Here is a 52,753-nt window from a genome sequence, read left to right on the forward strand (position 1 = left end):
CGGGCGGTCCGGGCGGCGGGGGCGGCGGCGGGCCGGGCGGGACCGTGGTGGTCACGCGGCTCCTCCTTCTCGAGCGGGCTCGTCCGTGGGGGTCGTGACCGGGCCGGGTGCCGGCACGCCGTGCTCGTGGGCGGGCGGCCCGTCACGGGGCTCGGGCTCCGGCTCGTCGGGCCGGTGCTCGAGGTCGCGCGGCAGGAGCAGCCGCAGGTCGTCGGCGGTGGGCGACTCGACGTCGCGCAGCCGCCACGCGTGGCGGCCGATGGCGTCCTCGAGCACGTTCCGCGCGAAGCGGCCGTTGCCGAAGCCCTCGCCGCGGGGCGTCGCCGCGAGGAGCTCGCGGAAGCGGCTGAGGCACTCGGGCGTCGGCGTGAAGTCCGCGGCCTCGGCGAGCCGGACGAAGATCGTGGTGATCTCCTCGTCCGTGTAGTCGGCGAACGCGACGGTCGTCCGGAAGCGGCTCTCGAGGCCGGGGTTGGTGTCGATGAACCGCGCCATCGGCCCGGGGTACCCCGCGACGATGACGACGAGGTCCTCGCGGTGGTCCTCCATCTCCTTGACCAGCGTGTCGACCGCCTCGCGGCCGTACTGGTCGCCCGCGAGCGCGTAGGCCTCGTCGACGAACAGGACGCCGTCGATCGCCTCGGCGACGACCTTCGACGTCTTCACGGCCGTCTCGCCCAGGTACTGGCCGACGAGCTCCGACCGGTCCACCTCGACGAGGTGCCCCTTGGCGAGCAGCCCGAGCGCGGCGTAGATCCCGCACACGAGGCGCGCGACCGTCGTCTTGCCGGTGCCGGGGTTGCCCGTGAAGACGAGGTGCCGCGAGATCGTCGGCGTGCGGAGCCCGTGCGCGGCGCGCAGCTTCTCCATGCGCAGGACGGCGGCCTGCTGGTGCACCTCGCGCTTGACGTCGGCGAGGCCGACGAGCGCGTCGAGCTCGGCGAGCAGCTCGGCGACCGTCCGCCTCGGCTCGGGGGCGGGCTCGTCGGCGGGCGCCGGGGCTTCGCCCTGCGTCCGCACCGCGGGGTAGGCGGCGGACCCTGCCGCCGGGGCCTCGCCCGCGGGGAGCCCGGGCGCGGTGGCCGCCGTGAGCGCGTCGAGCGCGGCGAGGACGTCGGCCGCGCCGAGGTCGCGTCCCCGCGCACCGGTCGGCGGCGCGCCGACCGCGGTCGGCCCCGTCCGCGGCACGCCCGCGAGCGGCCCGGGCAGGGCGGACAGGCTGCGGCCGGGCACCGCCTCGAGCTGCGCGGCGCACGCCCGCGTCGCGTTGTCGGTGACGCGGTCCGTCGCGTCCCCGAGCAGGCACGCGGCGGTCGCGACGTCGAGCAGCGCGTCGGCGTACGCGTCGGCGTGCGCCGACCCGGACGCGACGAGGTGGGCGAGCAGGTCGGTCGGGCCCACGCGCCAGCGGCGCCCGCGCGCGGCCGCGTCGAAGAAGGCCCGGCTTGCGCCCGCGGTGTCCGTGGAGCCGACGGCGGCCGCCCAGTCTGCCGCGGCCCCGGGTGCCGAGTCGGCGAGGGTGGCGGCGAAGGCCGCGCCCTCGGCCCGCACGCGCTCCGCCTCGAGCCCCGCCGGGCGCGCGGCGGCGACCAGCGCGTCCAGCGCCGCGGCGAGCCCGGGCACGTCGGTGCGGGGGCTCATGCGGCCGGCCCCGGCGGCTGGAGCCGGCCGTCGACGTCGAGCGCCCCGCCCGACGACGCGTGGCCGAACTTCTCGGTGAGGAAGCGGCCGTGCGCGATGAGCGCGGCGGCGTCCGAGCGGTTCACGGCGTCGAGCACCTGGTCCATCGTGCGGCCCAGCAGGTCGAGCTGGTCGATGAGGACCATGAGCGACGTGCGGCCCTGGTCGACCGGGCGGGAGTTGGCCCACTCGCGCGGCAGCCGCAGGTACCCGCCGACGGCCTCGGGCAGGTAGTCCGTCGCCGTCGCCATGACGAGGTAGGCCTGCTCGCTGCCGGCGCCCAGGCGGTCGAGGCGCGGCACGGCGTCGCGCACGACCCGCACGACGCGGGCGACGCGCGACGCGACGGGCGCGGGCACCGCCCCCTGCGCGACGAGGGCCTCGACGCGATCGAGCGACGCCAGGAGGTCGGCCGCCGTCGGCACGGGCGGCACCGCGGGCACGCCCGGCCCCGCCGCCCGGTCGTGCTCGGGGCGGCGTCCGCTCAGGCGCGCGAGCAGGTCACCGAAGGCGCCCACCGGCGCTCACCCCTGCCCCGGCCCACGCGGACGGCGTCCCGGCGGCCGCGACGCTCACCGGCCGCCCCCGGTGACCCCGTCGATGTCGAGCGCACCCGCCGCCGCGCGCTCGTCGTGCTGGCGGACGCGGTCGAGGTACGACTGCGACTTCGTCACCTCGGTCTGGAGCGTGCCGATCGTCGTGGCCATCGAGTCGAGCGCCTCGGCCTTGAAGGTGTCGATCGCGTCCATGGTCGCGTAGATGTTCGCGAACGCGGCCTGGAGCTGGGGCAGGCCGATGGTCGCCGACGCCGCCTGCTCCTGGATGGCCGCCGAGTTGTCCTTGAGCATCTGCGACGTGCGCTCGATGAGGTTGGACGTCGTCGTGTTGAGCGCCGTGATCTGGTCGAGCACGAGCTTCTGGTTGGTCAGCGCCTGGGACACGATGACGGCGGTGCGCAGCGCGGAGAGCGTCGTCGTCGACGCGCGGTCCACGCCCTTGATGAGCTCGACGTTGTTGCGGATGAGGATGTCGATCGCGAGGTAGTTCTGGATGGACACCGCGAGCTGCGTGAGCAGGTCCTGGTGCTTCTGCCGCACGTAGAACAGGACGTCGTCGCGCAGGGCGCGCGCCTTGTCCGGGTCCGTCGCCTCGAGGTCGGCGATCGTCGCCGCGAGGCGCGCGTCGAGCCGCTCGGCGACGTAGACGTACTGGTTGAGGCGGCCCATGGCCTCCCACAGCGCCGTCTTCTCCATGTTCAGCGAGACGTTGTCCTTGCGGAGCTCGTCCTGGCCGTCGCGCAACGAGTGCATGATCGCGTTGAGGTGCGACTGCGCGGACTGGTACTTGCGGAAGTAGTCCGTGAGCTTCTCGCCGAAGGGAAAGATGCCCAGGATCTTCTTCGCGGGCGACGCCTCCGACGGGTCGAGGTCCTCGACCGTGCGGCGCAGCTCGAGCAGGGTGCTGCCCACCTTCGAGCCCGACGCGAGCCCGCCCTCGGTGATCGCGCGGACGGGCGTCTGGAGCAGGCGGTTCGACGACTCGGCGGCGGCGCGGATGTCGCGGTCGCCCATCGTGCGCACGTCGGCCGCCTGCGCCGCGAAGGCGGGGGAGCTGGTCGGGGCCGCGACGAGCGAGGTGAGGTAGGAGTCGACCTTGGCGTCGAGGCCCGGCACGGCGGCGGGGTCCACGGCGGGCGCCATCGCGGGCGCGGACGTCGCGGCGACGGGCGCGACCGGCGCCGGCGCGGTGAGGACGAGCGGCTGCTCGACGGGCGTCGGCGGGGCCAGCGGCGCGACGGCGTGGGCCCCCGCGGTCGACGGGTCCTGGGAGGTCATCGCGTCGTCCCTTCCTCGGTCGCGGAGGTGCCGGCCGCCGTGGCCGGCCTGCGCGCGGTCGCAGTCCGGCCAACCTATCCGCTGGCGCGCCCCGGCAGGAGGGAGTTCCCCCACTGGGAGAACGGCCGGCGCGGCCACGGGTTCCCGACGCGCGGCGGCGTCGTCCGAACGGGTGGTCGCGCCGGCCGGAGGGCCGGGCGGCGGGTCAGTCGCGCGTGAGGACCTGGGTGAGGCCGCCGGTCTCGACGCCCTCGACCTGCGGCGTCATCTCGAGGCGCTCGTCGGTGCACGTGTAGGTCGACGTGCCGCCCAGCGGGACGCCCGACGCCTCGGCGCTCTCCAGCCCGGGGACCTCGGTCTCCTGGCCGTCCACGACCGACGTGTTGGTGATGGTCACGCCGCTGAGGTCGACGTCGGAGACGGTGATCTCGGTGTCGGTCGCGGTGTACGCGGCGGTGAGGGTCCCGTCCATCGACGTCCGCGTCGTCATCGGGGAGCCGTTGATCTCGATCGTCACCGAGGACACCTGGTCGACGTACTCGGTCGTCATGGTCGTGCCGTCGAAGGTCACCGTCGACGTGCCGGTGACCTCGATCGTCGGGTTCATCTCCTCGAAGCCCGGCATCGAGCTCATGGACTCGGCGACCGCCGCGAGGTCGCTGTCCCACGTGCCCTCGAGGCAGTCCGGGCCGCCCGACGCCTCCGCGTCCTCCTCGGGCTCAGCGCTCTCCTCGGCCGTGGGCTCGGCGGACGACGTCGCGCCGTCGGTGGGCTCGGCGCCCGCGTCCCCGCCGCCGGTGCAGCCCGTGAGCGCGAGGAGGGCCCCGAGAGCGAGGGGGGTGGCGGCGGTGAGGGAGAGGCGCATGGTGGCTCCAGGGTTCGGCGTCGCGGGCGCGCGGGCCGGGGCGGTCATGCCCCGGTGGCCGCACCGCCATGCTGCCACGTGGCACCCGGCGGCGCCGCGCGGGCCTGGTGCGGGTGGCCCGCCGCCCGAGTGCGAGCGCGGTCGCGCGGCGCCCGACACAATGGCCCCGTGCCCACCCTGCGCGTGCTCACGTACAACGTCCGCCAGCTCAAGGACGACCGGGCCGCGGTCGCGGCGGTCCTGCGGCGGTCCGACGCGGACGTCGTCGCGATCCAGGAGCCGCCGCGCGGCCCGTTCGGCCGCGGCCGGCTGACACGCCTCGCGCACGCCGCGGGCTACGAGGTCGCCGTCGGCGGCGGGGGCGCGCGCACGACGGCGCTCCTCGTGCGCCGGGGGACGGGGGTCACCCACACGCAGGACGTGCGCCTCGCGTGGCGGCCGGGCCGCACGCGCCGCGGCCTCGCGATGGCCGACGTCGCGGGCGTCCGCGTCATCAGCGCGCACCTGAGCCTCGACGAGGCCGAGCGGCGTCGCCACCTCCTCCGGCTCGTGCTGCTCGTGCGCGCGGCCGAGGGCGGCTGCGTCGTCGCGGGCGACCTCAACGAGGAGCCGGGCGGCCCGACGTGGCGCCGGCTCGGCCTGCACCTGCACGACCTCACGGCCGCGAGCGGCCCCACCTTCCCCGCGCGCTCGCCCCGCCGCCGCCTCGACGCGGTGCTCGCGACGAGCGGCCTCACGGGGGCCGGCGTCGAGCGTCTCGACGAGGACCCGGCGCGCCAGGCGAGCGACCACCTGGGCGTGGCCGTGGACGTGCGCTGGTGACGTCGGCACCCCACGTCGACGACGCGCTCGTCCCGCGGCTCGCGGCCGACCTGCGCGGCGCGGGCTTCCGTCCCGCGCGCATCGAGGCGCTGCTCGGCCCGCTCGCGACGGGCGCGCTCGACCGCGAGCAGACGCTGCCCGCCCTCCGCGTGGCGCGCCGTGCGGGCGAGGACCCGCTCGCGGTGCTCGTGCGTCTCTTCCTGTGCGGGGACGAGGTCACCCGTGCCGAGGTCGACGCGGCCCTGCCCGGCGTGCGCGCGGACGGAGCGCTGCGCCTGGGGCTCGTGGACGCGGCCGGGTCGGGCCGCGGCGACGCCGTGCGCGCGGTGGTCGACCTCGCGCCCGTGACCTACGAGTCGCCCGACGGCGCCGCGGGCGAGTGGTTCGTCGCGTCCGACCTCGGCGAGGCGACGACGGGCGCGGCGCTGCGTCCCGACCACGTGCTCGGCGTGGGCGGGGCCTCCACGACGCTCGCGCGCGCGACCATCCGGACCCCGCGCCGGCGCGCTCTCGACCTCGGCACCGGCTGCGGCATCCAGGCGCTGTACGCCGCGACGCACAGCGACGAGGTCGTCGCGACGGACGTCTCCGAGCGCGCGCTCGCGTTCGCGCGGTTCAACGCCGCGCTCGCCGGTGTGGACCTCGACCTGCGGCTCGGCTCGATGCTCGAGCCGGTGGCCGACGGCGGCTTCGACCTCGTCGTGTCCAACCCGCCCTTCGTCATCACACCGCGCACGCGGCCGTCGGCCGCGCAGCCGTCGGCCGGCCTGCCGCTGTACGAGTACCGCGACGGGGGCCGCGCGGGGGACGACCTCGTGCGCGACCTCGTGACCGACGTCGGCTCGGTGCTCGCACCCGGCGGCGTCGCCCAGCTGCTCGGCAACTGGGAGCACCGACGGGGCGAGCCGTGGCAGGACCGCGTCGGTGCCTGGCTCGACCGCGCCGGGCTCGACGCCTGGGTGGTCCAGCGGGAGGTGCTCGACCCGGCGGAGTACGCCGAGACGTGGCTGCGCGACGGCGGGGCGACCGCCGACCGCGACGCCGAGGGCTGGGCCGGGGCCTACGGCGCCTGGCTCGACGACTTCGCCGCGCGCGACGTGGAGGCCGTGGGCTTCGGGATGCTCGTGCTGCGCCGGCCGTCCGGGGACTCCGGCGTGACGCTGCGCCGGCTCGAGGAGCGCACCGCGCCGCTGCGCCGCCCCCTGGGCGAGCACCTCGCGTCGTCGCTCGCCGCACATGACTGGCTCGAGGCCCACGACGACGCCGCGGTCCTCGCCACGCGGCTCGCCGTCGCCCCGGACATCACCGAGGAGCGCCACCTGCGCCCCGGCGCGGACGACCCGATGCTGGTCCTCCTGCGCCAGGGCGGCGGGTTCGGCCGGACCGTGCGCGCCGGCACGGGGCTCGCCGGCCTCGTGGGCGCGTGCGACGGCGAGCTCGCCGTCGGCCGGCTCGTGGGCGCGCTCGCGTCGCTGCTCGACGTGGGCGCCGCCGAGCTCGGCGCGGAGCTGCTGCCCCAGGTGCGCGACCTCGTCCGCGACGGCTTCCTCGTCCCGGTCGAGCCGGCCTGAGGCGCCCCTGCCCGAGCCCCGCGTGGGCAGGAGCGAGCTCGGCGGGGGGCGACGCCGGCCGGGCGGTCAGCCGCGCTGCACCGGGTGGTTGCTGCGGATCACGTCGTCCGGGTCGACGCGGCGCTTGACGTCCTGGAGCCGCGCGACGGTCGCCGCCGGGTAGGTCTCGGTGAGCGGCCCGCCCTCGCGGTGGAAGGTGAGGACGGCGCCCGTCGTCGCCCAGGGCGCGACGGCCGTGCGCAGCTCCTCGACCGCGCCCTGCGCCGCGGCGAGGGCCGGTGCGCTCGGCGCCATGCCCATCGCCCAGAACGCGTACGGCGGGTCGACCCGGAGGCCCGCGCCCTCCTCGCGGTCGCCGCGGGCGAGCGCCCCGCCGAGGTGGCGGATCTGGGCGTACCCGAGCGGCCGCCCCGCGCCCACGCGCTCGAGCGCCGTGTCCACGAAGGCGTCGTCGAGGTGGGTCAGCGACGTGGCGAGGTTGACGGCGGTGATGCCCTCGGGCGCCTCCTCGGGCTCCTCGCTGATGGTCCCGAGGTCGCTCGGCTGCAGGGGCCGGACGGTCTCGCGGAGCACCGGTCCGAGCGCCCGGAAGGGGGCGAGGTGCGCCTCGGCCGCGTCGGCGTCACCGAGGAAGACGGAGTCGACGAACACGAACGACTGCCCGCGCAGCTCCTCGGGCAGCTGGGGCGCCGGCGGGAAGGTCATCGCCGTCACCCAGACGGTCAGGGCGTCCGGCGCGTCCCGCGTCACCTCGACGAAGGTGCGGAAGGCCGCGGCGGTGAGCTCGCCCGGCAGGACGAGCCGGCCGCCGTAGAGCGCGGGGGCCTGCGGCAGCTCGACCTCGACCGCCGTGACGACCGCGAAGTCCCCGCCGCCGCCGCGCAGCGCCCACAGCAGCTCGGGGTCCGACGCGGCGTCGACGCGCCGCACCTCGCCCGTGGCGTCGACGACGTCGGCGGCGCGCACGATCGAGGCGCCCGTGCCGAACGCGCGGCTGAGCCACGAGAGGCCCCCGCCGAGCAGGTAGGGCACGGCCGTGACCGAGGGGTTGGAGCCCGACGGGGCGACGAGGCCCGTCCCGTCGAGGGCCGCGAGCACGCGGCCCCACGGCACGCCTGCGCCGATCCGCGCGGTGCGGGCGGCGACGTCCACCGCGAGCTCGTCGAGCTCGCCGGTGCGCAGCAGGATGCACCCGTCGACGGCGCGCGTGGCGCCGTGGCCGCGCGGCTGGACGGCGACCGGGACGCCCGCCTGCGCGGCGAAGCGCACGGTCGCGACGACGTCGTCGACGCCCGCCGCGCGGACCACCGCGACGGGCTGCTGGTCGGTGCCGTTCCACGGCGTGCGGGCGCGGTCCCAGCCGTCGTCGCCCGGAAGGACGAGGTCCCCGGTGAGCGCGGGGCGCAGTGCGTCGATCGCGATGGTGGTCATGGCGAGCAGGGTGCACCCGACCACCGACATCTGTCACCGGGCTTCTCGTACCGGACCGGGACGAACCCGGCGGCGGTGGGTCTCCCGCCCCGGGTGCACGGTCCGTGTCGGAGCCTGCGGCCCTGGTGGGACGCCGTCGGGCCCGGCGCTCGCCTACCGTGGTGGGGTGCCCGTCCCCCCGACCTCCCCCGCCGCCGCCGTGGCCGCGGGCGGACCCGCCCCGGCGCCCCGTCCGGGCCCACGGCGCGTCCCCGTGCTGCCGGGCGGGGTCGTGGCCGTGCTCGGGGCGGCGGGCGTCTGGGGGGTGTGGCGGGCGTTCGTGCTCTCCGCGACGGGCCGCGCGCTCGACGTGGGCGCGCTCGACGGCGCCGCGTTCGGCCGCAACCAGCTGTGGACCGCGGCCGAGCAGGTGCTGGACGGGATCTCCGTCCCGCTGCTCGCCGCCGTCCTGCTCGCGACGACGCTCCTGGCGGTGCTCCGGCGCCGGGTCGTGCTCGCGGTCCAGGTGGCGCTCCTCATGGGTGGCGCGAACCTCACGACGCAGGTGCTCAAGCGCTGGGTCCTCGACCGGCCCGACGTCGGGATCGGCGACCACCTCCTGGCGTCGCTCCCGAGCGGCCACACGACGGCGGCCGCGTCGGTCGCCGTCGCGCTCCTGCTCGTGGTGCCGCGGCGGGTGCGGCCCGCCGCGGCGGTGGCGGGCACCGTCTACACGCTCGCCACGGGGGTCTCCACGCTCGTCGCGGGCTGGCACCGCCCGAGCGACGTCGTCGCCGCGGTGCTCGTGGTGCTCGCGTGGGCCGGCGTCGCGAGCGTCGCCGGCGCGCTCCTCGACCCCGACGGCCGCGCGTTCGGCGACCCGACGGGCGACCGGCCGCGTCAGACCGCCGTCGCGGTGGCCGTGCTCGCGGCGGGCGCCGCGGCCGCGGGTGTCGCTGCCGCGCTCGCCCTCGCGCAGTCGACGGCGTCGCTGGCCGGGGGGCTCGGGACGACCCGCGAGCTCGTGACCGCGTACGCGGGCGGAGCCCTCGGGATCACGGCCGTGACCTGCGCGACGTTCGCCGCGCTGCTCGTCCTCCGGCGCACGACCGAGGCGGCTGCGCGGCGCCGCTGACGGCCGTGCGGCCCGCACAGATCCTGTGCAGGGTGCGGGAGCAGGGGCCGGCAGGTCGTAGAGTGCGCCCCGACCGACGTACCGTCGTGGGGCGGCGTGGGCCGCACGGGGCGGGGCGCACCAGCGCCGGTCCCGCCGGCTCGGCACCGTGACGTCCCACGGATCCTCCTGAAGTGCACCCGAGAGAGCAGGTCCCCGCATGGCCGCAGGTCGCAAGCTCGTGATCGTGGAGTCGCCCGCCAAGGCGCGCACGATCGCCGGCTACCTGGGCGACGGCTACGTCGTCGAGGCGTCCGTGGGCCACATCCGTGACCTGCCTCAGCCGTCCGAGCTGCCCGCGGACATGAAGAAGGGCCCGTTCGGCAAGTTCGCGGTCGACGTCGACAACGGCTTCGAGCCGTACTACGTGGTCGACGCCGACAAGAAGAAGAAGGTCGCCGAGCTCAAGCGCGCGCTCAAGGACTCCGACGAGCTCTACCTCGCGACCGATGAGGACCGCGAGGGCGAGGCCATCGCCTGGCACCTCCTGCAGGAGCTCAAGCCGAAGGTCCCCGTCCACCGGATGGTCTTCCACGAGATCACGCGCGAGGCGATCCAGCGGGCGCTCGCGAGCCCGCGCCAGCTCGACGAGCGCCTCGTCGACGCGCAGGAGACGCGCCGCATCCTCGACCGGCTCTACGGGTACGAGGTCTCGCCCGTGCTGTGGCGCAAGGTCCGCCAGGGCCTGTCGGCCGGCCGCGTCCAGTCGGTCGCGACGCGGCTCGTCGTCGAGCGCGAGCGCGAGCGCATGGCGTTCCGGACCGCCGAGTACTGGGACGTCACGGGCACCTTCGCGCAGGCGGCGCCCGCCGACGAGGCCGAGCAGGGCAGCTTCGGTGCCCGCCTCGTGCAGCTCGCCGGGCAGCGCGTCGCGTCCGGCAGGGACTTCGACGACCGCGGCACGCTGCGGGGGCGCGACGTCGTGCACCTCGACGAGGCCCGGGCGACGGCGGTCGCGGCCGGCCTGCAGGACGCCCCGTTCCGCGTCGCGAGCCTCGAGACCAAGCCGTACACGCGCCGCCCGGCCGCGCCGTTCACCACGTCGACGCTCCAGCAGGAGGCGAGCCGCAAGCTGCGCATGGGCTCGCGCCAGACGATGCGCACCGCCCAGACGCTGTACGAGAACGGCTACATCACCTACATGCGGACCGACTCGCCCGCGCTGTCGACGCAGGCCGTCGACGCCGCGCGGCGCCAGGCGGCCGAGCTCTACGGGCCCGAGTTCGTGCCCGACAAGGCGCGCGTCTACGCGAGCAAGGCCAAGGGCGCGCAGGAGGCGCACGAGGCGATCCGTCCCGCGGGCGACCACTTCCGCACCCCCGCGCAGGTCGCGCGCGAGCTCTCGGGCGACCAGTTCCGGCTCTACGAGCTCATCTGGAAGCGCACCGTCGCGTCGCAGATGGCGGACGCGCGCGGCTCGACGGCGTCGGTCCGGATCGCCGCGACGACGACGCCCGCCGGGGGCGACCTCGCGGGCAGCGAGGCCGTGTTCGCGGCGTCGGGCACCGTCATCACCTTCCGCGGCTTCCTCGCGGCGTACGAGGAGGGCCGCGACGTCGACCGCTACGCGGACGACGACGACGCGGCGCCCCGGCGCGGCACGGGCCGGGGCCGGGGCGGCGACGCCGCCGAGGCCGACGCCGCCGCCGAGGGCGGCGGGACGTCGGCGAAGGCGGAGACCGACGCGCGCCTGCCGAAGATGGCCGAGGGCGACGCGCTCGTCGCGTCCGAGCTCGCCGCCGACGGGCACCGCACCTCGCCGCCCCCGCGCTTCACCGAGGCGAGCCTCATCAAGGCGCTCGAGGAGCGCGGCATCGGCCGCCCGTCGACCTACGCCGCGACGATCTCGGTGATCCAGGACCGCGGGTACGTCTCGAACCGCGGCCAGGCGCTCGTGCCCTCGTGGCTCGCGTTCGCCGTCACGCGGCTGCTCGAGGAGAACTTCGACCGGCTCGTCGACTACGACTTCACGGCCGCGATGGAGCAGGACCTCGACCTCATCGCCGCGGGCGAGAAGGAGCGCGCGGCCTGGCTGCAGCACTTCTACTTCGGCGACGACGCGGCGGCGGACGACGGCCTGCGCGGCCTCGTCGCGAACCTCGGCGACATCGACGCGCGCGACGTCAACTCGATCGACATCGGCGAGGGCATCACGCTGCGCGTGGGCCGCTACGGGCCCTACCTCGAGGACGGGACCACGGGCGAGGACGGCACCGCACGGCGCGCGTCGGTCCCCGAGGAGCTCGCCCCGGACGAGCTCACCGTCGCCAAGGCCCGCGAGCTGCTCGAGACGCAGCCGGACGGCGACCTCGTGCTCGGCGAGGACCCGGCGACGGGGACCACGATCGTGGCGAAGAACGGCCGGTACGGGCCCTACGTGACCGAGCTGCTGCCCGAGCCCGAGCTCGACCCGGGCCTCTCGGCGGCCGCGAGGAAGAAGGCGCTCGCGGCGGCCCCCAAGCCGCGCACCGCGTCGTTGCTCAAGTCGATGGACCTGCAGTCGGTGACGCTCGAGGACGCCCTGCGCCTGCTCTCGCTGCCGCGCGTGGTCGGCACGGACCCGGAGAGCGGTGACCCGATCACCGCGCAGAACGGCCGGTACGGGCCGTACCTCAAGAAGGGCACCGACTCGCGCACGCTGCCGAGCGAGGAGGCGATGTTCACCGTCACCCTCGAGGAGGCGCTGAAGATCTACGCCGAGCCCAAGCGCGGCCGCGGGGCGACGGCGTCGGCGCCGCTGCGCGAGCTGGGCGACGACCCGGTGAGCGGCAAGCCCGTGGTGGTGAAGGACGGGCGCTTCGGCCCCTACGTGACGGACGGCGAGTCGAACGCGACGCTCCGCAAGGAGGACGCGGTCGACTCGATCACGCTCGAGCGCGCGGCCGAGCTGCTCGCCGAGAAGCGCGCGCGCGGACCGGTGAAGAAACGTCCGACGGCCCGCAAGGCGCCCGCCCGCAAGGCGCCGGCCAAGGCGGCCGCGAAGAAGTCCTGACCCGCCGTCACCGGGCGGTCCGGTCAGGCGACGTCGGGTGCGGGGTAGCGGTCCGCCGGTGCCGCCGTGCGGACCACCAGCACGGCGGGCGGGCGACCGCCGTCCGCGAGGTGATCGAGGACGAGGCGCTCGTGCGGGACGACCTCGGGCAGCGCGTCGAGCGGGAACCACGCCATCGCCGAGGCCTTGTCCGGCTCGGCGACCCGCGGGCTGCCGGACCAGCGCCGGGTCTCGAAGAACACGTCGCACCGCTGCTCCACCGGGGGCCCGCCGGGCTCGAACCGGTGCAGCGTCGTGAGCGGCTCGAGGTCCTCGGGCGCGACGACGACGCCGGACTCCTCGCGGACCTCGCGCACGGCCGCGTCGACCACGGACTCGCCGAGGTCGACGTGCCCCGCGAGCACCGCCCAGTAGCCGTCCATGTACCCCGTGCCGTTCCGGAGCTGGAGCAGCACCTCGTCGCGCCGCCGCAGGACCACGTAGGCCGCGGCGACGAGGTGCGTGCGGTCGGGTGCGTTCATCCGCTCAGGCTAGGTGGGTGGGACGCTCAGACGGGCTCGTCGTCCGTGGTGAAGCCCACGACCTTGTGGCTGCCGTCGCAGTAGGGCTTGATGCCCGACGCGCCGCAGCGGCACAGCGCGACGGTCCGTCGCCGCCGCGGGGCGGGCTCGCCGCTCGCGAGCAGGATCTCGACGTCGCCGCGCACGAGCAGGGGCCCGTTCGGGCACGCCGTGATGCTCGCCCAGGCGTCGGTCGCGGGCGCCTGCGCGACGAGGGCCTCGTCCGGCTCGGGCGCGTCCTCGGGGCGCCGGCGGGAGCCCGAGCGGAAGTCGCTGATGGTCACCACGGCAGTCAACCGCGCGCGACCGGTGCGCGCGCGGCGAGCGGGAGCCGGCGAGCCGCGCACGACGGCGAGCCCTGGCCCGGACCGGCTCGCGACGCCGACCCCCCTGGCGCGGAGCCTCGTGCCGGGACACGCCGGCGTGTCGCGGCACGCGGCTCCGCGGTCGTGTCACGTGGCGCGGCGCACGGCCACGGTGCTCCGCGGGTGGCACGGCGCTCCGCCGTCGTGGGCTGCGGATGCGACGCCGTCCGGCCCGTGTGAGTCTGGCGCCGGGCGCCCGCGCGGCGTCGGCTGCGGCGCGCCGAGGGGGCGCGCCCGGAGGAGGAGACCATGCGACGACCGGCTGCCCGCGGCCCGCTGAGCACTGCGCTGCTCGAGACGCTCACCGAGGACCCGGCCGCCACCGCCTCGTTGCCCGCCCTGCAGGCCGCCGCCGAGCGGGCCGTCGCGGGGACCGACGACGTGCTCGCCGACGAGGACGTCCAGCTCTCGCTCACCGTCCTGTACGAGCTCGCGTACCGCGGCGTCGACGGCGTGCACGACGCGTGGGAGTGGCAGCCCGACCTGCTGCGCGTGCGCGCGACGCTCGAGGCGCCGTTCGAGGCCGCGATCCGCGCGCTCGTCCCCGTGCCGCAGACGGACGCGCGCACGGCGCACGAGGTGGCGGAGGCGCTCTTCGCGCTGACGTCAGCCGACGACGGCCCGAGCGTCTCGGCGTACGTCGCGAAGAAGGCCACGGACGCGCAGCTGCGCGAGTTCCTCGTGCACCGCTCGATCTACCACCTCAAGGAGGCGGACCCGCACAGCTGGGCGCTCCCGCGCCTGTCCGGGCGGGCGAAGTCGGCGCTCATCGAGATCCAGGCCGACGAGTACGGCGGCGGGCGGCCCGGCCACATCCACTCCGAGCTCTTCGCGGGCACGCTGCGTGCGATGGGCCTGGACGACGCGGACGGCGCCTACGTCGACCTCGTGCCCGCGCCGACTCTCGCGTCGACCAACATGATGAGCCTCTTCGGCATGCACCGGCGGCTGCGCGGGGCGATCACGGGCCACCTCGCCGCGTTCGAGATGACCTCCTCGATCCCGTGCCGCAAGTACGCCAACGGGTTCCGGCGGCTGGGCTACGGCGACGACGTGACGCTCTACTTCGACGAGCACGTCGAGGCCGACGCCGTGCACGAGCAGATCGCGGGCCGCGACCTCGCGGGCGCGCTCGCGGAGGCCGAGCCGCAGGTGCGCGACGACGTCCTGTGGGGCGCCGCGGCATACCTCGCGGTCGACGGCCTCGCGGGCCGGCGGATGCTCGAGGCGTGGCAGCAGGGCCGGACGTCGCTGCGCGCGGCGGCGTCGCTCGCGGCCTGACGCGCCGCCGCGGCCGGGGCGGGCGCGGACGTGGAGCAGGCGTCCCGCCACGCGCGACGGTGCCCCCACGACGCCGGGCCCCCCGACGCCGTGCCCCCACGACGCCGGGACGGGCGTCAGGCGTGGATCGCGGCGCGGGCCGCCGCCACGGCGCGCGCGTCCGCGAGCCAGCCGCGCGCGCCGTCGGCGGCGCACGACACCGACGCCGCACCCGCGGCCGCCGCGAGCCCGGCGCGCAGGCCCGCGGGTCCCGCGGGGAGCCCGTGCAGCGCGAGCCACGCCGCGAGCGCGCCGTGCAGCACGTCGCCGGCCCCGAGCGTGTCCCGGACCGTCACGACCGGCACGGGCACCTCGACGACGACGTCGTCGTCGTCGAGCAGCTGGACCGGCCCACCACCCTGCGAGCGCGCCACCAGGGCCGGCCCGAGGTCGCGCACGCCGGCCAGCAGGGCCGCGGGCGGGTCGTCCGGCCGGCCGGGCAGCCGGAGGTCGGCCGAGAGCAGCGCCACGTCCGTGAGCGCGAGCAGGCGCTCGAGACCGGCCTTCCACGAGCCGCCGTCGAGCAGCACCGGGACCCCCGCGGCGCGGGCGGCGGCCGCGGCCTCGAGCGCCAGGTCGAGGTGGTGGCCGTCGACCAGGACCGCCCCGACGCCCGCGATGAGGGCCCGCCCGTCGGTCGACGGCCCCGTCCCCCCGTCGCCCCGCGTCGCGTTGACCGAGACGACGGCGCGCTCCCCGGTCGCGGCCGTGACCAGCACCGTCGAGACGGCCGGGGACGCGCCCGGTGCCGCGAGGTCCACGAGGTCGACGTCGTGCGCGGCGAGGTCCTCGGTGACGACGCGCGCGAGCGCGCCCGCGCCGACCCGGGTGACGAGCGCGGCCGGGACGCCGAGGGCGGCCGCCGTGACCGCCGCGTTCGCGGCCGGCCCGCCCGACGCAACCCACAGCCCGCGCGCGACGACCTTCTCGTCGGGACCCGGCACCCGGTCGACGGTCTGGACCACGTCGAGCGTCGCGAGCCCGACGGCGAGCACACGGGCGGCGGGCATGCGGCGAGCCTAGGGGGACGCGCGGCGAGCGGTCCCGGTACCTCGGCGGGCGACGGGTCGAAACGGTACGAGACCCGCCTGCACGCGCCGCGCCCGCGGCGCTACGGTGACGCCATGACACACGCCGAGGACCCCCGCACCGCCCCGTCGATCCGCTGGGGGATCCTCGCCCCGGGCGGCATCGCGCACACGTTCGCCCGGGCCGTCACGCAGCACACGCAGGCCGAGATCGTCGCCGTCGGCTCGCGCAGCCGGGACCGCGCCGCGGCGTTCGCCGCCGAGTACGACGTGCCCGCCGTGCACGGCGACTACGAGTCCCTCGTCGCCGACCCGACGGTCGACGCGGTCTACGTCGCGTCGCCGCACTCCGAGCACCGCGCCCACGCCCTCCTCGCGATCGAGGCGGGCAAGCACGTGCTCGTCGAGAAGGCCTTCACGCGCAACGCGGCCGAGGCGCAGGACGTCGTCGACGCGGCCCGCGCGCGGGGCGTCTTCCTCATGGAGGCCATGTGGACGCGGTTCCTGCCGCACGTCGTGGCGCTGCGGTCGGTCCTCGAGCGGGGCGACATCGGAGAGGTCGTCTCCGTCCTCGCCGACCACGGCCAGGCGTTCGGCCACATGCCCGCGACCCACCGCCTGCACAACCCCGAGCTCGCGGGCGGCGCGCTGCTCGACCTGGGGGTCTACCCGGTCTCGTTCGCGCACGACCTGCTCGGCGTGCCGGACCGTGTGCAGGCCACCGGCTCGCTCACCCCGACCGGTGTCGACGGCCAGATCAGCATCGCGCTCGGCTACGGCGAGCGGACGCAGGCGTCGCTCCACACGACGCTCTGGTCGCGCACCGCGACGACCGCCGTCATCGGCGGCACCGAGGGCCGGATCGAGGTCGAGACGGACTTCTACCGCCCGACGGCGTTCACGGTGATCCGCAACGACGGCAGCTACTGGTCCTACGACCGCGAGGTCGACGGCGGCTTCCAGTACCAGGCCGCCGAGGTCGCGCGCCGTGTCGCGGCCGGCGAGACCGAGAGCCCGGTCATCACGCACGAGGACACGCTCGCGGTCATGCGCACCATGGACGAGATCCGCCGCCAGGTCGGCGTCACCTACCCGGGGGAGTGAGCCGGCCGGCCGGCCACGCGACGAGGCCGGCGGGCCGGGCGTGTGGGTGGTCCGGGCTACCCTGACGCCGTGCTCAGCTCCGGTGTGCTCATCTCGTTCGAGGGCGGCGACGGCGTCGGCAAGTCGACCCAGCTCGGGCTGCTCGCCGACCGCCTCGTCGGGCTCGGCCACGAGGTCGTGCGCACGCGCGAGCCCGGCGGCACGCCGCTGGGCGTCGAGCTGCGCGACGCCGTCCTGCACGGGGACCACGTCAGCGCGCGCACCGAGGCCCTGCTCTACGCGACGGACCGCGCCCACCACGTCGACACGGTGATCCGCCCGGCGCTCGAGCGCGGGGCCGTGGTGCTCACCGACCGCTACCTCGACTCGTCGGTCGCCTACCAGGGCAACGGGCGGGACCTGGGGGCCGACGAGGTCGAGCGCCTCTCGCTGTGGGCGACCGACGGGCTGCTGCCCGACCTCACGGTCCTCCTCGACCTCGACCCGAGGGTGGGGCTCAGCCGCCTCACGGGCGCGCCCGACCGGCTGGAGAGCGCGGGCCTGGACTTCCACGTGCGCACGCGGCAGGCGTTCCTCGACCGTGCGGCCGCGGACCCGGGCCGTTGGCTCGTGCTCGACGCCGCGCGGGACGCGGACGAGGTCCACGCTGACGTCGCCGCGCGCGTCGACGCGCTCCTCGCCCGCCGCGCGGGCGCGGAGCCCGCGGTCGGTGCCGCGACGGCCCCGGCGGACCGGCCGGCCGCCCCGTGAGCGTCTGGTCGGGGCTCGTCGGCCAGAGCCACGCGGTCGAGGTGCTCCGCGCCGTGAGCCTGGACCCGGCCGCGATGACGCACGCCTGGCTCCTCACGGGCCCGCCCGGGTCCGGCCGGTCGAACGCCGCGCGCGCGTTCGCGGCGGCGCTCCAGTGCGAGCAGGGCGGCTGCGGCACCTGCCAGGCCTGCACGACGGCGCTCGCGGGCACCCACGCCGACGTGACCGTCGTGGCGACGGAGAAGGTCGTCATCCGGATCGCCGAGGTCCGCGAGCTCATCGGCGTCGCCCAGCAGGCGCCGTCGCAGGGGCGGTGGCGGGTCATGGTCGTCGAGGACGCCGACCGCATGGAGGAGCGCACCTCGAACGTGCTGCTCAAGGCGATCGAGGAGCCCCCGCCGCGGACGGTCTGGCTGCTGTGCGCGCCGAGCCCGCAGGACGTGGTCGTGACCATCCGCTCCCGGTGCCGCGGCGTCGCGCTCCGCGTCCCGCCCGTGGCCGACGTCGCCGCGCTCCTCGTCGAGCGGGACGGCGTCGCCCCCGAGGTCGCCGAGATGGCGGCGCGCGCCGCGCAGAGCCACATCGGCCTCGCCCGGCGCCTCGCGCGGGACCCCGAGGCGCGCGAGCGCCGGACGCGCACGCTGCGGCTCGCCGCCGAGATCCGCGGCGTCGGTGACGCCGTGCTCGCGGCGTCCGACCTCGTCGAGGTGGCCACCGCCGAGTCGAAGGCCGCGACCGAGGACCGCGACGCGGCCGAGAAGGCGGCGCTCCTGCACACGCTCGGCGCGGAGGGCGCCGCGACGCTGCCGCCTGCCGTCCGGGCCCAGGTGCGCCAGCTCGAGGAGGAGCAGAAGCGGCGGGCGACGCGCGCGCAGCGCGACGTCCTCGACCGCACGCTGCTCGACCTGCTCTCGCTCTACCGCGACGTGCTGGTGGTGCAGCTCGGCGCCGACGTCGAGCTCGTCAACCCCGTGCACGACGAGATCCGGCGGCTCGCCGCCTCGAGCACGCCCGAGCAGACGATCCGCCGGATGGACGCGATCGGCGAGGCGCGCACGCGGCTCGAGGGGAACGTCGCCCCGCTGCTCGCCATGGAGGCCATGGCGATCGCGCTGCGTCCCCAGGGCTGAGCCGCGGGGTCGCGGCGGGCTCGTGCCGTCGTCGTCCGGGCGGTGGATCCGCGCGTCGGCGACGGCGGCTACCGTTGCCGGGTGCCGCACGCCTCCCGTCCCTCCGCCCTGCCCGCGGAGCCTCGTCCCGCCGCCTCCCGACCGCTGCGCCGTCGGGTCCCGCGCGCCGCGCTGCGCGCGACGGCCGTGGTCGCCGCCGCGCTGCTCGTCCTGACGGCGTGCGTCGCGCCGAAGGTCCAGAAGACCCCCGAGGGAGAGCCGACGTCGTCCGCGCCGACGACGGCGCCGCAGCCCGGCTCGATCGAGGAGCTCTACGAGCAGGAGGTCGCGTGGGCGGCCTGCGGGTCGTTCGAGTGCGCGACGGTCCAGGCCCCGCTCGACTGGGACGACGCGACGGCGGGCACCATCTCGCTCGCGCTCCAGCGGTCCGTCGCGAGCGGCTCGGCGGACGAGCGGATCGGCTCGCTGCTCATCAACCCCGGCGGCCCGGGCTCGTCGGGCATCGACTTCCTCGAGTACGCCGTCGCGGACGTGCTCGGGCCGACCGTCACCGCGGCGTACGACGTCGTGGCGTTCGACCCGCGTGGCGTCGGCCAGTCCTCCGCGGTCGACTGCGGGCCGGACCCGGTGGTCGACGCCTACCTCACCACCGACACGGCGTTCGCGAGCCAGGCCGACGTCGACGCGGTGCGCGAGCAGGTGCGCGCGTTCGGCGAGGGCTGCCTCCAGTCGACGGGGCCGCTGCTGGGCGAGATCGACACCGTGAGCGCCGCCCGGGACATGGACCTCCTGCGCGCGGTGCTCGGTGACGAGCAGCTGCACTACGCGGGCTTCTCCTACGGCACCTTCCTCGGCGCGACGTACGCCGAGCTCTACCCCGAGAAGGTCGGTCGCCTGCTGCTGGACGGCGCGCTCGACCCCTCGATGTCGAACGACGATCTCATCGTGGGCCAGGCCGTCGGGTTCGAGGAGGCGCTCGCTGCGTACGTCGAGGACTGCATGGCCGGCCAGGGCTGCCCGCTGCGCGGCTCGGTCGACGAGGGCAAGCAGCAGATCGCCGAGCTGGTCGCGCGCGTCGAGCGCCGGCCGCTCGACGCGGGCGACGGCAACGTCGTCAACGGGACCCTCGCGTTCTACGGCATCGTCGTCACGCTCTACGACGACGCGTCCTGGCCGTACCTCACGGCCGCGCTCGCCGAGGCGATCACCGAGAACACGGGCTCGACCCTGCTCGAGCTCGCCAACTTCTACCTCGACCGGACGGTCGACGGGCAGTACCTGTCCAACTCGATGGTCGCCTTCACGGCGATCAACTGCCTCGACTACCCCACGGTCGAGCGCACGTACGACGAGATGGTGGCCTTCGCCGACGACGTCGCCGCGCAGGCCCCGACCTTCGGCCGCGACTTCGCGATGGCGGTGGGCTGCGAGGCGTGGCCGTTCCAGTCGCAGGCCGAGCGGACCGAGATCCACGCGTCCGGCGCGGCCCCGATCGTCGTCGTGGGCACCACGGGCGACCCCGCGACCCCGTACGAGTGGAGCGTCGCGCTCGCCGAGCAGCTCGAGTCCGGCGTCCTCATCACCTGGGAGGGCGAGGGGCACACGGCGTACGGCCGCTCCAACGCGTGCGTCGAGGACGCGGTCGACGCCTACCTGGTCGAGGGGACGGTCCCGCAGGACGGGCTCGAGTGCTGACCCAGCCACCCGTCCGGCCGCCCGCCGGGCCCGCTTTTGGCGAGGCGGCGACGGGTCGGTACAGTAGGGCCCGCTCACGCCGCGAGGCGTGAGCGCGCCGCCTTAGCTCAGTCGGTAGAGCGTCTCACTCGTAATGAGAAGGTCATCAGTTCGATTCTGATAGGCGGCTCCGCGCGCAGGCCCCGTCCCGATCACCGGGACGGGGCCTTCGTCGTCCCCGGCGCGGGCCGATGAGTCCGGCGCGCGCGGCGGGTCGGTAGCCCGAGAGCCCCGGGCCGGCCGGGGCGGTGAGGAGGACTGCCATGACGACCACCTACGACGTCGAGGTCGCACGGATCGTCGAGGCGCCGGTCGAACGGGTGTGGGCCGCGTGGACCACGCCCGAGGGCCTGCGGGCCTGGTGGGGGCCGGCCGGGTTCACCTGTCCTCGCGCGGACGTCGACCTGCGGGTCGGGGGCCGGATCGCGGTGACGATGCGCGCGCCGCAGGAGTGGGGCGGGCTCGAGCAGCACAGCACGTGGACGATCACCGAGCTGACGGCGCCGACGCTGCTGCGCTACGTGTTCCGGTTCGCCGACGCCGAGGGCCGCGCCCTCACACCGGCGCAGGCCGGCATCCCGGCCGGCGGCGTGCCCGACGAGGGTGAGCACGAGGTCCGGCTGGCCGACGCCGGGGACGGCCGCACCGAGCTGCGGATGACCGAGCGCGGCTACACGACGGCCGAGGCCCGCGACATGTCGCGCACAGGCCTCGAGCAGTGCCTCGACAAGCTGGGCGCCGTGGTCGAGCGGGGCCGGGTCCACACCCCGGGCGCCGACTCCTGACGTCACCGGTTCCCGTGCAGCGCACGGTGGCGGCCCGGGACGCACCGATCCCTGGTCCCCGGCCCCGGTCGGGTGGTAGACCTCGGTCGAGGGGAAGAGGGGGACCAGCGACGCGGTCACCCGACCGCGCCGGTGCTCGTCGACGACGACAGACCCGGAGGCCCGTCATGACTCCCACCACCGCACGCACCCGCCCCGCCCCCCGCGCCCTCGCAGGCCTCGTCGTGGTCGGCGCGGTGGCCGTCGCCGCCGCGGCTCCCGCCGCTGCGGGCGGACGGCCGTTCACCACCGAGCTCACCGGCGAGGCCGAGGTCACGGCCGCGGGCGTCCCGAACCAGGGCGACCTCGACGGCACGGGGACCGCGTCGCTGACGATCAACCCCGGACGCGGCGAGGTCTGCTGGACGATCACCGTGGAGGGCGTCGAGCCGATCACGGCGGCGCACATCCACGTCGGCGACGCCACGACGGCCGGACCCGTCGTGGTCCCGCTGTCGCCGTACACGGGCGGCTGCACCGACGTCGACCGCGACCTGGCGCGCGCGATCCTCATGGACCCGGACGCGTACTACGTCAACGTCCACAACGCGACGTACCCGGCCGGCGCGCTGCGCGGCCAGCTCGGCTGAGGCCGTCGGGCGGCCGTGGCGCGCGGTCTTCACCGCGCCGCCACGGCCGTCACCGAACCTGCACGTCGGGCCCAGGACGTCGACAGGACCTCCCTGCCGATCGCCGCCGCGGCAGGCCACCGGATCCCTAGCGTGTGGCGCATGACCGATCATGGCGCGCCGCTGCCCGCGACCCCCCGAGGCCCGCTCCCTCCGCCCGGTCCGCCCCCGTCCACCGGACCCACGACGACGCTCGCCGTCCGGCCCGCGGAGACGCCGCTCGGGCGCTTCTGGGAGGGCTACCGCACGCCGGCGACCGCGACGCAGCTCGTCGGGATCGCGGTGGTGGGGCTCGCCGCCGCCGTGCTCGTCGTCGGGCACCGTCCCGGGCTCGGCGTCGCCGTCGTCGGTGCGGCCGCCTGGGCGCCCGCGGTGCCCGCGCTCGTGCGCCGTCGCGCGGTGGTGGACCTGCTCCTCGCGCTCGTCTCGGTCGCGCTGCTGGCCACGGTCGCGCTGCGCGACGCCGGCTGGCTCGTCGCGCTGTGCGCGGTGGTCGCGGCGGCGTGCGGCGCGGTCGCCGCCACCTCGGCCCGGTCGACCGGCTCGATCCTGCTCAGCGGCGCGACGTGGGCCGCTGGGCTCGTCCGCGCACTGCCCTGGGTCACGCGCACGCTGGCCTACGCGACCGGGTCGCGCCGGCGCCAGGCGCTCGTCGCCCTGCGCAGCGTCGCCATCACTGCGGGCCTGCTCCTCGTCTTCGGGCTGCTCTTCGCGAGCGCCGACCGCGTCTTCGCGAGCTACCTGCCGCGGCTGTCCGCCGAGCTGCTGCCCGGCCAGGTCGTCGTCGGCGTCATGGTCGCCGCGCTGACCGCCGCGCTCGCGCACCTCGCCGCGGCGCCGCCCGCGTGGTCGGAGCTGCGTCCCGGCCCCGGCCGGCCGGCGCGGCCCGGCGAGTGGCTGCTGCCCGTCGTGGCGCTCGACGTCCTCGTGCTGGGCTTCGTGCTCGTGCAGGTCGGGGCCCTGGTGGGCGGGCACGACTACGTGCGGGCCACCGCCGGGCTCGGCTACGCCGAGTACGCGCGGGAGGGCTTCGCCCAGCTGGTCGTCGCGACGGCGCTCACGCTCGCCGTCGTCGGCGTGGCGGCGCGTCACGCGCCCCGCGGGACGACGCGCGACGGCGTCGTGAGCCGCGTCGCGCTCGGTGTGCTGTGCGTCGCGACGCTCGGGGTGGTCGCGTCGGCGCTGCGCCGGATGGACCTGTACATGGAGGCGTTCGGCCTGACCCGGCTGCGCCTGCTGGTGGTCGTGGTCGAGGTGGTGCTCGCCGCGGTCCTCGTGCTCGTCATGGTGGCCGGGCTGCGGCGGGGCGCGGAGGGCGGGCCCTTCCGGGCTGCGTGGCTGCCGCGCGCCGTCGTCGTGACCGTCGCGGCCGGCATGCTCGGCCTGGCCGCGGTGAACCCGGACGCGCTCATCCTGCGCCACAACACCACGGCCGACCTCGAGGTGGCCCTCGACACCGACTACCTGCGCGGGCTCTCGGCCGACGCCGTGCCCGCCGCGGACGGGCTCGACGAGCCGCTGCGCTCGTGCGTGCTCGACGTCATCGCGCACGACCTGCCGACGGGCGTCGGCGACTGGAACCTCTCCCGCGTCCTCGCGGCGGACGTGCTCGAGGCGGGCGCGCCTGTCGCGGCGGACTGGGAGACGTGCGGGTACGGCCGCTGACCCGCGCCGCACCGGGGACGACGACGGGCCCCTCGCAGGGGGCAGGGGCCCGTCGCGCGTCCGCGGTGGGTGGCGGTCAGTCGCCCTTGACGTTGACCACCTGGCGGAGCGTGTGCCGGATCTCGACGAGGTCCGCGGAGTCCGCCATGACCTGGTCGATGTCCTTGTACGCCGCCGGGATCTCGTCGATGAACGCGTCGGTGTCCCGGTACTCGATGCCGCGCATCGCCTCGCGCAGCTGCTCGCGCGTGAACAGCCGGCGCGCGGCCGACCGCGAGTGGTTGCGCCCGGCGCCGTGCGGCGACGAGCACAGCGAGTCGCGGTCGCCCCTGCCGGTGACGACGTACGACGCCGTGCCCATCGAGCCCGGGATGAGGCCGGCGTCGCCGACCCGCGCCCGGATCGCGCCCTTGCGGGAGACCCACACGCGCTCCCCGAAGTGCTCCTCGACCTCGGTGAAGTTGTGGTGGCAGTTGACCCGCTCGGCCTCGACCACGTCCTCGTCCATGTGCCGCGCGACGGCGGCGACGACGCGGTCCATCATCTCCTCGCGGTTGAGCAGGGCGAAGTCCTGCGCCCACCGGAGCTGGCTGACGTAGGCGTCGAACTCCGCCGTGCCCTCCTCGAGGAACGCGAGGTCGCGGTCCTCGAGGTGCACCCCGGCGCGGCGGCAGCGCTCGACCGCGACCCGGATGTGGTGCTGGGCGAGCAGGTTGCCGATGCCGCGCGAGCCCGAGTGCAGGAACAGCCACACCCGGCCGCCCTCGTCGACCGTGACCTCGATGAAGTGGTTGCCCGAGCCGAGCGAGCCCAGCTGGAGCCGCCAGCGCGCCGCGTACGACGTCGGGTCGAAGCCGACGTCGGCCGCCTGCGCCTCGAGCGTCGCGACGCGTGCCGCGGCCGACGGGGTGAGCGTGCGGTTCTGGTTGCCCGCCGAGAGCGGGATCGACCGCTCGATGTCGAGCCGCAGCGGCGCGAGCGGACCCACGGCGCGCAGCTGCTCCTCGGTCCACTGCGTCCGGACGGCGATCATGCCGCAGCCGATGTCGACGCCGACGGCGGCGGGGATGATCGCGCCGCGCGTGGGGATGACGCTGCCGACGGTCGCGCCCTTGCCGAGGTGAGCGTCCGGCATGAGGGCGACGTGCGGGAAGACGAACGGCAGCCGCGCGGTCCGGAGCGCCTGCTCGCGGGCCTGGGGGTCGAGGACCGAGGCCCAGCTGAGGAGGGTCGGGGAGAGCTGCTCGCGTGCCATGTCGGGCTTCCTGTCGGGCTTCCTGTGTCGTGCCTGCTGTGTCGGGTCTGGTCTCCGCCCCGCCGCGCGCCGGTCGATCGGTCGGCTGCCGCGGCGGACGGAGCCCGGCGACGCTAGTGGCACGACCGTGCCACGCGCGACGTCTTTGTGCAGGTCAGGTGCGGCGTCCCTCCGCCCCGACGCCCGCGGAGGGATCGGTCCGCCCCGGGGGGGCGACGTGTCGGCGGGCCGTGCTGACACGGTGCGCACCGCTCTTGACCGGTACAGTGACGCAGGCTACTGTAGCGGTACAGAACACCGCAGGACGACCCGATGGGGGACTCACGATGATGGACAGCATGCCGACCTCGCTGCTCCTCGCGAAGCAGGGGACCGTCGCCCTGGCGCACAGCGCCGAGCCCGGGGCCCCCGTCGTCGAGGACCGTCCGCGCCGGGCACGGCGCACCGCCGGACGGGCCCGCGCCGTGCGGACGCGCTCCGCGCTCGCGGGCGCGCTGCACCGGGTCGCGGACGCCGTCGCGCCGGCGCCCGACGCGACCGCGCACTGACCCGCCCGCGATGACCGCGGGCAGGCCCGCGCCCACCCCGGCGGATCCGACCCCCGGGCGCCGGCTCACGGTGGCGAGCCGGCGCCCGGGTTCCGCGGCCTACCCTGGACCCCATGGGACCGACGAGGGCGACGCGCGGGGTGACCTCGTGGGCCGCGTGACGCTCCAGACGGTCGCCGACCAGGTCGGGGTGAGCCGCATGACGGTCTCGAACGCGTTCTCGCGGCCCGACCAGCTCTCGGCCGAGCTGCGGGCGAGGATCCTCGCCGCGGCGGAGGAGCTCGGCTACATCGGCCCCGACCCCGCGGCGCGCGCGCTCGCGCGGGGGACCACCGGCGCCGTCGGCGTGCTGCTGACCGACTCGGTCGGCGCCGCCTTCCAGGACGACGTCGCGACCGGGTTCTTCGGGGCGCTCGCCGAGGAGCTCGCGCCGACCGGCATGGCCGTCGCCCTCCTGCCGTCGGGCGGCTCGGCCGACAAGATCCCCGCGCGCGACGTGCCCATCGACGGCGCGCTCGTCTACGCGTGCGCGGGCGACGCCGAGGCGCTCGGCTGGCTGCAGAAGCGCCGCCTGCCCCTCGTGTTCGTCGACCAGGCGCCCACCGGCGGCGCCGACGCCGTGCTCCTCGACGACGTCGAGGGCGGCCGTCTCGGGGCCCAGCACCTCCTCGACCTCGGTCACCGCCGGGTCGGCCTGCTCACCATGGGGTCGCAGGGACGCGCGTCGGGCCTCGTCGAGCCGCGTGAGGCCGGCTCGGCGAACTACGTCGCGGCGGAACGGGTCCGCGGCTGGCTCGGCGCGCTCGAGCCCGCGGGCGCGCAGGTGCTCGCGGTCCAGATGCACGAGAACACCGAGGACGCCGCCCACGAGGGCGCCACCGTGCTGCTCGAGGCCGCGGACCGCCCGACCGGCATCGTGTGCTTCTCGGACCGGATGGCCTACGGCGCCGTGCGGGCGGCGCACGACCTCGGGCTGCGGGTCCCGGAGGACGTCTCCGTCGTCGGCTACGACGACAGCCCGCTCGCGTCGCGCGTGCGCCCGTCGCTGACGACGGTCCGCCAGGACGTCGCCGAGAAGGGTCGCGCGGCGGCCCGCGTGCTCACGGCCGCGATCGAGCGCGCCCGGACCGGCGTGCCGTCCGAGGGCCGGGTCGTGCGGCTGCCCGCCGAGCTCGTCGTCCGGCGCTCGACGGGCCCCGCGCCCGACGAGGTCCGGACCGCGGCCGACGACGCCTGAGCGCGTCCGTCCGACCCGGCCGGTGCCCAGCTACCGCGCGGTGATGACCGTGGGCCGGCTCGCGCCCGGCGCCGACCCGGCCGCGGTGCTCCCGCGTGCCGTCGCCGCCGCGCGCGAGGTCGTCGAGGTCGAGGCGTGGGACGTCGGCGTCGTGCGCGGTGAGGCTCGGGCGACGGTGCGGTTCGTCGCCGACGGCGACCCGCTCGCGCTCGGCGTCGCGCGCCGGGTCCGGGCGCACGTGCAGCCGCTCGCGGACGTCGTCGCGCTGCGCGTCTCGCGGCGCTACGGCAGCCGCTGGTACGACGTGCGCGACTGAGCCCGTCGTCAGCGCTCGGGCGCCGGGTCCACGACCGGCTCGTCCACGACCGGCTCGTCCACGTCGACGCCGAGACCGCCGACGATGCGCAGCTCGCGGCTCGCGAACCGGCCGGCGAGCATCGGCCGCGCGCGGGCGATCTGCTCCTGCACCGACGGCAGCCGCAGCGACGCGTCGTGGTGCTCGCGGCTGAGCCACACCTCGGTGACCACGATCTCGTCCGGGTCCTCGTCGGTGACGCCCACGACGTAGCTGCGGCAGCCCGCGGCGAGCAGCTCCCCGGCGCCCGAGGTGAGGATCTCGACCACCTCGTCCCGGCGCCCCGGGACGGTCCACATCGAGCCGTGGTAGCCGTACATCACCCCTCCTCGGCGGCAGCCTCGTCCGCTGCCGTCCTCGTGCGGTCGCGGTCCCGGCTCGGCTGCACGCGCTTGGGCTCGCCGGGCATCTTCGGGTACTCGGGCGGGTAGGGCAGGTCGCCGGCACCGTGCTCGGCCTCGTCGCGGTCGGCGAGCTCGAGCAGCGGCTCGAGCGAGTACGCCGGACGCTCCGGGTCCTGCGGCGTGGGCGCGCTGAGGGCGTGGAAGAGGTCGCCGACCTCGGCGAACCGCGCGGGCATCGACAGGACGTCGAAGTCGTCCGGGTGGACGTCGCCGAGCTCCTCCCAGCGCAGCGGCGCCGAGACCGTGGCCCGCGGGTTGGAGCGGATGGAGTACGCCGAGGCGATCGTGCGGTCCCGCGCCATCTGGTTGTAGTCGACGAAGATCCGCTGCCCGCGCTCCTCCTTCCACCACTTCATGGTCACCTGCTCGGGCAGGCGACGCTCGATCTCCCGGCCCAGCGCGATCGTCGCGCGGCGGGCCTGGGTGAACGTCCAGCGGGGCTCGATCGGGACGAACACGTGCAGCCCGCGCCCGCCCGACGTCTTGGGCCAGCCCTCCATGCCCAGCTCGTGCAGGAGCGCGCGGACCTCGGGCGCGACGCGGACGGCGTCGTCGAAGTCGGTGCCCGGCTGGGGGTCCAGGTCGATGCGCATCTGGTCCGGGGAGTCGACGTCGGCCGAGCGCACGGGCCAGGGGTGGAACGTCAGCGTGCCCATGTTGGCGGCCCACGCGACGACGGCGAGCTCGGTCGGGCAGACCTCGTCGGCCGTCCGGCCGCTCGGGAAGGAGATGGTCGCCGTCTCGACGTAGTCGGGCGCGCCCTGCGGGACGCGCTTCTGGTAGAACGCGTCGCCGGTGTTGTCGGCGCGCGTGGACATGCGTGCGCCCTCGAAGACGCCCTTGGGCCAGCGCTCGAGCGTCGTCGGCCGGTCGCGGAGGGCGCCGAGGATGCCGTCGCCCACCGCGACGAAGTACTGCACGACGTCGAGCTTGGTCAGCCCGCGCTCCGGGAACACGACCCGGTCGGGGCTCGTGACGCGCACGGTACGTCCGGACACCTCGAACTCGACCGCCGGGGTCGTCGCGCGCGCCATGCGATCAACGTAGACGCTCGGTCCGACACGGGCGAGGGTGGGTCGAGCCGCCCTGCCCCGCCCCGCCCCAGCCGCCGCGTCGCACCCACCCCGCCGGCGTCAGCGCAGGCCCGCGCCCTCGGTCGGCCCGGCGACCGCGGCGAGCCCGCGCCGGTGCGCGACCGTCACGGCCTCGGTCCGGCTCGAGACGCCCAGCTTCGCGAGCACGTTGGAGACGTGCACGCTCACGGTCTTGCCGCTGATGAACAGGCGCTCGCCGATCTGCCGGTTGCTGAGTCCCTCGGCGACCAGGCCGAGCACCTCGGCCTCGCGCGCCGTGAGCAGGTCGGTCGTCACCCGCTGCCCCGGGAGCTCGACCCGCCCCCGCCGGGCGAGCGCGCTCACGGCGGCCCCCAGCGGTGCGGCGCCCATCGCGCGCGCCTCCTGCGCGGCCCGCGCGAGCTGCGCAGCGGCCTCGTCACGTCCGCCCGCACCCAGCAGCGCCTCGGCCCAGCGCCACCGCGAGCGCGCCTCCTCGTACCGGTACCCGTAGCCGAACGCCTCCGTCGCGACGCGCCACGCCTCGGGGTCCGGCGCGGCGCCCGTGGCCGCGGCGCGCAGGCGCGCGTGCTCCGCGCGGGCACGCTCGAGCCACGCCTGGCCCTCGGGACCCAGGCGCCCGCCCCGGGGCCGACCGCGCTCGGCCGACGACACGGCCCGCGCGAGCAGGCCGTCGCCGACGGCGAGGCGGCCCGCGGGGTCGACGCCTGCCAGGCGGTCCTCGGTCGCCGCGTCGGCGAGGGCCGCGATCCCGAGCGCCGCGAGCCAGATGCCGCCGAGGAAGTAGTCGGACCACGTCCGGTTCAGGTGCTCGATGAGCCGCTCCGCGAGCGCGAGCGCCTCGTCGAGCTCGCCCGCCCAGGTGAGCGCGTCGACCGTGCAGCCGCCCGCGATGAGCGCGATCTGCCCGTCACGCGTCCACTCGGGCTCGAGCGCGCGACCGCGGGCGACGGCGTCGGCGTCGCCGCGCGCGACCGCGGCGTAGAGCCGCACGGAGGTGAGCAGCGGGGTGACCCACCCCGGTGCCTCCGGGTCGGCGACGTCCATCGCCGTCGCGCGCAGGTCGCCGCGCGCGTACCGGACGAGCTCGACGAAGAAGGCCTGCGCCTGGCCGAGGTCGCTGCGGGAGAGGCCCGCCGCGCGGCTGCGGGCGACCGCCGCGTCGAGCGCCGCCGACGCCGCGTCGAGCCTGCCCGCGTAGTAGTGGGTCGTCACGAGGTTGTAGGCGCAGCGCTGCTCGGTGACGAGGTCGCCCGCCTCGACCGCGCGCAGCCGCGCGGTGTCCAGCAGCGCGGCCGCGGCGTCCGGGTCGTCGACGACGAGCACCGCGAGCGTGGCGAGGGCGTCCGCCTCCGCGTCCGGCCGCCCCGCGGCGCGCGCCACCTCGACCGCCCGGTCCGCGCTCGCCGCGGCGTCGTCGTCCCGGTCGGCGTTGAGGCACGCGCGGGCGTGGATGGCGAGCGTCCAGGCGCGGTCGGCGGGGTCGGCGTCCTCCGGCAGGTCCGCGAGGGCGCGCTCGGCGTGCCGCAGCGCGCTGTGGACGTGGTCGGCGGCGAGCAGCATCTGCGCGAGGCGGGCCCGGGCGGGGGCCTGCCGTGCCGGGTCGCCCTCGGCGGCCTCGACGGCTGCGCGCGCGTGCGTCGCGGCGCGCTCGAGGCGGCCCGCACGGCTCGCGGCCTGCGCGGCCGCGATGGCGAGGTCCACGCGGTCCGCCGCGAGGTCGCCCTCGGCGACGGCGTCCCACAGGCCCAGCACGGTCTCGAGATGGTGCAGCTCCTCCTCGGGCGCCAGCAGGCGGGCCGCCTCCTCGGCCGCCTCGAGCGACGCGCGCACGGCCGTCTTGGCGTCGTGGCTGCGCTGCGCGTGGTGCGCGCGCTGCGCCGCGGTGCCGAGCGACTCCTCTGCGAGCATCGCGTCGAGGTAGGCGCGGTGCAGCGCGACCTGCTCCCCGGGGAGGAGGTCCGTGTAGACGACCTCGGCCAGCAGCGCGTGACGGAAGGCGATGCGGCCGTCCTCGTCGCCGAGCACGTGCGTCGCCACGGCTTCGCGCAACGCCTCGTCGAAGCCCGTGCCCTGGGTGGTCCAGACCGCGCGCAGCAGGGGCTCCGCGACGCGGCGCCCGGCCACCGAGGCGACGCGCGCGAGGCGCTGGACGGTCGGGTCGAGCTGGTCGAGGCGCGCGCGCAGGACGTCGGCGAGCGACCAGGGCAGCACGTGGTCGTCACCCGCCTCGAGCAGCTCCTCCGCGAAGTAGGCGTTGCCCTCGGAGCGCTCGTGGACGCTGCGCAGCACGTCGTGGGGGACCGGCCCGCCCGCGACGGCGCGCACGAAGGTCTCGAGCTCGTCGGGCGTGAAGGGGGAGAGGTCGATCCGCTCGACGCGCGGGTGGCGCCACAGCTCGGCGAGCACGGGGCGCAGCGGGTGCCGGCGGTGCAGGTCGTCCGCGCGGTAGCTCGCGACCACGAGCAGGTGCTCGGTGCGCAGGCGCGCGACGAGGAAGCGCAGCACGTCGCGGCTCGACGAGTCGGCCCAGTGGAGGTCCTCGATGACGAGGACGAGGGGCGCCCCCGGCGTGCCCACGGCACCGAGCACGGCGGTGAGGCCGTCGAACAGCTGGAGCCGGCTGCCGGCGTCCTCCGGCCCGTCCGCCCCGGGCACCGGCCCGCCCCCTGCGCGGTCGGTGCCCTCGGCGGGGCGGGTGGACGGGACGAGACGGCCGAGGGCGGGCCTGGCCTGCACGACGCGGTCGACGAGATCAGCGGTGCCGGGCGGCGTCCCCTCGGTGCGCGTGCGCAGCTGGGTGAGCGCCTCCGCGAAGGGCAGGTAGGGCAGGCCGACCTCGCCGAGGTCGACGCAGTGCGTCGTGACGACCGTCGCCCCCCGCTCCGCGGCCATGCCGGCCACGTGCGTGAGCAGGCGCGTCTTGCCGACGCCGGCGTCGCCGCCGAGCAGCACGAGGGACGGGCTCCCCGCGGCCGCCCGTTCGAGCGCGTCGCGGATCGCCGCGACCTCGCGCTCGCGGGCGACGAAGGCGGTCATCGGGCTGCGTGCCATGCCCCCGATCCTGGCAGCGACCACCCACGCGCGTCAGCGCGCGTCTCGCTGCCGGCGGCCCGCCCGGCCGTGCGGCCGGACCGGACCCGCGCCCGCCGGCCGGTGCGCACCGAGCGCGCCGCGAGCTGCGCGGTCATCTGCTCGCGCCGGTAGTCGACCTCGGCCTGGAGCGCCGGTCCCCACATGGTGCTGCTCATCGTGATCTCCTCCGTCGCGCCGGCGGTCTGCCGGCATGGAGATCACGGTGCTCGTGAGGCCCGGGGGTCGGGATCGGTCGACCTCCCGGTCCTGCGGGGCCGGACCGCCTCAGGTCCGTGCCTGAGGCGGGTCTGAGGCGGCCTGAGGTACCTCAGACGGCGTCGGGCCGCCTAGGACGCGTAGCGCTCGGCCGCGCGGGCCCGGCGCTTGGCCGCCTCGGTCTCGCGGTCCTTGGGCGGGGCGGTCGTCACGAGGTCCTCGAGCAGGTGCCGCGTCGCGTGCGCGATCTCGGCGACCGCGCGGTCGAACGCCTCGCGGTTCGCCTGCGACGGCTTGGTGGTCCCGCTGACCTTGCGGACGTACTGCAGCGCGGCGGCGTGGACCTCGTCGTCGGTCGCCTCGGGCTCGAAGTTGTGCAGGACGTGGATGTTGCGGCACATGTCCCCGACGGTAGGACGCCGCCGCCGCCCTGTCACGACCCACCGCGCCGCCCTCGGCGCGGGGGGCGGGGTCGACGCCGTCGGGCCCGTGCGCCACGATCGGCGGATGGCCGACGCACCCCAGACCACCAGCCGCGTCGTCGGGGAGGACTGGTACGGCCGCGACCTCTCGCGCGTCGAGCACCGCCGCGTCGCGTTCGTCGACGTCGACATGACCGAGGTCACCGGGACGGGCGCGGTCTTCGAGGACTGCACGTTCGCGGGCGTGCGGTTCAACGCGTCCGTGCACGTCGAGGCGGCGTTCGCCAACTGCACGTTCCGCCGCTGCTCGTTCTTCGACGCCCGCTTCGAGCGGTGCAAGCTCGTCGGCTCGTCGTTCGACGGCTGCGCGCTCGGCGCGCTCGCCGTCGAGGGCGGGAACTGGGCCCTCGTCCGGATGCGCGGCGCGGACCTGCGCTCGGCGCGGTTCACCGGCACGCGCCTGCGCGAGGCCGACCTCACCAACGCCGTGCTCACGGGCGGCTCGGTGCGCGACGCGGACCTCTCCGAGGCGTGGCTCCAGGGCGCCGACCTCACGGGCGCGGACCTGCGCGGGACGGAGCTCGCCGGCATCGACCCGACGACGGTCCAGCTGCGCGGCGCGATCGTCCTCATCCCCCAGGCGGTGACCCTCGCCGAGGCGCTCGGCGTCGAGGTCCGGGTCGAGTAGCCCGCCGGAGGCGCCGGCCCCCTGGACGCGGCGACCGCCGGCCGCTCCCGGCTCGGTAGCGTCGTGCCATGGACGAGATCCGGTGGGGCATCATCGGCGTGGGCGACGTCACCGAGGTCAAGAGCGGCCCCGGGTTCCAGCAGGCCGAGGGCTCGAGCCTCGTCGCCGTCATGCGGCGCGACGGCGCCAAGGCCCAGGACTACGCGCGCCGCCACGGCGTCCCGCGCTGGTACGACGACGCGGACGCCCTGCTCGCCGACCCCGAGGTCGACGCGGTCTACGTCGCGACCCCGCCCGACACGCACCGCCACTACGCGGTGCGCGCGGCCGCGGCGGGCAAGCCGGTCTACGTCGAGAAGCCCATGGCGCGCACGGCGGAGGAGTGCCGCACCATGATCCGCGCGTGCGACGCCGCGGGCGTCCCCCTCTTCGTCGCCTACTACCGGCGCGCGATGCCGCGCTTCCGCACCGTCGCGACGCTCCTCGCCGACGGCGCCGTCGGCGACGTGCGCGCGGTCACGGTCCGGACGACGTCGGGCCCGGGGACCTGGGAGCACGGCCACCTGCCCTGGCGCGTGCTGCCCGAGATCGCGGGCGGCGGGCTCTTCGTCGACCTCGGCTCGCACACGCTCGACCTGCTCGACCACCTGCTCGGCCCGCTCGGCGACGTGCGCGGCACCGCGACGAACCTCGGCGGGCACTACCCGGCCGAGGACACGGTGACGATGACCTTCCGCGCGGGCGCGGAGGTCGAGGGGACGGGCCTGTGGTGCTTCGCGGCCCACGAGCGGACCGACGAGGTGTCGCTCGTCGGCTCGCGGGGCACGCTGCGCTTCTCGACGTTCGGGGACGAGCCGCTGCGCCTCACGACGGCGACCGGCGAGCGCACCATCGAGGCGCCCAAGCCCGCGACGGTCCAGCTGCCGCTCATCCAGACCGTCGTCGACGCGCTGCGCGGGGTGGGGGAGTGCCCGAGCACCGGCACGACGGCGCTCCGCACCGCCGAGGTCGTCGACACCGTGCTCGCGGGCTACCGCGACCGGATGAGCCTCGGGTCCTGACGCGGGGGCTCGCGGCCGCGTGCGCGACCCGTCCCTTCCCCGGCGGCGCCGGCGGTCGTCGTGTCCGGCGAGCGGCGCCGCGTGGTCCACACTGGTGCGCGTGACCGAGCAGCCGACCGGCCCCGAGCACGCGACCGCACCCCCGCCCGCGGCCGAGCCCGTGAGCGCGACGCTGCGCGACGCCAAGGCCCGCGCGCGCTCGACCCACTACACCGTCGGCACGGTCCGCACCGACCCGGACGGCACCGTGTGGCTCCCGTGCTCGTGCGGGACGCAGCTGCGCAACGGGCCCACGTGGACGCTCGACGAGCACGTGCGGCTGCACCGCGCCGAGGCGAAGTACCTCGAGCTCTCCGCCGCGGCCCCGCCGGGGATCCCCCGGCTCATCACCCTCCCGTGAGGCGTGCGAGGCTGGACCGGTGACGAGCCCGACCCGCGCCGCCCTGCCCGCAGCCCTCGACCGGCCCTTCGCCGGTGTCCTCTTCGACATGGACGGCACGCTGATCTCGTCCGTCGCGTCCGTCGAGCGCTCCTGGGCGACGCTCGCACGCGAGCACGGCGTCCCCGCGTTCTCGTTCGACGACTTCCACGGCGTCCCCGCGCGCCGGATCCTCGACACCGTCCTCGCGGACCGGTCCGCGCGCGACCGCGACCTCGCCTACGAGCGGATCCTCGAGCTCGAGCTCGTGGACCTCGAGGGCATCGCCGTGCTGCCCGGCGCCCTCGAGGCGCTCGCCGTCCTCGCCCCGCGTGGCCTCTGCGCGGTGGTCACGTCGTCGACCCGCGACCTCGCCGTCGCGCGCCTCGGCGCCGCAGGGCTCCCGGTCCCGGCCGCGATCGTGACCGCGGACGACGTCGTGCGCGGCAAGCCCGACGCCGAGCCCTTCGTGGCGGGCGCCGCCCGGCTCGGCGTCGACCCCGCCCACTGCCTCGTGGTCGAGGACGCGGCGGCGGGCGTCGCCGCGGGACGCGCCGCGGGCGCGACCACCGTGGGCCTGCTCACGACGACCGCCGACCTCGCGGCCGACGTCGTCGTCGCCGACCTCGCGGCCCTGCAGTTCTCCGTCGACGCCGACGGTGGCGTGCGCGTGGGGGCTGCATGACGACGGGCGCACCGACACGCCGCGGGTCGGCCGACGGGTGCTGCCCGCAGAGTTCTGGCAGGCTCGACACGTCGGTGGTCAGCCCGGGCGCCGGCCTGAGAGGGTGGGACCGAGTGCCCGCCGGCGCCGCGAGGGAGGTCGCATGAGTCCTGACCGGGCCCGGCGCACCTCCACGGGATCCACCCTGCGTCTCGTCGGCCAGGACGCGTCCGGCGTCGACGACGACGCGCCCCTGGGGACGGGCGAGGACGGCGTCGAGAGCATCGTCCTCCCCGGGCAGCGCCAGTCGGTCGGCATGGGGCGGCACTGGGTCGTCCGGACCGCCGCCGAGGGCGGCGTCGTGGGCATGGCCAACCAGGTCGTCGAGCTCCTGTCGAGCGAGCTGCTCGCCAACGCGGTCCTGCACGGCGGCGAGGGCGGCGCGATCGGGGTCCAGGTGCGGCACACCGCCACCACGGTCCGCGTCTCGGTGAGCGACGGCGGCTCGCTCGCGCCCGTCGTCCTGCACCGCGAGCCGAGCGCCCCGAGCGGGCGCGGCATGGCGATCGTCGAGGCGATGTCGACCCGCTGGGGCGTGGACGACCACGCCGAGGGCGGCAAGACCGTCTGGTTCGAGCTGGACCTGGACGACTTCTGAGCACGCCCGCCGACGCCGCGGCCGACGCCGGGACGACCCCGGCGGAGCCGCCCGCCGTGCCCGGGCACCCCGCGAACCTCGTCGCGGCCGTGCTCGTCGCGGGCGGCGGCTTCGCGCTCTTCGGCGTCCAGCAGGCGTGGGTCGGCTACGGGCTGCTCGCCGCGTCGCTGGCCGTGGCCGCCGTCGTCGGGCGCCTCGTGGGCCACCTCGCGCTGCTGCGCGACCTCGCGCTCGTCGCCGTCGGCCTGGTGATCATGAGCCTCGTCGAGGTCAACACCGAGGTGACGAACGAGCACATCGCGTCGATGGGGACCGCGATGGTGCTCGCCGTCGCGGTGCCCTACCTCGTCTCGCGCTACGTCTACCGCGACCACGCGGTGCGCTTCCCGTTGCGCGCGGGGCGCTGGACGCGGTTCGAGAAGGTGTGGCTCGTCGCCGTCGTCGTCATCGGCTACGCGGTGCTGCCCGTCTACATGATCCGCACCGGCGTCTACGAGAACTGGCCCGCGGTCGAGGACGCCGAGGGCGTCGGTCGGCTGTTCCTCGGCACGAACGCGCTGGGCATCTGGGACGAGCTGTTCTTCGTGTGCACGTGCTTCACGCTGCTGCGCCGGCACCTGCCCTGGTGGCAGGCGAACCTCGTCCAGGGCGTGCTCTTCACGTCGTTCCTGCACGAGCTCGGGTTCCACGCGTGGGGGCCGTGGCTCATCTACCCGTTCGCGCTCGTCCAGGGCTACACCTTCAAGGTCACCCGGTCGCTGACGTACGTCGTGTGCGTCCACCTCCTGTTCGACCTCGTCCTGTTCCTCGTGCTGCTGCACGCGCACCAGCGCGACTGGTTCCCGATCTTCGTCTACTGACGCCGCCGCCCTCTCCGGGCGCCCTCCCGGCGCCCTCCCGACGCCCGTCCGGACGCTCGGACGCGAGCGTCCGTGCGAACCGGCACGTCCTGGACGCGTCCGTCTGCACGGACGCTCGGATCCGCGCACCTGGACCGGGGCGGGCGGGGGCGTGGTGGCGGGAGGGCGGGCCCAGGGACGACCGGGCCCCCGGACGACGGAGGGCCCGGCACCTCGTGGTGCCGGGCCCTCCGTCGTCATGCGACCGTCAGCGACGCACGACCCTCAGGTCACGCTCGACCGACGACGGCGCCACCCACGGGTTGCCCGTGTAGGTGTACGTCAGGTGGTGACGTCCGACCGCGAGGTCGTCGGGCAGCTGGATCGCGACGAGCCCCACGCGGCCGAGGGTCACGACGTCGGCCTCCGCGATCACCTCGCCGTTCTCGCTCACCTCGACCGTGCCGAACGGCCGGGCGCCGTCGGTCCACACCATGCCGACCGCCCAGGCGCTCTGCCCGGCGCGGACCTGCGCCGGCGCCTGCATCACGAGGTGCGACGTGATCCGTGCCCGCACCTCGACCGTGACGACCTCCGACGACGACCCCGTCCAGCGCGGGCTGTCCGGCGTGAAGACCGCCTGGAGGGCGTGCGTGCCCGCGGCGAGCGGGACGGCCTTCCACGCGTGGCCGTTCCGGACCGGCGCGGTGCCGAGCTCGGTCGTGCCGTCGAGGAAGGTCACGGTGCCCGTGGCCTCGGGCGGTGCGACGTGCGCGTCGAGCCGGATCGGGGCGCCGTCACGCAGCACGCTCCGGTCCAGGCTCAGCGTCGTCGTGGTGGGCGTCGCGACCGGGGCGGTCACCTCGACCACCTCGGCACGGCTGCCGTCGGCGTTGGCGTTGTGCAGCAGGAGCAGCTGCGCGTCGCCCGTGGTCGGTGCGCGGTGCACCGTGATCGTCGCGCCGTCGCCCGACTCGAACCACAGCGAGTCCGGCGTCGTGCCCTCGAACCAGAACGGGGGCGCGTACGGGTCGGCGGTGAACGGCTCGACGGAGTCGATGTCGCCGCTCGCGTCGGTCGCGTAGGCCGAGGCCGTGGCGACCGAGAACGTGGGCACCTGGCCCGGCGCGATGAGGACCTCCTCGCCCGCGAGCGGGATCGGCACGACGAGCACGTCGTTGTCGAACACCGTCGTGAACTGGTCCGCCCAGACCCCGTTGACCGGGATCTCGCCGACGATGTCGCCCGCGTCGTAGCCGCCGGCGCCGTCGGGGACGAGCTCGTACGTCGTGGCGACCGTGAGGTCGACCTCGGGCACGTACTTGAGGACCGCGGTCTCGTAGTCCCAGACGCCGTCGCTGTCGACGTCGGTCCGGACGTAGGGGATCGTGGTGAGCGAGCCGAGGTTGGCCCACTGGCCCTCGGTCGCGATGCCGATGCCGATCGTGCCCGCACGCGGGTCGCCGCCCGCCGCCGCGATCTGCGGTGCCGTGGAGGAGAAGCCGACGTAGCGGATGTCGCCCGCGGCGACCGACGACTCGGACGTCGCCTGGCCGGACGGGTCGTCCTCGAGCTGCGGGCTCGTGGCGACGAGGGTCAGCGGCGCGACGTGCGACGCCCAGCCCTCGGTCGTGACCCCGCGGCCCTCGAGCACCAGCGGCGCCGTCGTCGCGGCCTCGTCGGCGAACGCCACCGGCTGGGCGGAGAGGTCGCTCACCGGACGCGGCGCGGCCTGGACCGGGACACGCAGCTCGCTGCCGTAGGCGGGCGTGAGCACGAGGCGGCCCGCGATCGTCGTGACGAACTCGCGCGGCAGCACGTCGAACACGGCCGGGTCGGACGTCGGGTCGATGTCCCGCGTCAGGCCCTCCGGGTCGACCGTGAGCGTGAGGGTGACGAGCGCCTCGTCGCCCGGGGCGACGGTGATCGACGCCGGCGTGGTCGTGATCGTGGCGCTGCCCGCCGTCGTGGAGCCGGAGAACGACGTCGCGAACGTGCGCGGCTCGTCACCGGTGTTGCGGACCGTGACCTGGCGCTGCTGCACCACGGTCTCGGCGCCGACGTCGACGATCCCGAAGGTCACCGAGACGAGCTCGGGGTCCTGCGTCGCGTACGCGATGACGTCGGTCGTCACGGCGTCGAGCGCGTCCACGCGCCCGGACCCGACGCGCTCGGGCCCGAAGGCCGGGCCGCCCTGGCCGAGCTCGCTGTAGACGTCGTGGGTCGCGGTGTTCATCACCGCGGCCTTGACCTGCTCGGGCTCCCACCCGGCGTGCTGCTGCACGACGAGCGCGGCGATGCCCGCGACGTGCGGCGTCGCCATCGAGGTGCCCGAGATGGTGAGGACGTCGTCGCCCGTGCCCGACGCCGTCGAGGCGATCCGGGTGCCCGGTGCGGCGACGTCGGGCTTGACGATGCCGAGCGAGCCGTGGACGCCGCGCGAGGAGCCGGCCGCGAGCGTGTCCGCGGTGGCCGGGTCCGTGACGAGCGACGCGTTGGCGAGCGACGGGCCCACGTGGGCCACGAGCGTGCCGGCCTGGATCTCCGGCATGAGCAGGTCGGTCTCGGTCGCGGTGAGCTGCGCGCCGGGGATGGCGGCGTTGCCCGAGATGCCGGCCGAGAACACCGGCAGCTCGGTGCCGATGAGGACGCCCACGGCGCCGGCGGCGGTCGCGTTGTTCCAGCGCACGACGCTGCCGCAGACGCGCGTCGCGTCGACGTCGTCCCACCACAGCCACGCGATCTTGCCCGCGACGGCCGCGGCCTGCTCGGGCGTGAACGGCGTGCAGCCGTCGAACTCGCCGACGTAGGCGACCGGGGCGGTCACGTCCGGGCCGCCGTAGTTGACGGTGTTCTGCGCGGCGTGCAGGCCGACGAGCGACGGGTCCGCGGCCTCGACGACCTCGATCGCGTCGTACGTCTGCGTGTCGGCGACCGAGTTGGCGACGGTGAGCGACGTCCGGGAGTTGCCCGGGCTGCCGCCGATGTCGGTCGCGTCGCCCGCGTTGCCCGAGGCGATCACGGAGAGCACGCCGAGACGGCTCAGCTCGTCGATGAAGAGGTTCTCGGGGTCGTCCGCGGCCGAGTAGTCCGAGCCGAGCGACAGGTTGACGATGTCGAGGTGGTCGTTGAGGTCGCCGTCGCCGTTGGGGTCGGCCGCCCACTCGAGGGCGCTGATGACCAGGCCCGTGCTGCCGCCGACGTCGCCGAACACCTTGAGCGCGTAGATGCCGGCCTCGGGCGCGGTGCCGGGGCCGATCCGCATGTCGGAGAGGTCCGTGAGCGTCGTGTAGTCGCCCTCGAACGTCGTGCCGTCCGCGTCGGTGCCGTAGCCCGCGGCGCTGCCCGCGACGTGCGAGCCGTGGCCGCCGCCGCCCGTGTGGATCGCGTCGATGGGGTTCGCGTCGGGGTCGGGCGTGGTGTCGGTGTCGGCGTCGTACGTCGGGCCGGCGAAGTCCCAGCCGCCGAGGTACTTGGCGGGGTCGAAGAGGCCGTCCGGCACGGGGCCCGTGCCGTCCGTGCCGTAGGCCTCGGCGTACGCCTCGAGCGTGCCGGGGCCGCCGAAGTTGGCGTGCGTGTAGTCGACTCCGGTGTCGATGACACCGATCGTGACGTCCTGGCCGGTCAGGCCCGTGGACTGCCACGACTCGAGGGCTCGCGTGAAGACGTCGGCGCCCTTGTTGGCCGGCTTCTTCGGGACGATGAGGTGCACGCGCACGACGTCGGGCCGGGCCGCGAGCTCGCGGATCTCGGCCGCGTCGCCCGCGACGACCACGCCCGCGACGAGGTTGGACGTGACCTCGAGCGCCTCGGGTGCGGCGGCCTCGGGCACGACCTCCTCGGCCAGCGCGGCGACCTCCTGCTCGACCGCGGCGACCTGCGCGTCGCTGCCGCCGGCCTGGGCGGTCTCGACGGCCGAGGCGGCGTCGAGCTGCACGAAGGCGGTGACCGGGCCGGACGCGGACGCGAGGTTCGCGGCGACCTTGCTGTCGGCGGCCGCGGCGTCGTCGTCCTGCGGCGCGGGTGCCTTCGGCAGCTCGCGCGCGACGGGCACGCCCTGGGCGCCGGGTGGCGGGGGCTCGGGTGCCGTGGGCGCGGCCTGTGCCGCTCCGATCCCGGCGAGGGGCAGCGCGAGCGCTGCGGCGGTGAGTGAGGCCAGGATCGGGCGGCGTACGCGCATGGTGCTTCTTCCCCTCGGCGGTGCGTTGCCCGGCGCGTGGTCGGGCGCGTCACGTCGTCGTGGAGCCCGGGCTACTCGTCGGTAGCCGCACCCTAGCCCGGGTGAAGTTCCGGGTGAAGTCCCCGTGTGGGACTTGTGCTGGCGGTGTGTGACTGTCGCATGACGCGCGGGCGACCCTCAGGAGCGTCTCGGGGTCGGCGCGTGAACCCCGGGGTCGGTTCAGGGGAGGTCCCGATGTGCCCGTGCCCGCCGCAGGCGCACGCTGGAGACCTCGCACGAACCACCACCGGGAGAGACGCTGTGAACATCCACGAGAGCCTGTACCGCCAGGGCTGGTCCCGTCCGCAGGAGGGACGCGTGATCGCCGGCGTGTGCGCCGGCGTGGCGCGCCGCCTGGGCCTCACGCCGTGGGGCGCGCGCGTGCTCGTGCTCGTCCTGCTCGTCGCGCTGCCGGGCTCGCCGCTGATCCTCTACCCGGTCCTGTGGGTGCTCATGCCCGCCGACCGGTACGTCGCCGCCGGGCCGGTCGTCACGCCGCCGACGGCGGTCTGACGCGCCCGGGCGCGGGCGGGGAGGGACCGCCCGCGCCCGGCCGGCGTGCCGGCCCGACGGATCAGGGCAGGGGTGCCGCGAGGAGCGGCGCGGGCCCGCCGAAGAAGCACCGGCACGGGCCGTCGTCGTGCACGAAGCGCGTCGACGGCCGGGCCGCGCACGGCACGCGTGCCGCGGCGCCGTCGACCGGGCGGGCGCCCGCGAGCGTCAGCACGGCCCCCGTGATCGCACGTCGGTCACCGGTCCGGACCGCGGACGCGGCGGGTCTCGGCGTCGACGTCGTCGTGAGCACGCTCTCATGGTGCCCGCCGCCCGCCGTCGTGCCCGGGACCCGGCGCCGACGGCGTGTCGAGGTCAGGCCGCCGTCCGGACCCGTCCGCCCGCGACCGCGGCGCCCAGGGCCAGCGCCGCGGCGACGCCGAAGCACGTGAGGTACGCCGCCACGACGTCCTGGGCGTGGAGCGCCGCGAAGAGCGGCCCGCTGACGGCGAGGACCAGCGCGACGGTGAGGGCCTCGGCGAGCTGCAGCGACGAGCTGTTCGCCCCCTGCTCGGCGGGCGCCGAGAGACGCAGCGTGAGCAGCGAGAGCGTCGGGTAGACCATGCCCATGCCGAGCCCGGACAGCCCCCAGCCGACGAGCCCGACCGCGACCGGCACGGCCTCGAGCGCCGTCGTCGCACCGAGCGCGATGCCGGACGCGAGCAGCGCGCCGCCCACGCGCAGGACCGCCGGGTCCGACCAGCGCCCCTCCTGGCGACCCCGCAGCCACGAGCCCGTCGACCAGAGGACCGCGGCCGTCGTGAGGGCGAGCCCGGCGACCGCGGGCCGCAGCCCGCGCTCGGACACGAGGACGAGCGGCAGGAACACCTCCGCGCCGAAGAAGCCGGCGGCGAACAGGCCGCGGAGCACGACGACGGTCGGCAGCCCGCGCGCGAGACGCAGCGAGCCCCGGGGGAGCAGGGCCGGCGCCGACACGGCGACGAGCACCAGGCCGGCGAGGACGGCCGCGCCCGCAGCCGCGCCGTCCTGCTGACCCGCCCAGTGCAGGGCGAGCGCGCCGCCGCCCGCGCCGACCGCGCTGGGCAGACGGCGCCGGGCGGGCGGCTGCGCACCCCCCGGGTCCGCGTCCGACGGCGCGGCGTCGACGACGTCGCCGGGGCCGCCGCCCGCGGTGAGCGCGGGCCGCAGCGCGACGGCCGCCGGCAGCGCGAGCAGCGGGACCCCGAGGAACACCCAGCGCCACCCGAGGGTGTCGGAGACGAGCCCCGCGAGCGCCGGCCCGACCACCGCGGGCAGCACCCACGCCGCGGCGAAGGCCGCGAAGACGCGCGCCTGGAGCCGGTCCGGGTACACGCGGGCGACGAGCACGTAGAGCGCGACGCCGATCATCCCGCTGCCGAGACCCTGCACGACGCGGCCCGCGACCACGAAGGGCATCGCCGGGGCCGTGCCCGCGACGGCGAGGCCCGCGACGAAGAGCGCGACGCCCGCGAGCACGGCGCCGCCGGGGCCGCGCCGGTCGCTCCACATCCCGGCCAGCACCATGCCGACGACCGACGACGCGACGGGGGCGGCGAACGCCATCGCGTAGAGCTCGAGGCCGCCGAGGGCGTCGACGACCGTGGGCATGGTCGTCGTGACCGCCAGCGCCTCGAACGCGTTGAGCGCGACGAGGAGCAGCATCGCGACGGTCACGCCGCGCAGCCCGGGCGCCCAGGGCGACGTCGGTGCGCCGTCGTGCGCGGTGCGGGTCGGGACGTCGGCAGACATGGCTCTCCAGGTGGGTGAGCGCACAGCCTGCCCGGCGGCGGCGGGGCGCGTCGAGCGCGTTCCGCGATCGGCGGACGGCCGTCTTGTCTGTGTCAGGACTGTACTGCTACGTTGAGACAGTTCTCAGTACAAACTCTGCGCTCACAGGCGCCGCGCACCGCCCCGGGGGACCGATGGACTTCCTACCGCTCATGCCGTTCCCCGTGCTCGCCACGGCCGTCGTGCTCCTGCGCCACGCGACGCCGCGGAGCCGCCTCCTGCGGGCGCACGACTTCGCCCGCAAGGTGGACCTGCGGCTCGAGGACCCCGACGGCGACGGCGTCGTCACGCGGCGGCTCGCCCGTCGCCGGGGCGCGGGCGCGGTCGGCGGGCTGGTGCTGGGTGTCGCCGCGGCCGTCGCGGCGCCGGCCCCCGACGCGGACGCGGGCTTCGCCTCGAGCGGGCTCCTCCTGGTCGTCCTCGGCTGGCTGGCCGGCTACGCCGTCGGCTCCGCGGTGATCGCCTGGTACGAGTCGAGCCGTCCCGTACGGCCCGGGCCGCGGCTCGCGCGGGTCACCGTCCCGGAGCACGGCGACTACGTCGCACGGGTCGAGCGGTGGGGGGCGTGGGTCACCGCCGGCGTCTCCGCCGCGGTCGCCGGCGGGCTGGCCGCCGTCGAGGGGCTCGGCCTGGTCGAGCTGGGGCCGCTGCCCGGGGCGCTCGTGGCGGCGGCCGTCGTCGTCCCCGTGCTGCTCGTGGTCGTCGACGAGCTCGCCGCCCGCTGGCTGCTGGGCCGGCGGCAGGCCGCGGCCACGCCGCTCGACCTCGCGTGGGACGACGCGCTGCGGTCCCTCACGCTGCGTGACGGCGTCACCGTCGCGCTCGTCGCCGGCGTCTACCTGCCGCTGCTGCTGCTGGGCGCGATCGGCGACGGGCTCGAGGGCGGGTGGCCGGCCAACCCGGCCGTCGGCCTGGTGAACGGCCTCTTCGCGGCCCTGCTCCTGGCGCTCCTCGGCGTCGGGGTCGCGAGCATCGCCCTGCGGCCCGAGCGCCACTTCCGCCGCCGGCTCTGGCCCACGCCGCCGGTCGCGCCGGACGTCCCGGCGGCAGGCGCGACGGGCGGTGCGCGGTGATCCTCGGGGTCGACCCGACGTCGCACGTCCCGCCGTTCGAGCAGGTCCGCTCCCAGGTGGTCGCGCTCGTGGACGCCGGCGCGCTCGTCGCCGGGACGCGCCTGCCGACCGTCCGGCGCCTCGCCGACGACCTCGGCCTCGCGCCCAACACGGTCGCCCGCGCCTACCGCGAGCTCGAGCAGTCGGGCGTCGTCGTGACGCGCGGCCGCCACGGGACGTTCGTCGCCGTGCGCGGCGAGGACCGCGAGCGCGAGGCCGCCGTCGCGGCCCAGCAGTACGTGCGCCGGCTGCGCGAGCTCGAGGTGGACGTCGACGCGGCCGTGCGGCACGTCCGCGCGGCGTTCGGCGGCTGACGCGTCAGCGCTCGAGGCGCTGCCAGCGGTGCACGGAGAGGGCGACGAACACCACGGTGAGGACCGTCGGCCACGCGACCGCCACCGCCAGTGCGTGCTCGGCGAGCCACCCGTCGGCGTGGGCCCCCGGGTTGCCGAAGAGCTGGCGGGTCGCGGCCACCGTCGCCGCCATGGGGTTGACCTCCGCGACGGCCCCCATCCAGGCCGGCATCGTCGACGCGGGGACGAACGCGTTCGAGAGGAACGCGAACGGCCACACGAGGATCTGCACCGCCATGACCAGCCCGGGGTCGCGCGAGACGAGCCCGAGGTGGATGCCGACCCAGAGGAACGCGAACCGCAGCCAGAGCAGCAGGGCCACGGCGGCGATCGTCTCGCCGAGCGTCCCGTGGGCCCGCCAGCCCACGACGAGGCCGCAGACGAGCATGACGCCGAGCCCGAGGGTCGAGGCGAGCATGTCCGCGATCGCGCGCCCCAGGACGACGCCCGAGCGCGCCATGGGCAGCGACCGGAAGCGGTCGGTGACGCCGCGCTGGGCGTCGGTCGCGACGGCGGTGAGCGTCGACTCCAGGCCGAAGACCATGGTCAGCGCGAACATCCCGGGCATGAGGAAGTCGAGGTAGTCACCACCTCCCGGCACGGCCATGCCGCCGCCGAGCACGTAGCCGAACATCACGACCATGAGCACGGGGAAGAGCAGGCCGACGGCGAGCTGGCCGGGCTGGCGCCGCCAGTGCTGCAGGTCGCGCAGGGCGACGGTCCACCCGTCGGCGAGGGCCCAGGCGAGGCGGCGCCCCGGTCCCTCGCGGACGGGGTCGTGGGGCGCGCGGGTGAGGCCCGCCACGTCGACGGCGCTCATGCGGCCACCCCCGTCGCGCGCGCCGGGCGTGCGCCGTCCGGCGCGGGCGCGGGATCCGGGGCGGCGCCGTCCGGCGGCTCCGCGGGCCGGCCGGTGATCCGCAGGTAGGCCTCGTCGAGCGTGGGCCGCCGCAGGCCGACGTCGACCGGGGGGAGCCCGGCCGCGTCGAGCGCGCGGACGACCGCGGTGAGCGCCGCGGCGCGGTCCGTCACGGGCGCGGTGACGAGGTCGGGGCGCGCCGCCGGCTCCTCGACGTCGACGCCGAGCGCGGCCGCGACGAGCCGCGCCGCCTCGGCACGACGGCCCTCGGCCACGACGACGTCGATCCGGTCGCCGCCGATCGCGGCCTTGAGCTCGTCGGGCGTGCCGCGGGCGACCACGCGCCCGCCGTCGAGCACGGCGACGTCGTCGGCGAGGCGGTCCGCCTCCTCGAGGTGCTGGGTCGTGAGGAGCGTCGTGACGCCCTGGTCGGCCAGGCCGCGCACGGCGCCCCAGACCTCGAGGCGCGCCTGCGGGTCGAGGCCGGTCGTGGGCTCGTCGAGCAGCAGCACCGGAGGCGCGACGAGCAGGCCGGCGGCGAGGTCGAGGCGACGGCGCATGCCGCCCGAGAACTGCCGGACCGGGCGGTCGCCCACGTCGGCGAGCCCGAAGCGCTCGAGCATCGCGTCGGCCCGCCGGCCGGCCTCGCGCCGGCCGAGGTGGTGCAGCCGGCCGAACATCACGAGGTTCTGGCGCGCGCCCAGCACCTCGTCGAGCGCGGCGTGCTGCCCCACGAGCCCCACGCGCCGCCGGACGGCGTCGGGCTCGCGGACGACGTCGTGCCCGGCGACGCGGACCTCGCCCGCGTCGGGCCGCAGCAGGGTCGCCAGCACGCGGACGGTCGTGGTCTTGCCCGCGCCGTTGGGGCCCAGGAGCGCGAGGACCGTCCCGGCGGCGACGTCGAGGTCGACGCCGTCGAGCACGGGCCCGGACCCGAAGGTCTTGCGCAGGCCGCGCACGCGGACGGGAGGAGAGGTGGTCGGGGAGAGGGGGTGGGACACGGTGACCTCGCTTCCGGAGCGGAACCACGTATGCCGTACGGGGATGCGCCGAGGACGCTACCGTACGCTGTACGGAGATGGCAAGCGCGAGGATGGTCGCATGACCCAGACGACCGGCGCCGGCGACCCCGCGCGCAGCATGGCGCTCCTGTGGCGCACGCCCGGCGACGCCGTCCGGCCGGGCCCGAAGCCGGGCCTGGACGTCGACCGCATCGTGCGCGCGGCGGTCGGGCTGGCCGACGACGAGGGGGTCGCCGGCCTGTCGATGCGGCGGGTCGCGGACCGCCTCGGGGTCGCGCCGATGTCGCTCTACACGCACGTCCCGGGCAAGGGCGAGCTCGTGGACCTCATGGTCGACGCGGTCCTCGGCGAGTCGTACGGCCCGGGCGGCCCGGCGTCGGGCCCGTGGCCCGAGGGCATGGGCTGGCGCGACCGGCTCGAGCGCGTCGCACGCGACGCGTGGGAGGTGCACGTCCGCCACCCGTGGCTGCTGCGGGTGTCGACCGCGCGGCCGCCGCTGGGCCCCGCGATCATGGCCAAGTACGAGCGCGAGCTCAGCGCGGTCGACGGCCTCGGCCTCGACGAGCTCGAGATGGACTCGGTCGTGACGCTCGTCAACGGGTTCGTGTCGGGGACGGTCGTCGGGCTGGTCGAGAAGGCCGAGGTCGAGCGGCTCACGGGCGTCACCGAGCTCCAGTGGTGGGAGGCGACGGCGCCCTACGTCGACCGCGTGTTCGACCCCGAGCGCTTCCCGACCGTCGCGCGCGTCGGGCCGGTCGCGGGCGAGGCGCTCCAGGCCGCCGTCGACCCCCACCACGCGTTCTCGTTCGGCCTCGAGCGGCTCCTCGACGGCGTCGCGGCGCTCGTCGCGCGCCGCGCGTAGCGCGACCGCACGCGCGGACCGCGCGGCGGGTCAGCGCGCGTAGCGGGCGACGAAGGCGGCGAGCAGGCGCGGCGGGGCGTCGACGACGGCGTTCGTGACGCGCTCGACCACCAGGCCGAGCTCGTGCGGCGGGAAGTACCCCGCGTCGCGGTACACCTCGACCCGCGTCACCATGCCCGGCGCGTCGAGCTCGGGGTGGAACTGGGTCGCGTAGAGGTTCCTGCGGATCCGGAACGCCTGCACGGGGCACCCCGGTGAGCTCGCGAGCACGACCGCGCCGGGCGGCGGCACGCGCACCGCCTCCTTGTGGCCGACGAAGGCGTCGAACGTCGGGGGCAGCACGGCGAACACCGGGTCCGCGCGACCGGCCGGCGTGAGCGTCACCGGGACCGCGCCGACCGGCTCGCCGTACGTGCGGTCGATGAGGCCGCCCTGGTGCACGCCGAGGGTCCCGACGCCGTAGCAGGCGCCGAGGAAGGGGAAGTCGCGCGCGACGACCTCGTCGAGCAGGCCGCGCAGCTCCGCCTCGACGCGGTGCTGGACGTCCGACTTCTCCTCGGGAGCGTCGCTCGCGTTGAAGGGGCTGCCGCCGACGACGACGCCCGACCAGTCGTCGAGGTCGATCGCGGGGAGCGGGCCGGACTCGAGCCTGACCCGCCGGATCTCCCGCTCGGGGTCGAGACCGCCGAACCGCGCGATCGCCTCGAGCTCGCCGTCGGCGGCGGCGTCGTCGGCCCTCGTGCTGAGGAGGAGGAACGGCCTCACGCGTCCGAGGGTAGGGCTCCGGGGCGGGCCCGGCAGGTCCGGGAGCGCGGCCGGCGGGCGCCGGCGATCAGCCGGGTCGTCGCTGCCCCTGGCGGTCCGGGCGGGTTTGCCGTAGCGTGAGCACCGAAGTTGCTGTGCTTGCACGTCTCGAGTGCGCCCGGCCTCCACGGCCAGGCGCATTTTCCTTACCAGGAGCGGACGACGAACACCGCGCTTGATGCGGCCCCGCAGACGCGGGACCGTCCCGACACTCCTGAAGGAGACTGCCATGGCTACTGGCACCGTGAAGTGGTTCAACGCCGAGAAGGGCTTCGGCTTCATCGCCCCCGACGAGGGCGGCGCCGACGTCTTCGCCCACTACTCCGCGATCGCGACGAGCGGCTACCGCTCGCTCGAGGAGAACCAGAAGGTCGAGTTCGAGGTCAAGCAGGGCCCCAAGGGCCCGCAGGCCGACAACATCCGCCCGCTCTGATCCTCGCGGACACCTGCTTCACCGGGCGGCACGCCGCCTAGGAGAGCTCTGACGAGAGCCCCGGTCCTCACGGACCGGGGCTCTCGTGCGTCCGGGGCGGCGCGTCGGGCGCGTCGTCGGGCGCCGTCGCCCGTCGCGACGGACGCCGCGTCAGAAGTTGAGGTCGCTCGCCGGGTCGTCGGCCGTGGGGTTGGGCTCGGCGGGCATCGACCGGCCGGCGTACGGGTCCGCGTCGTCGCCGAGGTCGCCCTCGCCGCCCTCGCGCCCCTCGTCGACCGCGGGGTCCGTGCGGGCGTCGGGCGCGTCGCCCTCGAGCGGGGTGCCGTCGGGGCCGTCGTCGGCCGGGCGCTCGGCGCCGCTCTCGACGGGGCCGGCGAGCGAGCGCAGCTCGTCCGCGCGCGACTGCGCGTCCGACACGGGGTAGTCGTCCTGCGGCGCGTGGGCCATGGCGTCTCCGATCTCTCGCGGCTGCTGCTGAGCCTCCTGCCCCGACCGTAGGTCCGCGCGCCCGGCCCCGCGCGGCGGGGACGACCGGCCGGCGGCCCGGCCGGCCGGGTGACGCCGCGCGAACCCGTGGCGCGCCTCGTGCAAGGAACCGCGGCACCGCGACACAGTGCAGGTGGACGGCGGCCGCCGTCCCCTGCCCGGAGGAGCACGCGTGCGCGACGAGGCCTGGTTCGACGCGCTCTTCCGCGCGCACTCGACCGCGGTGTACCGCTACGTCGCGCGCCGCGCCGCGCGCGACGACGCCCAGGACCTCACCGCCGACGTGCTGGCCACCGCGTGGCGTCGCCGCGACGACGTGCCCGACGGCGCCGAGCTGCCCTGGCTCTACCGCACCGCGTCCTACGTCCTCGCGAACCACCGCCGGAAGGGCCGGCCCACGCCGGTCGAGCACCTCCCGGAGGAGCCCGACGACGACGCCGACCCGGCCCGGCTCGCCGTCGCCGACGACGACGTCCGGCGGGTGCTCGCGCTGCTCACGCCGCGCGACCGGCGCATCCTCCTGCTGCACGCGTGGGAGGGCCTCGACGGCGACGCGCTCGCCGCCGTGCTCGGCGTCAGCCGGGGCGGAGCGGACGCCGCGCTCTCGCGGGCCCGTGCGCGGCTGCGCGAGGCCTGGTCCGACGCGTCGGGTGCAAGGGACGACGTCGACGCGACACAAGCACGGTGAGGACGCCCGCCTGACGGCGACGCCGCCCCCTGCGGCCGACGGCCCGCGCCCCGCACGCCCGACCCGCCCCACCTGGAGGCCACCGTGGACGAGAACGACCCCCGCACCCCCGACGCCCAGGGCCCCGCGGGCACGCCCGCGGCGGGCGAGCCGCGTGCGGCCGCCCCCGGCGTCGAGGCCGCCGGCACGTCGCCCGAGGCCGAGGCGCGCCTGCGCGCCGCCGACCCCGCGGGCGACGTCGTCCCGGACGCCGTCGCACTGCGTGCGGCGGTCGACGCGGCCCGCGCCCGGGCCGAGGCCGTCGGTCCCGACGCCCCGACCGCCACGCGCGACGAGCTCGCCGCCCGGCGTGCGCGCCGGTGGACGGGGTGGCCCGCGCGCGCGGCGGGCGTCGCGGCCGCGGCGCTCCTCGTCGGGGGCGGCGGCGGGTACGCCCTGGGGGCCGCCGGTACCGAGCCGGCCGCGCCCGCGAGCGACGTCATCACCGCCGGCAGCGCACCGGCGCCCGCGCCCATGACGGCGCCCGAGACGGCCGCCGGCGCGGCGGACGTCGCCGGCGGCGTCGCCCTGTCGTCCCGCGTGGCCGGGACCGACATGGCGTGGTCCGGCTGGGGCCGGACGGTGTTCACGTCGTCCGGCCTCCCGGACGACGGCGGCACGGCGCAGGCCTGGGGCTTCGACCCCGCCGCGGCGTTCACGCAGGAGCGCGTCGCCGCCGCGGCCGCCGCACTCGGCGTCGCGGGGGAGCCGGAGCTGACCGACGGCGTCTGGGGCGTCGGGCCGCGCGACGGCAGCGGCGCGGGCGTGACGCTCTACGCGGACGGCACGGCGACCCTCAACTACTACGACCCCACCAAGGACCCGTGGTCCTGCTCGCCCGCGGTCGCGACGGACCCCGCCACCACGTCCGAGGGCTCCGGGTCGTCCGGCGGCGCGGCCGAGCCCTCCGTCGGGATCCCGGAGCAGTGCGGGGAGCGGGACCTGGGGGCGGCGCCCACCGGCGACGCGGCCGTGGGCGCCGTGCGCGACGCGCTCGCAGCGCTCGGCCAGGACCCGGCGTCGTACGAGCTCGTGAGCGAGGACTACGGCGACACGATGTGGACGTACGTGACCGCGCACCACGTGCTCGCGGGCCAGCGGACGGGGCTGACGTGGAGCGCGTCGCTCACGGGGGCGGGGCTCCAGTCGCTCTACGGCTCGCTCGCGCCGGTCGTCGACCTCGGGGAGTACGGCGTGGTGAGCCCCGCCGAGGCCGTCGAGCGGCTGGGCGACCCCCGCTTCGGCACCGCGTGGGGCGGCCCCGTGCGCTACCTCGAGGGCGCCGAGCAGGCCGTGACGGACCTGGCCGTGCCGCCGTCGGGCGAGGTCCCGGCGACGCCCGAGCCGGGCGGACGGTTCGCGTGGCCCGTCGACGAGGTGACGATCACGGACTTCCGGCTCGGCTCCGCGCTGCACGGGCTCCCGTCGGGCGCCGCCGCGCTCCTGCCGACGTACGAGCTCATCAGCGCGGACGGCGCCGTGTGGACCGTGCTCGCGCTCACCGAGGACGCGCTCGACCTCGGACCCGTCGGGTGACCGACGACCGCCGCGAGCCGCGCGGACCCGGGGGGCCCTCGCCCCGGGCCGGCGCGCGTGCGGCGACGGACGGCGTGGCGTCCGGTCCGGGCGGCGCGGGCGACGGTGCCGACCGGCCCGGGCGGCTCGCGCGGGTGGTCGAGCCCGACGGGCTCGAGCGGGAGCTGCGGCGCATGGTCGTGCTGCACCGGCGGGCGCTGGTCCGGCGCGTGGCGCGCTCCCCGCGGGCGGGTGGCGCCCGCGCCTGAGCGGTCCGGCGCGGTCGCCGCCGCGCGCCGCACGACGTCCGCGTGCCGTCCGCGTGACGGCCGTGCCGCGCACGGGTGATTGTGCGGCGGGGCGGCGCGCGGCGTAGGTTCGTTGCCGCGCGCGGTGCCGCACGGCACCCTGCGGCGCCCTCGGGCGCTCGAGCTGCCGTCGGGGGTGAGGGTCCGTGGAGGAACGTGACGTGGAGGTCGGCCGACCGCTGACCCGCCGCGAGCTGCGCGCGCTCCAGGCGACGGGCGAGGTCCCGGTCGCCACGCCGCGCCGTGCCGCCGACGGCCCGACGCCCGGGCCGGGACCGTCCGCCGCGCCGGACGTTCCCGCGCCTGATGCCCCTGCGCCTGATGCTCCGGCGCCTGATGCTCCGGCGGCCGATGCTCCGGCGGCCGCTCCTGCGTCCGATGCTCCTGGGCCCGTCGCGGGCGTGACCGACGAGGCGGGCGCGCCCGACGCGGCCGTGCCCGCGGCCGTGCCCGACGTCGCCCACGGCGCGACCCCGCGGCCGGCGACCTCGTGGTCCCCGGTCGCGCCCGACGACGGGGGCACCGTCGAGCTGCCCCTCGCGGCGATCGAGGACGCGGCGCGCGGGGGCGGGTCCGGACCGGACGCCGACGCAGCGGCCGACGACGCCGCGACCGACGACGCCGCGACCGACGACGCCGGCACGGGACCGGACCCGGCGTCGGACCAGACCGACCCCTGGCAGATGGCGGTCGGCTGGTCGCTGCGCCAGGAGGTCCCGCGGCGCCTGCCGCCCGAGCCCGAGTTCGACGACGTGCGCTGGGACCCGGTCGAGGCCGGGACGCCCCGGCACCCGTTCGCCCCCGTGACGCCCCCGGCGGCCGCGGCCGACGGCGAGGCCTCGACGGGCCCGGGGTCCGCACCGACCGCACCGACCGCCCCGACCGCCGCCCCGACCGCACCGCCCTCGCCCGCAGCGTCCGCGCCGCCCTTCGCGGCGCCACCGCCGTCGGGACCGCCGCCCGTCGCCGAGACCCCGGTCGCCGGCGCGCCGCCGGCGCCGCGCACCCCCCGCGCCTCGGGCGACGACGCCCCCACCCCGCCGCAAGGAGTGCCGATGGTCCCCGCCGACGACGCCGTGCCGGGCGGCGAGACCTTCGCGCACGAGGAGGCTGCCGCCGCGCGCGATGACGACGGCAGCCCCGTCGAGGCCGCCGAGGGCACGCCCTCCGCCGCGGACGCCACCGTCCCGCGCCGCACGTCCGCGCGTCCGGCCGCCGGACCGCGCTGGGCGTCGACCCCACCGCCCGCGCCCGCGCGCGCCGGCGTCGCGGGGGCCCCGGCGCCCGCGGCGCTCGGCGGCCCCACGCCGCCGTGGCCCGGCCCGGTCGTCCTGCCGGGCGCGTCCTCGACCGCGGCGTC

50 protein-coding genes, 1 tRNA gene and 1 pseudogene are annotated in these 52,753 nt (G+C 76.6%); 31 read left to right on the forward strand and 21 right to left on the reverse strand.

The features are described from left to right. Positions 1–51 precede the first annotated feature (51 nt). The 4 genes from JIG38_RS18935 to JIG38_RS18950 form a co-directional block, all read right to left on the reverse strand. Positions 52–1,641: an AAA family ATPase gene (locus JIG38_RS18935; RefSeq protein ID WP_199425222.1), complete on the reverse strand. Its 1,590-nt coding sequence runs from the start codon at positions 1,639–1,641 to the stop codon at positions 52–54. Further along, positions 1,638–2,198 carry a hypothetical protein gene (locus JIG38_RS18940; protein ID WP_199425223.1) on the reverse strand — a complete coding sequence of 187 codons (561 nt, stop codon included), beginning with the start codon at positions 2,196–2,198 and terminating at the stop codon, positions 1,638–1,640. Before JIG38_RS18940 ends, JIG38_RS18935 begins: the two co-directional genes overlap by 4 nt. Before the next feature lie 54 nt (positions 2,199–2,252). After that, on the reverse strand, positions 2,253–3,515 hold the full coding sequence (locus JIG38_RS18945; RefSeq protein WP_199425224.1) for a toxic anion resistance protein: 1,263 nt from the start codon (positions 3,513–3,515) through the stop codon (positions 2,253–2,255). A gap of 205 nt (positions 3,516–3,720) precedes the next feature. Next, complete coding sequence (locus JIG38_RS18950) at positions 3,721–4,380, reverse strand: hypothetical protein (RefSeq protein WP_199425225.1); 660 nt, start codon at positions 4,378–4,380, stop codon at positions 3,721–3,723. A 168-nt stretch (positions 4,381–4,548) separates the two neighbouring features. Between JIG38_RS18950 and JIG38_RS18955 the strand changes: the two genes are divergently transcribed. Further along, the gene (locus JIG38_RS18955; RefSeq protein ID WP_199425226.1) at positions 4,549–5,202 is read left to right on the forward strand and encodes an endonuclease/exonuclease/phosphatase family protein; all 654 of its coding nucleotides are present in this window, start codon (positions 4,549–4,551) and stop codon (positions 5,200–5,202) included. Beyond that, positions 5,199–6,773, forward strand: coding sequence for a DUF7059 domain-containing protein (locus tag JIG38_RS18960; RefSeq protein WP_372420029.1), 1,575 nt, complete (start codon positions 5,199–5,201; stop codon positions 6,771–6,773). Before JIG38_RS18955 ends, JIG38_RS18960 begins: the two co-directional genes overlap by 4 nt. A 66-nt stretch (positions 6,774–6,839) precedes the next feature. On the opposite strand, the gene JIG38_RS18965 is transcribed toward JIG38_RS18960, so the two are convergent. Continuing rightward, positions 6,840–8,204: an FAD-binding oxidoreductase gene (locus tag JIG38_RS18965; RefSeq protein WP_199425227.1), complete on the reverse strand. Its 1,365-nt coding sequence runs from the start codon at positions 8,202–8,204 to the stop codon at positions 6,840–6,842. Positions 8,205–8,370: 166 nt separating this feature from the next. Between JIG38_RS18965 and JIG38_RS20800 the strand changes: the two genes are divergently transcribed. Next, positions 8,371–9,318, forward strand: a complete 948-nt coding sequence (locus tag JIG38_RS20800) for a phosphatase PAP2 family protein (protein ID WP_307845035.1) — start codon at positions 8,371–8,373, stop codon at positions 9,316–9,318. 199 nt (positions 9,319–9,517) lie between these two features. Continuing rightward, complete coding sequence (topA, locus tag JIG38_RS18975) at positions 9,518–12,349, forward strand: type I DNA topoisomerase (RefSeq protein WP_199425228.1); 2,832 nt, start codon at positions 9,518–9,520, stop codon at positions 12,347–12,349. A gap of 23 nt (positions 12,350–12,372) precedes the next feature. On the opposite strand, the gene JIG38_RS18980 is transcribed toward topA, so the two are convergent. Together JIG38_RS18980 and JIG38_RS21185 are read right to left on the reverse strand one after the other, a co-directional pair. After that, a complete protein-coding gene (locus JIG38_RS18980; RefSeq protein WP_199425229.1) occupies positions 12,373–12,870 on the reverse strand; it encodes an NUDIX hydrolase in 498 nt (165 codons plus the stop codon). Between the two features lie 26 nt (positions 12,871–12,896). Then, positions 12,897–13,193, reverse strand: coding sequence for a CDGSH iron-sulfur domain-containing protein (locus tag JIG38_RS21185; RefSeq protein ID WP_307845036.1), 297 nt, complete (start codon positions 13,191–13,193; stop codon positions 12,897–12,899). 330 nt (positions 13,194–13,523) lie between these two features. On the opposite strand from JIG38_RS21185, the gene JIG38_RS18990 reads away from it, so the two are divergent. Then, positions 13,524–14,555 (forward strand): iron-containing redox enzyme family protein, encoded by a 1,032-nt coding sequence (locus JIG38_RS18990; protein WP_199425230.1) that lies wholly within the window; start codon positions 13,524–13,526, stop codon positions 14,553–14,555. 116 nt (positions 14,556–14,671) lie between these two features. On the opposite strand, the gene JIG38_RS18995 is transcribed toward JIG38_RS18990, so the two are convergent. Next, a complete protein-coding gene (locus tag JIG38_RS18995) occupies positions 14,672–15,604 on the reverse strand; it encodes a PfkB family carbohydrate kinase (protein WP_199425231.1) in 933 nt (310 codons plus the stop codon). 114 nt (positions 15,605–15,718) lie between these two features. Here JIG38_RS18995 and JIG38_RS19000 point away from each other — a divergent pair, with 114 nt between their 5' ends. The 8 genes from JIG38_RS19000 (at position 15,719) to JIG38_RS19035 (ending at position 23,458) form a co-directional block, all read left to right on the forward strand. Continuing rightward, the gene (locus tag JIG38_RS19000; protein WP_199425232.1) at positions 15,719–16,726 is read left to right on the forward strand and encodes a Gfo/Idh/MocA family protein; all 1,008 of its coding nucleotides are present in this window, start codon (positions 15,719–15,721) and stop codon (positions 16,724–16,726) included. Between the two features lie 69 nt (positions 16,727–16,795). Further along, a complete protein-coding gene (gene tmk, locus JIG38_RS19005; protein WP_307845037.1) occupies positions 16,796–17,476 on the forward strand; it encodes a dTMP kinase in 681 nt (226 codons plus the stop codon). Further along, entirely contained in the window at positions 17,473–18,606 is a 1,134-nt protein-coding gene (locus JIG38_RS19010; protein ID WP_199425234.1) for a DNA polymerase III subunit delta', read from the forward strand. The genes tmk and JIG38_RS19010 overlap by 4 nt, the downstream gene beginning before the upstream one ends. 81 nt (positions 18,607–18,687) lie before the next feature. Continuing rightward, a complete protein-coding gene (locus JIG38_RS19015; protein WP_307845038.1) occupies positions 18,688–20,301 on the forward strand; it encodes an alpha/beta hydrolase in 1,614 nt (537 codons plus the stop codon). 96 nt (positions 20,302–20,397) lie between these two features. Then, positions 20,398–20,470, forward strand: a tRNA-Thr gene (locus JIG38_RS19020). Between the two features lie 133 nt (positions 20,471–20,603). Next, positions 20,604–21,125 (forward strand): SRPBCC family protein, encoded by a 522-nt coding sequence (locus JIG38_RS19025; RefSeq protein WP_199425235.1) that lies wholly within the window; start codon positions 20,604–20,606, stop codon positions 21,123–21,125. 167 nt (positions 21,126–21,292) lie between these two features. Further along, a complete protein-coding gene (locus tag JIG38_RS19030) occupies positions 21,293–21,754 on the forward strand; it encodes a CHRD domain-containing protein (protein WP_199425236.1) in 462 nt (153 codons plus the stop codon). 141 nt (positions 21,755–21,895) lie between these two features. Further along, positions 21,896–23,458 carry a DUF4153 domain-containing protein gene (locus tag JIG38_RS19035; protein ID WP_199425237.1) on the forward strand — a complete coding sequence of 521 codons (1,563 nt, stop codon included), beginning with the start codon at positions 21,896–21,898 and terminating at the stop codon, positions 23,456–23,458. A gap of 76 nt (positions 23,459–23,534) precedes the next feature. On the opposite strand, the gene JIG38_RS19040 is transcribed toward JIG38_RS19035, so the two are convergent. After that, on the reverse strand, positions 23,535–24,713 hold the full coding sequence (locus tag JIG38_RS19040) for an RtcB family protein (RefSeq protein ID WP_199425238.1): 1,179 nt from the start codon (positions 24,711–24,713) through the stop codon (positions 23,535–23,537). A gap of 338 nt (positions 24,714–25,051) precedes the next feature. On the opposite strand from JIG38_RS19040, the gene JIG38_RS19045 reads away from it, so the two are divergent. From JIG38_RS19045 to JIG38_RS19055, 3 genes are all read left to right on the forward strand, one after another. Continuing rightward, the gene (locus JIG38_RS19045) at positions 25,052–25,261 is read left to right on the forward strand and encodes a hypothetical protein (protein ID WP_199425239.1); all 210 of its coding nucleotides are present in this window, start codon (positions 25,052–25,054) and stop codon (positions 25,259–25,261) included. 157 nt (positions 25,262–25,418) lie between these two features. Beyond that, the gene (locus tag JIG38_RS19050) at positions 25,419–26,498 is read left to right on the forward strand and encodes a LacI family DNA-binding transcriptional regulator (protein ID WP_307845039.1); all 1,080 of its coding nucleotides are present in this window, start codon (positions 25,419–25,421) and stop codon (positions 26,496–26,498) included. A 22-nt stretch (positions 26,499–26,520) separates the two neighbouring features. Then, the gene (locus JIG38_RS19055) at positions 26,521–26,814 is read left to right on the forward strand and encodes a hypothetical protein (RefSeq protein WP_199425241.1); all 294 of its coding nucleotides are present in this window, start codon (positions 26,521–26,523) and stop codon (positions 26,812–26,814) included. Positions 26,815–26,822: 8 nt separating this feature from the next. Here JIG38_RS19055 and JIG38_RS19060 read toward each other — a convergent pair whose 3' ends face one another. From JIG38_RS19060 to JIG38_RS19080, 5 genes are all read right to left on the reverse strand, one after another. Then, a complete protein-coding gene (locus JIG38_RS19060) occupies positions 26,823–27,173 on the reverse strand; it encodes a putative quinol monooxygenase (RefSeq protein ID WP_199425242.1) in 351 nt (116 codons plus the stop codon). Beyond that, positions 27,173–28,291 carry a non-homologous end-joining DNA ligase gene (gene ligD, locus JIG38_RS19065; protein WP_199425243.1) on the reverse strand — a complete coding sequence of 373 codons (1,119 nt, stop codon included), beginning with the start codon at positions 28,289–28,291 and terminating at the stop codon, positions 27,173–27,175. The genes JIG38_RS19060 and ligD overlap by 1 nt, the downstream gene beginning before the upstream one ends. A gap of 99 nt (positions 28,292–28,390) precedes the next feature. Then, on the reverse strand, positions 28,391–31,384 hold the full coding sequence (locus JIG38_RS21190) for a helix-turn-helix transcriptional regulator (protein ID WP_307845040.1): 2,994 nt from the start codon (positions 31,382–31,384) through the stop codon (positions 28,391–28,393). Next, the gene (locus tag JIG38_RS19075; RefSeq protein ID WP_199425244.1) at positions 31,366–31,581 is read right to left on the reverse strand and encodes a hypothetical protein; all 216 of its coding nucleotides are present in this window, start codon (positions 31,579–31,581) and stop codon (positions 31,366–31,368) included. The genes JIG38_RS21190 and JIG38_RS19075 overlap by 19 nt, the downstream gene beginning before the upstream one ends. Positions 31,582–31,752: 171 nt before the next feature. Next, positions 31,753–32,022, reverse strand: a complete 270-nt coding sequence (locus JIG38_RS19080) for a DUF2277 domain-containing protein (protein ID WP_199425245.1) — start codon at positions 32,020–32,022, stop codon at positions 31,753–31,755. 106 nt (positions 32,023–32,128) lie between these two features. Here JIG38_RS19080 and JIG38_RS19085 point away from each other — a divergent pair, with 106 nt between their 5' ends. The 6 genes from JIG38_RS19085 to JIG38_RS19110 all read left to right on the forward strand — a co-directional run bounded on the left by JIG38_RS19085 (position 32,129) and on the right by JIG38_RS19110 (position 36,392). Next, entirely contained in the window at positions 32,129–32,731 is a 603-nt protein-coding gene (locus JIG38_RS19085; RefSeq protein WP_199425246.1) for a pentapeptide repeat-containing protein, read from the forward strand. Positions 32,732–32,799: 68 nt separating this feature from the next. Then, positions 32,800–33,792 carry a Gfo/Idh/MocA family protein gene (locus JIG38_RS19090; protein WP_199425247.1) on the forward strand — a complete coding sequence of 331 codons (993 nt, stop codon included), beginning with the start codon at positions 32,800–32,802 and terminating at the stop codon, positions 33,790–33,792. Between the two features lie 100 nt (positions 33,793–33,892). Further along, a complete protein-coding gene (locus tag JIG38_RS19095; protein WP_307845041.1) occupies positions 33,893–34,192 on the forward strand; it encodes a hypothetical protein in 300 nt (99 codons plus the stop codon). A gap of 19 nt (positions 34,193–34,211) precedes the next feature. Then, positions 34,212–34,895: an HAD family hydrolase gene (locus tag JIG38_RS19100; RefSeq protein WP_307845042.1), complete on the forward strand. Its 684-nt coding sequence runs from the start codon at positions 34,212–34,214 to the stop codon at positions 34,893–34,895. Positions 34,896–35,037: 142 nt separating this feature from the next. After that, on the forward strand, positions 35,038–35,532 hold the full coding sequence (locus tag JIG38_RS19105; RefSeq protein ID WP_233405283.1) for an ATP-binding protein: 495 nt from the start codon (positions 35,038–35,040) through the stop codon (positions 35,530–35,532). 56 nt (positions 35,533–35,588) lie between these two features. Next, complete coding sequence (locus tag JIG38_RS19110; protein WP_199425248.1) at positions 35,589–36,392, forward strand: CPBP family glutamic-type intramembrane protease; 804 nt, start codon at positions 35,589–35,591, stop codon at positions 36,390–36,392. A gap of 247 nt (positions 36,393–36,639) precedes the next feature. Here JIG38_RS19110 and JIG38_RS19115 read toward each other — a convergent pair whose 3' ends face one another. Continuing rightward, positions 36,640–40,551 (reverse strand): S8 family serine peptidase, encoded by a 3,912-nt coding sequence (locus tag JIG38_RS19115; protein WP_199425249.1) that lies wholly within the window; start codon positions 40,549–40,551, stop codon positions 36,640–36,642. A gap of 300 nt (positions 40,552–40,851) precedes the next feature. Here JIG38_RS19115 and JIG38_RS19120 point away from each other — a divergent pair, with 300 nt between their 5' ends. Further along, positions 40,852–41,103, forward strand: a complete 252-nt coding sequence (locus JIG38_RS19120; RefSeq protein WP_307845043.1) for a PspC domain-containing protein — start codon at positions 40,852–40,854, stop codon at positions 41,101–41,103. 61 nt (positions 41,104–41,164) lie between these two features. Here JIG38_RS19120 and JIG38_RS19125 read toward each other — a convergent pair whose 3' ends face one another. Beyond that, positions 41,165–41,395, reverse strand: a complete 231-nt coding sequence (locus JIG38_RS19125; protein WP_199425251.1) for a hypothetical protein — start codon at positions 41,393–41,395, stop codon at positions 41,165–41,167. Between the two features lie 62 nt (positions 41,396–41,457). Beyond that, complete coding sequence (locus JIG38_RS19130) at positions 41,458–42,873, reverse strand: MFS transporter (RefSeq protein ID WP_199425252.1); 1,416 nt, start codon at positions 42,871–42,873, stop codon at positions 41,458–41,460. A 173-nt stretch (positions 42,874–43,046) separates the two neighbouring features. On the opposite strand from JIG38_RS19130, the gene JIG38_RS19135 reads away from it, so the two are divergent. Both JIG38_RS19135 and JIG38_RS19140 read left to right on the forward strand, forming a co-directional pair. Next, positions 43,047–43,985: a hypothetical protein gene (locus JIG38_RS19135; protein ID WP_199425253.1), complete on the forward strand. Its 939-nt coding sequence runs from the start codon at positions 43,047–43,049 to the stop codon at positions 43,983–43,985. Then, positions 43,982–44,338, forward strand: coding sequence for a GntR family transcriptional regulator (locus JIG38_RS19140; protein WP_307845044.1), 357 nt, complete (start codon positions 43,982–43,984; stop codon positions 44,336–44,338). The genes JIG38_RS19135 and JIG38_RS19140 overlap by 4 nt, the downstream gene beginning before the upstream one ends. Positions 44,339–44,342: 4 nt before the next feature. On the opposite strand, the gene JIG38_RS19145 is transcribed toward JIG38_RS19140, so the two are convergent. Next, on the reverse strand, positions 44,343–45,197 hold the full coding sequence (locus tag JIG38_RS19145) for an ABC transporter permease (protein WP_199425254.1): 855 nt from the start codon (positions 45,195–45,197) through the stop codon (positions 44,343–44,345). Next, on the reverse strand, positions 45,194–46,237 hold the full coding sequence (locus JIG38_RS19150) for an ATP-binding cassette domain-containing protein (protein WP_199425255.1): 1,044 nt from the start codon (positions 46,235–46,237) through the stop codon (positions 45,194–45,196). The genes JIG38_RS19145 and JIG38_RS19150 overlap by 4 nt, the downstream gene beginning before the upstream one ends. A gap of 100 nt (positions 46,238–46,337) precedes the next feature. Here JIG38_RS19150 and JIG38_RS19155 point away from each other — a divergent pair, with 100 nt between their 5' ends. After that, on the forward strand, positions 46,338–47,120 hold the full coding sequence (locus tag JIG38_RS19155; RefSeq protein WP_199425256.1) for a TetR/AcrR family transcriptional regulator: 783 nt from the start codon (positions 46,338–46,340) through the stop codon (positions 47,118–47,120). A 30-nt stretch (positions 47,121–47,150) separates the two neighbouring features. Here JIG38_RS19155 and JIG38_RS19160 read toward each other — a convergent pair whose 3' ends face one another. Next, the gene (locus tag JIG38_RS19160) at positions 47,151–47,885 is read right to left on the reverse strand and encodes a glutamine amidotransferase (RefSeq protein WP_199425257.1); all 735 of its coding nucleotides are present in this window, start codon (positions 47,883–47,885) and stop codon (positions 47,151–47,153) included. 268 nt (positions 47,886–48,153) lie between these two features. Here JIG38_RS19160 and JIG38_RS19165 point away from each other — a divergent pair, with 268 nt between their 5' ends. Further along, positions 48,154–48,357 carry a cold-shock protein gene (locus JIG38_RS19165; protein WP_182112993.1) on the forward strand — a complete coding sequence of 68 codons (204 nt, stop codon included), beginning with the start codon at positions 48,154–48,156 and terminating at the stop codon, positions 48,355–48,357. Positions 48,358–48,507: 150 nt separating this feature from the next. On the opposite strand, the gene JIG38_RS19170 is transcribed toward JIG38_RS19165, so the two are convergent. Further along, the gene (locus JIG38_RS19170) at positions 48,508–48,804 is read right to left on the reverse strand and encodes a hypothetical protein (protein WP_199425258.1); all 297 of its coding nucleotides are present in this window, start codon (positions 48,802–48,804) and stop codon (positions 48,508–48,510) included. A 211-nt stretch (positions 48,805–49,015) separates the two neighbouring features. Between JIG38_RS19170 and JIG38_RS19175 the strand changes: the two genes are divergently transcribed. The 4 genes and pseudogenes from JIG38_RS19175 to JIG38_RS19190 form a co-directional block, all read left to right on the forward strand. Then, positions 49,016–49,531, forward strand: a complete 516-nt coding sequence (locus JIG38_RS19175) for an RNA polymerase sigma factor (protein ID WP_307845045.1) — start codon at positions 49,016–49,018, stop codon at positions 49,529–49,531. Between the two features lie 84 nt (positions 49,532–49,615). Beyond that, positions 49,616–51,106, forward strand: coding sequence for a hypothetical protein (locus tag JIG38_RS19180; protein WP_199425259.1), 1,491 nt, complete (start codon positions 49,616–49,618; stop codon positions 51,104–51,106). Then, positions 51,103–51,354: a hypothetical protein gene (locus JIG38_RS19185; protein WP_199425260.1), complete on the forward strand. Its 252-nt coding sequence runs from the start codon at positions 51,103–51,105 to the stop codon at positions 51,352–51,354. The genes JIG38_RS19180 and JIG38_RS19185 overlap by 4 nt, the downstream gene beginning before the upstream one ends. 440 nt (positions 51,355–51,794) lie before the next feature. Next, positions 51,795–52,753: pseudogene (locus tag JIG38_RS19190) on the forward strand (hypothetical protein); the annotation flags it as partial.

This window comes from Actinotalea solisilvae, assembly GCF_016464425.1.
Classification (GTDB): Bacteria; Actinomycetota; Actinomycetes; order Actinomycetales; family Cellulomonadaceae; genus Actinotalea; species Actinotalea solisilvae.

What these genes read in the sequence shown, in the direction of transcription:
- JIG38_RS18935 (WP_199425222.1), bottom strand. Translation starts at nt 1,641, where the DNA reads ATGAGCCCCCGCACCGACGTGCCCGGGCTCGCCGCGGCGCTGGACGCG.
- JIG38_RS18945 (WP_199425224.1), bottom strand. Translation starts at nt 3,515, where the DNA reads ATGACCTCCCAGGACCCGTCGACCGCGGGGGCCCACGCCGTCGCGCCG.
- JIG38_RS18950 (WP_199425225.1), bottom strand. Translation starts at nt 4,380, where the DNA reads ATGCGCCTCTCCCTCACCGCCGCCACCCCCCTCGCTCTCGGGGCCCTC.
- JIG38_RS18965 (WP_199425227.1), bottom strand. Translation starts at nt 8,204, where the DNA reads ATGACCACCATCGCGATCGACGCACTGCGCCCCGCGCTCACCGGGGAC.
- topA (WP_199425228.1), top strand. Translation starts at nt 9,518, where the DNA reads ATGGCCGCAGGTCGCAAGCTCGTGATCGTGGAGTCGCCCGCCAAGGCG.
- JIG38_RS18980 (WP_199425229.1), bottom strand. Translation starts at nt 12,870, where the DNA reads ATGAACGCACCCGACCGCACGCACCTCGTCGCCGCGGCCTACGTGGTC.
- JIG38_RS18990 (WP_199425230.1), top strand. Translation starts at nt 13,524, where the DNA reads ATGCGACGACCGGCTGCCCGCGGCCCGCTGAGCACTGCGCTGCTCGAG.
- JIG38_RS18995 (WP_199425231.1), bottom strand. Translation starts at nt 15,604, where the DNA reads ATGCCCGCCGCCCGTGTGCTCGCCGTCGGGCTCGCGACGCTCGACGTG.
- JIG38_RS19000 (WP_199425232.1), top strand. Translation starts at nt 15,719, where the DNA reads ATGACACACGCCGAGGACCCCCGCACCGCCCCGTCGATCCGCTGGGGG.
- JIG38_RS19025 (WP_199425235.1), top strand. Translation starts at nt 20,604, where the DNA reads ATGACGACCACCTACGACGTCGAGGTCGCACGGATCGTCGAGGCGCCG.
- JIG38_RS19030 (WP_199425236.1), top strand. Translation starts at nt 21,293, where the DNA reads ATGACTCCCACCACCGCACGCACCCGCCCCGCCCCCCGCGCCCTCGCA.
- JIG38_RS19035 (WP_199425237.1), top strand. Translation starts at nt 21,896, where the DNA reads ATGACCGATCATGGCGCGCCGCTGCCCGCGACCCCCCGAGGCCCGCTC.
- JIG38_RS19040 (WP_199425238.1), bottom strand. Translation starts at nt 24,713, where the DNA reads ATGGCACGCGAGCAGCTCTCCCCGACCCTCCTCAGCTGGGCCTCGGTC.
- JIG38_RS19045 (WP_199425239.1), top strand. Translation starts at nt 25,052, where the DNA reads ATGCCGACCTCGCTGCTCCTCGCGAAGCAGGGGACCGTCGCCCTGGCG.
- JIG38_RS19060 (WP_199425242.1), bottom strand. Translation starts at nt 27,173, where the DNA reads ATGTACGGCTACCACGGCTCGATGTGGACCGTCCCGGGGCGCCGGGAC.
- ligD (WP_199425243.1), bottom strand. Translation starts at nt 28,291, where the DNA reads ATGGCGCGCGCGACGACCCCGGCGGTCGAGTTCGAGGTGTCCGGACGT.
- JIG38_RS21190 (WP_307845040.1), bottom strand. Translation starts at nt 31,384, where the DNA reads ATGGCACGCAGCCCGATGACCGCCTTCGTCGCCCGCGAGCGCGAGGTC.
- JIG38_RS19075 (WP_199425244.1), bottom strand. Translation starts at nt 31,581, where the DNA reads ATGAGCAGCACCATGTGGGGACCGGCGCTCCAGGCCGAGGTCGACTAC.
- JIG38_RS19080 (WP_199425245.1), bottom strand. Translation starts at nt 32,022, where the DNA reads ATGTGCCGCAACATCCACGTCCTGCACAACTTCGAGCCCGAGGCGACC.
- JIG38_RS19085 (WP_199425246.1), top strand. Translation starts at nt 32,129, where the DNA reads ATGGCCGACGCACCCCAGACCACCAGCCGCGTCGTCGGGGAGGACTGG.
- JIG38_RS19090 (WP_199425247.1), top strand. Translation starts at nt 32,800, where the DNA reads ATGGACGAGATCCGGTGGGGCATCATCGGCGTGGGCGACGTCACCGAG.
- JIG38_RS19105 (WP_233405283.1), top strand. Translation starts at nt 35,038, where the DNA reads ATGAGTCCTGACCGGGCCCGGCGCACCTCCACGGGATCCACCCTGCGT.
- JIG38_RS19115 (WP_199425249.1), bottom strand. Translation starts at nt 40,551, where the DNA reads ATGCGCGTACGCCGCCCGATCCTGGCCTCACTCACCGCCGCAGCGCTC.
- JIG38_RS19130 (WP_199425252.1), bottom strand. Translation starts at nt 42,873, where the DNA reads ATGTCTGCCGACGTCCCGACCCGCACCGCGCACGACGGCGCACCGACG.
- JIG38_RS19135 (WP_199425253.1), top strand. Translation starts at nt 43,047, where the DNA reads ATGGACTTCCTACCGCTCATGCCGTTCCCCGTGCTCGCCACGGCCGTC.
- JIG38_RS19145 (WP_199425254.1), bottom strand. Translation starts at nt 45,197, where the DNA reads ATGAGCGCCGTCGACGTGGCGGGCCTCACCCGCGCGCCCCACGACCCC.
- JIG38_RS19155 (WP_199425256.1), top strand. Translation starts at nt 46,338, where the DNA reads ATGACCCAGACGACCGGCGCCGGCGACCCCGCGCGCAGCATGGCGCTC.
- JIG38_RS19165 (WP_182112993.1), top strand. Translation starts at nt 48,154, where the DNA reads ATGGCTACTGGCACCGTGAAGTGGTTCAACGCCGAGAAGGGCTTCGGC.
- JIG38_RS19170 (WP_199425258.1), bottom strand. Translation starts at nt 48,804, where the DNA reads ATGGCCCACGCGCCGCAGGACGACTACCCCGTGTCGGACGCGCAGTCG.